The organism is Paractinoplanes polyasparticus (genome assembly GCF_019710575.1).
GTDB lineage: Bacteria > Actinomycetota > Actinomycetes > Mycobacteriales > Micromonosporaceae > Actinoplanes > Actinoplanes polyasparticus.
In genome coordinates, this window is sequence record NZ_JAHWFK010000033.1 from 55,403 (window position 1) to 113,073 (window position 57,671).

A 57,671-nucleotide genomic window follows, 5' to 3' on the forward strand; every position below is an offset into this window, starting at 1 on the left:
CGGTCGCGCGTGTGCTGACCTGATTCGCTCGATCGCGCGTGCGCCGCTGGACGCGAACGAGTTCGGCCTGCGAACGATGGCGGCTTCGCCGACATCGCCCGAAGGCCGAACTCGCCCGCGCGGCAACGCGCTCCTCGCTGACCTAGCTGGTCAGGCCGAAGACGATGCGCCCGAGGGTGTCCTCGGTGCCGACGAAGCCCTCGGCGGGCAGGAACAGGCTCTCACCGAAGTCGACGTCGATGTCGTCCGCGGTGCCGCCGACGCCGTCCGGTCCGACGCCGAAGAGCGTGCCGAAGCCGGCGCCGCCCGCGTCCATCAGGTTGGGCAGCGCGTCCTGGTTGTCGGTGTGGAAGTCGCCGAAGAAGTGGCCGGCCTCGTGCGAGATCACATTGGCCAGGGCCTGCGCGACGAACTTCAGCCGGTCACTGTCGCTGGTCAGGTACGTGTTGAGCGACGCCGGCGTCGAACCCGCGGGCGAGCTCAGCACGTCCAGCAGCACCAGGGCGGTCTCCTCGGTCTCGAAGTTACCGGGGTCGATGCTCTGCGCGATGCCGATCGTGTCGACGCCGGACTCCTCGATGGTGCCGCCGACCACGACCCGGCTGACGTTCGCCTTGCCCCAGGTGTCGGCGTTGTCCTTGCTGTTGGTGACCTTGACCTTGAACTTCGGGTTGAGGCCGCTCTCCTCCAGGTCGTGCTTGATGTTCTCGGTGACACCGGCGACCACCAGGTCGATCAGCGCGTCCTCGTCGGCCCGGGTCAGGCCCCAGCTCGTCAGGAACGCGGGCAGCGCCGTGAGGTCACGGTTGCCGCCCCCGCCGAAGACCCCGGTGTTCACCCGGGCGCCGTCGAAGTCCAGATACAGCGTCTGCTGCGGCTTCGCGCCCTGAAGCACCGGGCGGTACGCCTCGACCGTGATCTGGTAGGCGCCGGAACCACTGGCGACACCCACGTAGTGCCAGCCGGCCTTCGTCGCGACGTAGTCGGTGACGGCGTTGCCACCCGCGGGCAGCGGCGAGTCGACCGGGTAGATGTACGACACGTCCTGACGCGAGCCGTGCACCTCGCGCGGCACGGTGTCGTAGACGGTCAGGTAGGTCGCCGAACCGGACACCGAACCGCCGATGACGTCGCCGGCGCGCAGCTTGACCGCGAAGAAGTCCTCGTCCACCCCGCCCGAGGTGAGGGTCAGGTTGTACGGGCCCTCGGTGGGCGGGGTCGGGTCGCCGATGCCGCCGCCGCTGCCCGAGTCGAACGGGTCGGCGGGCAGGCCGCCGTACGCGGCGACTGCCAGGTAGAAGTCGCCGGCCGTGGTCACCCGGTAGACGATCCGGCTGTCGATGCCCGAGAAGTCGTCGTTGACCGCGAGCAGGGTGCCGTCCGGCGCGAACAGCTGCAGGACGGTGTCCAGCGGCCCGGTCGGGGTCGCCGTCGAGATGGTCAGCACCTTGCCGGCCGGCGCGCTGAGCTTGTAGAAGTCGAAGTCGTTGCTGCCGTCGCCGGTCTGCCGCCCGTGCGGGCCGTCGCCGATCTGCGAGCTGATGGCCGCGCCGCTCTGGGTGCCGACGCCGATCCCGGTCGGGCCGGCCAGCGGGATCGAGCCGTTGTCCTCGGGCGCCGGGGCGACGGTCGGGGTGCTGACGACCTCGTTGTCCAGGCTGCCCAGGATCCGGATGTTCGGGAACTGGTCGGCGCCGGTGCCGTAGCCGTTGATCCGCTGAGCGTTGACCGGGACGTCGTTGCCGCCGGAGGTGCCCGGCAACTCGTCCTCGTCGACCGCGACCGCGGGCTTGACCGCCGCCTGCGCCTTCACGCCGGCTGCCTTGTCGCGCGCGGCGGCCTTGGCCTTGGACTGGGTCTTCATGTAGTTGGCCCAGCCCGAGTAGTCCACCTTGGCCGGATCGGCCACCTCGGCCAGGTACGGGTTCGGGCCCTTCGGCTTGGACCCGTACGGCGCCTTGGGCGCGATACCCACGCCGGCTTCGAGCGAAGCTTTGTCGGCCGGGCTCAGTTTGTCGCCGGACGGCGCGGACGGCGCGAGCGCGTGCGGTCCCGCCTGCGCGGCCCCTGGCGTGATCAACGCGAGGCCGAGAACCGCCACGGAGACGGTCGCGATGCTTCGTCGCATCAAATTCCCCCTTCAGCTCGTCGACGGCCCCCCGGCCGAAGACGGCGAGGTCGACGTTACTGAAGAAGATCGTCGATATCTACATATGTCGATAGTGCGAAACACAGGTGTCGAAAAGCCGCCTCGGACTCGGCCGGGGCGGCTTATCGACGAGCGGTGGTCAGACGGACTGGACAGCCTCGAGGGCGGCTACGGCGGCGCCGCGTGCGCCGGCCATGTCGAGGTCGGCGACCAGGGCGAAGGTCGCGGCGGCCTGCTGCTCGGCGCGCAGCTCGGTGCTCTCGCGGACCGTGTTGAGGAACCACTGCCGGAACTTCGGCGAGGCCTCGACGACGCCGCCGCCCAGCAGATAGGCGTCGGGGTCGGTGAAATTGGCGGCGATGGTGAAGAGCTTGCCGATCGCCTTGGCCTGCTGCCCGAACACCGCCAGCGCCAGCGGGTCCTCCTTTTCCCCGTACGACCGCAGTTGCTTGGCCGCCTGCGGCAGCGGCAGCGCGGCGAGCGGGTGGTCGGGGAACCGGGTCAGCCAGTACGGCAGCAGGTTTTTCTTGATGCCGGTCAGCGAGGCGATGCTCTCGACGTCGCCGGTGAACCCGCAGTTGCACTCGGGCACCGGCTGACCGACCTCGAGCACGCCGTGCAGCGGGATCTGCACGTGGCCGAGCTCGCCCGCCATGCCGGCCGCGCCGCTGACGACCTTGCCGTCGGAGACCACCCCGCCGCCCAGGCCGGTGCCGACGATCGCCGCGACCGACGACTTGGTCATCGCCTCGGCCCCGAAGAGCTGGTGGTGCGCGTAGAGCGCGGCCGCGTTGGCGTCGTTCAGATAGAAGACGGGCAGGCCGATGCGGGCCTCGAGCGCGCTGCGGATGTCGAAGCCGTGCCACGACACCATGCTGAAGTTCGTCGCGCCCTTGGACGAGATGACGCCCTTGGCGCTGGCCGGGCCGGGCGTGTCGAGCCCGACCGCGCGGACCAGGGTCAGCGGCGTGCTGGTCAGCTCGAGGATGTTGTGGAAGGCGTCGGCCAGCTGCTCGATCGCCGATTCCGGACCGTCGGTGACCAGGCTCGGATTCTCGACCAGATTGTCGACCAGATATCGCCCCGTGGCGTCCAGCACCGTGGCGTTGTTGCAGGTGCCGCCGTTGTCGAGACCGACGACGACCCAGGAGGCGGGGGTCCGAACCGATTCAGCCTGATCCACACCGGTGAGCGTACGTCCGACTTCGCCCCGGCGGTACGGGTGCGAGCGGATTGCGGGTCCGTTAGTCACGGTTGCAGCCGCGACGGACCGGCCCGGACAGGTCGAAGGATCTGGCATGACGACCCGACGCACGCTTCTCGCCGCCGGTGCCGCCACCGCTGTCGCCACCGCCGTGGGCACCGCCGTCGCCGCTCCCGCCGCGACGGCCGCCCCGGCCGCCCTCGACCCGGCCAGGCTGGTCGCGGCCGACCCGATCGCGCACCTGCTGCGCCGGGCCACGTTCGGCCCGACCCCCGCTACGCTGGCCGAGGCGGCCAAGCTCGGCGTGGCCGGCTGGCTCGACCGGCAGCTCAACCACACGGCGATCGAGGACGCCGCCTGCGACAAGCTGGTGGCCCGGCTGCCGCTGGCCGACGCGAGCATCGCGACCGTGCGCTCGTCGATCGCCAAGAACTCGTACGACGCGTTCAAGCAGCTGGGCCGGGCCGCCGTGGCCCGCGCCGCGTGGAGCAACCGGCAGCTGTTCGAGGTCACGGTCGCGTTCTGGGCCAACCACCTGCACATCGCCGCGCCCTCCAGCGGGGTGTGGGACAGCCGCTCGGACTACGACGTCCAGGTCATCCGCAAGCACGCGTTCGGCAAGTTCGCCGACATGCTCAAGGCGTCGATGAAGCACCCGGCGATGCTGACCTACCTCGACAACCGCTCGTCGACCAAGGCCCACCCCAACGAGAACTACGCACGTGAGCTGATGGAGCTGCACACGGTCGGCCTCGTCTACAGCGAGCAGGACGTCTACGCGGCGGCCCGGCTGCTCACCGGTCTCACCGTCAACAGCAATGGCGCGTACGTATACGACGGTTCCCGCCACATCACGGGCGCCGTGGAGATCCTCGGGTTCAAGCACGCCAACGCCACCACCGCCGTCGGCGAGCCGGCCGCTCTGGCCTTCGCCGACCACCTGGCCCGGCACCCGGCCACCGCGCAGCGCCTGGCCACCAAGCTGTGCCAGCGTTTCGTGGCCGACCAGGCGCCGGCGTCGCTGGTCAGCACGCTCGCCAAGGTCTACCTGGACAACGACACGGCGATCAAGCCCGTCCTGAAGGCCCTGTTCACCTCGCCCGAGTTCGCGGCGGCGATCGGACAGAAGACGCGCACGCCGTTCGAGGACCTGATCGCGACGATCCGGACGCTCGGTCTGGGACCGGAGCCCGCGGGCGTCAAGGCCCTCGACGCCCTCTACAACGGCCTGGTCAACGCGGGCAACGCGCCGTTCCGGTGGAGCCCGCCCAACGGCTTCCCCGACGTGGCCGCGGCCTGGGCCTCGCCGTCCGGGTTCCTGATGCGCTGCAACAACCACCTCAACCTGGCCGCCGGCTGGTACCCCTCGCAGCTCACCCGTCCCGCCGACCTGCTGAAGTCGCTGGTCCCGGTGCGGCCGGGCACCTACGGCGCGCTGGTCGACGCCTTGGCCGTACGGCTGATCGGCGCCAAGCTCCCGGCCGCGCACACGGCCGCCGTGCTCAGCGTCGCGGGCAAGCTGCCGACCAGTCCTCTGACCGCAACCGACAAGTCGCTCGCCGGCCACGCGCCGTACCTGATCGCGCTGGTCCTCGACGCGCCGTCCTTCCAGCTGAGGTGATGTCATGTCCCTTTTTGACTGCGGTGAGAAGCAGCTGAGCCGACGCGGTCTGCTCGGCGCGGCCGCTCTGACCGGGCTGGCCGGCGCCGGGGTGTCGACCCAGCTCGCGTACGCGGCGCCCGGCCACACCGGTGACACGCTGGTCGTGCTGTCGCTGCACGGCGGCTTCGACGGGCTGTCGGCGCTGGCCCCGATCGGCGACCCCGACTACTACAAGGCGCGGCCGGCGATCGGCGTGCCCAAGGCTCAGGTCATAGCCGGTGACGGCAGCTTCGGCCTGCACCCGGCACTCGCGCCTCTGCTGCCGCTGTGGAAGAGCGGCAAGCTGGCCGGCGTGCACGCGGTCGGCCAGTCCAACCCGACCCGCTCGCACTTCGCCGCGATGGAGGCGATGGAGAACGCCGCCCCCGGCACCTCGCTGCGCACGGGCTGGCTGGGACGCATGCTGGGCGCGACCGGCGCCTCCGGGGCGCTGGCCGGGGTGTCGGTCGGGGCCGCCATGCCCGACCGCCTGTTCGCCGGTCCGGCGCCGTCGGTGTCGATGGCCGGGATCGACAAGTTCACGCTGGCCGGCGATTCCTCCGCTCGCCCGCGCGCGGCGGCTCTCCGCGCCATGTACGCCGACGCGCCGGCGCCGCAGGCAGCGCCCGCCCTGGCAGCCGACAAGGCGCTGACCGCCAGCGCCGCCGTACGCGCGTCCTCCTACACGCCGGCCAACGGGGCGACCTACCCGGCGACCGAACTGGGCGCGGCCCTGCGCGACGTGGCCCGGCTGATCAAGGCCGAGGTGGGCCTGGCCACCGCCGCGGTCGACTGCGGCGACTGGGACATGCACGAGGGGCTCGGCGCGGCGGTCAAGGGCCAGCGGATGTACGACAACCTGACCGACCTGGCGCTGGCCCTGGCGGCGTTCGCGGCCGACCTCGGTCCCGACGGCATGAACTCGGTGACCCTGCTGACGATCAGCGAGTTCGGCCGCCGCGTGCAGGAGAACGGCTCGCGCGGCGCCGACCACGGGCACGGCAACGCGATGCTGCTGCTGGGCGGCGGGGTCAAGGGCGGTCAGGTGTACGCGAAGTGGCCCGGCCTGGCCCCGGCCGCGCTCGTGGCAGGCGACCTGGCGGTGACGACCGATTACCGGTCCGTGATCGGGGAAGTCCTGCAGAAGCGCTGCGGGCTGGGGTCGCTCGCGGAGGTGTTCCCGTCGGTCGCGCCTTCGACGTTCGGCCTGGTGACCGCGCGCTGACACCCTGTGTTGAACGACCGTTAACCCCGGCGAGAGGTAATTGAGGTCTCTCTGGCTTAGGGTTGGCCCCGATGGAACCTGCTACCGGTCATGTCGTCCTCGAGACCGCGATCGACGAGGGCTTCGCGTCCCTGCGGCTTCCCGCCCGGCCCCGCGCCGAGCGCTACGAGCTGGGCCGGTCGCTGCGGGAACGGGCGCACCGCTCCGACGTGGCGCACTGGTCGGCGCCGGACGGCCGGGTCGACCCGGTCACCCAGATCATCCGGGCCAACGCGGGACGGCAGCCCTGGCTCGTGCCGGTCCGGGTGGGCCGGATGATCGCCTCGCCGTACGCGTACCTGCGGGGTTCGGCCAACGTGATGGCCGACGACTTCGCCACCCTGCCCGCCACCGGCATCACCCCGGTGATCTGCGGCGACGCCCACCTGGGCAACTTCGGCTTCTACGCCTCGCCCGAGCGCGAGCTGGTGTTCGACCTCAACGACTTCGACGAGGCCCACCCCGGCGCGTGGGAGTGGGACCTGCGCCGGCTCGTGGTCAGCGTGTACGTGGCCGGCCGGCAGAACGGTTTCAAGGAGAGCGCCTGCGCCGACGCCGTGCAGCACTGCGTCGAGGAGTACCAGCTGCAGATCCAGCACCTGGCCGAGCAGCCGCTGCTGGCCCGCTCGTTCGCCCAGATGGACGTCGACCGGCTGCGCTCGGCAGCCTCGCGGCCCAGCTTCCGGGCCGAGATCGACCGGGCCGCCCGCCGGGCCCGCCGCCGCACCAGCGACCGGGCCCTCCCCCGCTTCACCGAACGGCGCGACGGCACGGCCCGGCTGGTCGAGGAGCCGCCGCTGATCACGCGGCCCAGCGACGGGGAACGAGAGCTGCTGACCGAGGCCCTCGACGGCTACCTGAACACGTTGCCGCCGCACTGGGCGCGCATCCTGGCCGGCTACCGGATCGTCGACATCGCGCACAAGGTGGTCGGCGTGGGGTCGGTGGGGTTGCGGGCGTACGTGGCGCTGTGTGAGGGATCCAGCCCCTCCGACGTCGTCTTCCTGCAGCTCAAGCAGGCCCGGCGCTCGGTCGTCGCGCACCATCAGCACGGCGATGCGGCCTGGCACCGCCACCAGGGCCAGCGGGTGGTGGAGTACCAGCAGGCGCTGCAGACGGTGTCGGACCCGTTGCTCGGCTGGGCCACGGTCGGCGACCTGCAGTTCTACGTGCGCCAGTTCCGCGACATGAAGGGCGCGATCGTCGTCGAGGGCATCGACGCGCCGGCGCTGGGCGACTACGCGGGCATCTGCGGCTACCTGCTGGCCAAGTCGCACGCCCGCACCAGCGGCGCCTCGATGATCGCCGGTTACATCGGCAGCAGCACCAAGCTGGCCGACGCCCTGTGCCGCTTCGCCCGCGTGTACGCCGACCAGGTCGAGAGCGACCACGCCGAACTCGCCCGGGCCGTGCGCCAGGGCGTCCTCCCCGCCGAGCGCGCCTGAGTCCCGGACGCGCATGATGATCACATGAGTGGTCGCGTGAATCTGGACAACCCGTCGCTGCTGGAGTTCTGGACCGAGCGGCACCTGTGCACGCTGACCACCCTGCGCGCCGACGGGTCGCCGCACGTGGTCGCCGTGGGCGCCACCCTCGACCCGGCGGCCGGGCTGGCCCGGGTGATCTCGTCGTCCACCTCGGCCCACGTGCGGCACGTCCGGGCCGGCCAGCAGCGGGTGGCGATCTGCCAGGTCGAGGGCCCGCGCTGGGCCACCGTGGAGGGTCTCGCCGTCGTCCGCGACGACCCCGGCGCGGTGGCCGAGGCCGTCGAGCGTTACGCCGCGCGCTACCGGACGCCGCGCCCCAACCCGGCACGCGTGGCCATCGAGATCACGGTCACGAAGATCCTGGGTTCGAGCCGTTTCACAGCGTAGCTGTCAGGTGGCCGGGCGGGTGCGATACGCGGGGGCGCCGCGGTCGAGGCGCGAGGCCAGACGGTGGAGCGCCGCCGCCACCAGCAGGCGGGCGCGGCCGGGCGGAACCTCGGGGATCACGGGGCTGCCCGGCAGGGCGGAGCGCATGTGGTCGGTGTTGACGGCGGTCACGAGCGGGACGTAGCCGAGTTCCAGCATCGGAGATCTTTCCCTTCGCGTGATGCGGGCTAAACTGCTTTGACTAGAAGCATAGGTAACCCGCCTGATGCGAGTCAAACACTTTTTGGTGGAATCAATGCACGCGTTCGAGTCCCTGGATGTCTTCGGCGGCGCCGCCAGCCTCGACTTCGCCAACACGGTCGACGGCCGGGGCACCGAACAGCCGGTGGACTACCTGCCGACCTACGCCGAACTGGCTGCCTGGTCGGCGTACATCGGGCTGATCGACACCGCGGACGCCGAACGGCTGGACCGGCACGACGCGCCGGCGACGCTACGCACCGCGCTGAGCCTGCGCGAAGCGGTCTTCCAGGTGTTCCGCGCCATCGGCCAGGGCCGGCCGGCGCCCGACGCCGCGCTCGACGAGGTGCGGCAGCGCTACGCCGAGTCGACGGCGGCGGCCCGTCTCGCCCCCGACGGCGCCGGCGCGTTCACCTGGCAGTTCGAGGGCGACGACCCGGACCGCGCCTGGTGGCCGATCGCCGTCGACGCCGTGCGCCTGCTCACCGGCGGGCCGCTCGACCGGATCAAGGTGTGCGCGGCCGAAGCCGGCTGCGTCGGGCTGTTCCTCGACACCAGCAAGAACCGGAGCCGCCGGTGGTGCACGATGGACGGCTGCGGCGTCGAGGCAAAGGTGAAACGCCAGGCCACCCGGCGCCGGGGCGGGCGCTAGATCCAGCGGCTGCCCAGCCACATGCGGGCGCTCCAATCCTCGTACGGGATGGAAAGGCCCACGAAGATCGGGAAGAAATACGCGAAACAGAGAGCCACCACGGCGACGTACATGCCGACGGCGACTGTGCCTATGAGCTGGCGATCCGATCGGGCCTTGCCCTGGGTTATGCCGTCGGGCGGGGTCATGATCGCGCCCAGGACGTACACGACGGCGAGGATCAGGAACGGCAGCGCCGGCAGGACGTAGAACGAGAACATCGTCCGGCCGTCCTTGATCGCGTAGTAGAACCACGGGAGCAGGCCGGCCGCCACCGGGACGAGGATGGCCCAGGCCCGCCAGTCGCGCCGGGCCAGGCCGAACCAGATCAGCGCGGCCAGGGCGGGCAGGAAGGACCACCACAGGATCGGCGTGCCGAGCAGGATGATCTGGCGCGCGCAGCTGGGAGCGCCGCAGTCGGTCGCGCCGGGCCAGTAGAAGTTGACCGGGCGGCCGATCAACAGCCACTGCCAGGGCCAGGACTGGTACGGATGCTTCGAGGTCAGTCCGCTGTGGAACGAGTACGCCTCCTGGTGATAGTGCAGGAGGTTGAGCAGGGCGCCCAGCACCGGCGGCTCGCTCAGGCCGTTCGCCTCACGGAAGTGCCGGAAATAGCCGGTGTTGGTGACGAACCAGCCCGTCCAGGTGGCCAGGTAGAAGATGAAGGTCAGCACGACGCTGAGCGCGCCCCAGCCCAGGTCGGCCAGGATCGGGCCGCGCAGACCCGCCGACTGCCGCGCCCGCACCCGCCAGACGAGCACCAGCGCGCCGAAGAACGGCAGGAAGAACAGTGCGCTCCACTTCACGCCGCAGGCCAGCCCGAACAGCGCGCCCGCGGTCAGCAGCCACCACGGGACGATCCACCGCTTCCGGCCGGACTCGATCCGGCGCAGCAGGTTGCGCCGGTAGTGGTCGCGGTCGAGCAGGACCGCGGCGAACGCGGCCAGGACGAACAGGCCGAGGAAGATGTCGAGCAGCGACACCCGCGAGAGCACCAGCTGGAAGCCGTCCAGCGTCAGCAGCAGCCCGGCCGTGCCGGCCAGCACGATCGAATGGAACAGCCGGTACGCGACCCGGATCAGGATCATCACCATCAGCGTGCCGGCGATCGCCGTCGGGACGCGCCAGCCCCACTCGTTGTTCCCGAAGACCATCTCGCCCAGCGCGATCAGCCACTTGCCCAGCGGAGGATGCACCACGTACGCCGGGCCGTTGGTCTTCTCGGCGTCCCACTCGACACCGTGCGTGAGCATGTCCCACGCGTCGGTCGGGTAGTACACCTCGTCGAAGATGTAGCCCTTGGCGTCGCCCAGCCCGTTCAGCCGCAGGACGGCCGCGATGGCCGTGATGATCGCGGTGACCAGCCACGAGTACGGGTTGAGCCAGTTCTCGAGCGTCGCCAGCCGCCGCCGGACGACGTCCGGCACGCCCGGCTCCGCCGGCGGTTCAGAATTCAGCTCGGTCTCTGCCGTCGCCGCTGTAGTCACCCCGGGATCGTAGGGCCTGCCGGAAAGAAGTGAAGCCTTGGCATCTTCACCGAGCCGTTCCCGTTCCCGTCAGATCCGGCCGTCCGAGGTGAAGGGGCCGACCCGGGCCGGAAGCACGAGCCCGGCGGCGGCCAGCCGCATCAGAAGGTCGTGGAGCTGATTGCGGGAGAGAGCCTCGTGCGGGCCCAGCTCGGGATGATCGACGCCCAGGGCCTTCGCCGCCTCGATGCCCCGGGTGCTGATCGCCGCCTCGACCGCCCACAGGCGGTGGGCGCGCATCGCGAGGTGGGCCGACGCGGTGAGCTCACTGTGCAACCGGAGCAGGCGGCGCAGGTCGGCGGCCAGCTGCTCGATCGGCGGCCCGAACGGCTGCGGCGGCTGGGGCCGGGCCGCCTCCCACCGATCGGCGATGGCGCCGCACCACTTCGGCGCGAAGACCACGACCGCGCCGAGCAGTGTCGGCGTAGCCACGATCAGGGCGAGCTTTCCCACGTCCCAGACGTCCACTGATGCTCCCTGCCAACGGCGTCCACTCATGCTTTGCGCGACGGCCTCTCGTGCGGCGGCGGACACGGCCGCAGGTCCGCCTTCGCATCGGCGTGCGTCGGCGTTCGGTTCTCGGCGCGTCCGGCCGTACCTCGACCATCCGTCGCACCGGCACCACCGTCAACCCGATTGCCCCGCACAACGCACCCGTGGTGCGTCACGTGCGAAAACACGACACCGTAGGCGCGGTCAGCGAACGCGGCCGGATGCTCCGCAACGCTCCGCGGGCCGTGGCCGGCCGCTCCGCCGGGCGCGGCCGGCCGCTCCGCCGGGCGCGGCAGGGCGGGCGTGGGGGTCAGCGGACGCGGCTGCGGGGCACCAGGCGGGAGATGGGCATGGGCGGCGCCGGCAGGGGTGGGCCGTCGTAGCCGCGCACCTCACCGAAGCGGGGCGTGTGGTCGGCCCAGTCGGCCCGCATCTGGACGATCTCGTCGTGGTCGCGGGCGACGAAGTTCCACCACATGACCAGTCGTTCCTCGAACGGCTGGCCGCCCAGCAGGAGCAGCCGGGACGACGACTCGGTGGCGACCGTGACGGAAGTGCGGCCGGCGCCCAGGTAGAGGAGCGGCCCCGGCTTCAATGTGGCGTCGTCGACACTGGGGGCGCCGTCGAGCGCAAGCAGTGCGTACTCGAAATCGGGTCTCAAGGGCAGCTCGACCTGGGCCGACGGGGCCAGGGCGAGCTCTGCGCCGACCAGCGGGGTGTAGCAGCGCGCAGGCGAGGTGGCGCCGGCGAACGTGCCCATCAGGACCGTAGCGGTGACGCCGCTCCGGCTCTCACCGACCCCGCCGCCGAATGCCGCCCCGCTCCCGCCGGCCCCGCCGACTTCTGCGGCCTCAACCCCTTTCGCGCCGGCGCCGCCGATGTGGACCACGGGGAGATCGGCGTGGTGGGCGAAGGACGGCGGCTGGTCGCGTGCGGCGTGGGGCAGGGCGACCCAGAGCTGGACGCCGTGCAGCACCGGAGAGTGCTCGCGCGGCGTCTCCTCCGAGTGGGAGATGCCGCGGCCGGCGGTCATCAGGTTGAGCCGGCCCGGGCGGATCTCTTGAAGATTGCCCAGGCTGTCGCGGTGCAGCACCTCGCCGGCGAGCAGCCAGGTGACCGTCTGCAGGCCGGTGTGGGGATGCGGGCCGACGCGCATGCCCTCGGAGTCGCCGAGATCGTGCGGGCCGTAAGCGTCGAGGAAGCACCACGCGCCGACCATGCGGCGCCGTCGGTTGGGCAGCGTGCGGGTGACGGCGAAGCCGCGCGGGCCGCCGAGTGCCACGGGAGCGCCCTCGAGCAGTTCCATGGCGGCCGGCGCGGTGAGGCCGACCTCGGGATCTGCTTCGAAGCTACTCATACCGCGGGACGCTACCCGCCGGGTGTGACAAAACAATGGGGGTGGCGAAACGGCGGCGGGGAGCTACCCCGCCGCCGTTTCTGGTCCCGGCACTACCGCGCAGGCACGACCTCACACCGGCATGGGGGGGGCAGGACGGTGTGAGCGTTCGCGTAGCTGATGCGCGGCGGCGGCCTTCAGAGACGGGGGCGACGGCCGCCGGCCGGGGAGTTGAGGGTCTCGAGCGTCCAGGCGTCGAGGCGGCGCAGAGCCACCCGCCAGGTGGCGCGAACGGCGCCGAGGTCCAGGCGCGGCATGATCCGCTCCTTTCGGTCGGTGTCGTGTGCTCCACCCGGGACGTCGTCGTCCCGGGCGCTCATCCACCGTGACACTCCCTAGCACCTTGATCCGTTTCTGGGGAGCGTGTGTTGCGCCACTGATGGGTCGCGAGGTTACTCGTCCGTATCGCCGGAACGGGTTTAAGTGTTGCTTAAGTTCCGGGCGCGACGGTTCGTGACAGCACGGTCGCTCCGCCTGCTGATCTGTCGGCCGGCTGACAGCATTTGAACTGTTCGCCGCTGGTCCGCGTACTCTCCGCCGACGAAGAGACACGGCTCAGCCACGAGCCGGGGCCCCGGTGGGCTCCCGGCCCCGGGGCGACGCCGCGGGAAGTGCTCGGCCGGGTGCTGGCGCGGCCCGCAAATCCGTGGTTAACCTTCCACATCCACCGCGTGGGAGGGGATGATCCGGGCACGCGTGACGAACGGGGGGCGAGGCATGCGGCGATGGGGTGGGGGGCACTCCCGCTGGCGTCGTTCGCACGTTCGTCGGCACCGCCCGGGGGCAGCGGCATGAGCTTCGAGGACGACGAATACTGGGAGGACGAGTACTCCGAGTACTCGATCATGCCCCAGTCCGCCGTTGTCCAGGAACGCCAGTACCAGCGGCGCGACTCCCCCGACCCGATCATCCCGACCCGCCGCGGCGAGCCCGGCAGCCAGGTCGACGAGCTGGCCGCCCGCCGCCAGCGCCGTGCCCACGGCAACGCGGGTGGTGAGCCGCGCGCGGCGTTCGACGCGGCGCGTCCCAGCTGGCTCGACGACCCGGACTTCTCCCCGGTCGACACGTCGCAGCCCAACCTGGCCGGCGACGACTTCAGCGACGTCGACTTCAACCGGCCCGAGCTGGGCGCCGACTTCGACGCGCCGGACACCTTCGCGGACTCGATCCAGCGGCGCCACAACGACCGCTACGACCGGCACGACGACATCGACGAGCCGTACGACCACCGCGACCTGGTGGCGTACGGCCACGGACCCAACCCGGGCGTCAAGACCGTCAGCCGCAGCGACGACGACGAGCCGGCCGGCCGGCGCCGGGAGCGTCAGCCCCGTCGCGCCACCGAGGAACGACGCCCTCGCCGCTCGCCCGACGAGCGCGACTCCCGCGGCCCCCGCCGCTCCTCCGACGAGCGCGATTCCCGCCGTTCCGACTCCCGCCGCTTCGCTGAGGAGCGTGACCAGCGCCGCTCCTCCGACGATCGCGATCCGCGGCGACCCGTCGAAGAGCGGCGCCCGCGCGACGAGCGTCAGGCTCCGGCCGCGCCGGCAGCCAGCGGCCGGGCCCGGGTGCCCGACGACCCGCACAACCTCTACCGCCGGCCCACCTCCCGGCGCGACGACGCGTACGACCTTGACGACCGGCCCCGCCGCTCCCGCAGCGACGAGGGGCTTCGTTCCGGCGGGCGCGCCGAGATGCTCTGGGACGAGCCGGCCGCCACCCAGCGCGGCTACGACGACAACGCGGACGTACGCGGGCGCGGGCGCACCGAGCGGCGCCGGCCCGACGGGTACGAGTTCGACGAGCGTCGCCGCGACGGCCGCAGCCCTTGGCCCGCGGAGGCCGAGGACGGCCGCAACCGCCCGCCGTCGCGCGACGACAACCGCCGCACCATCGACGGCGAGGTCCTCGACGAGCGGGCCCCGCGCACCATCGAGGGCGAGATCGTCGATGAACGGCGCCGCCCGGCCCGCGACGACCGCCGTGCGCCCACGGCCCGGCAGACCCGGGACGACCAGCAGGGCTGGGTCGAGGACGAGCGCTGGGACGACGGCCGTCCGGCCGGCAGTCAAGGCTGGGCCGACAACGACGGCCGGCCGGCCGGCGGCCAGGGCTGGGCCGAGAACGACGGCCGTCCAGCCGGCGGCCAGGGCTGGGCCGAGAACGACGGCCGTCCAGCCGGCGGCCAGGGCTGGGCCGAGAACGACGGCCGCCCGGCCGGCGGCCAAGGCTGGGCCGCGGACCAACGCCCCGACGACGGCCGTCCGGCCGACGGCGAGGGCTGGGTCGAACAGTCCCCGCGGACGGCGGGGCGGGCGAAGGTCTCGCCGACCTGGGTCGGCGAGGGCACGGCCGAGCACGACACGGTGGCCGCAGCCTCGGCGCCGGTCGCTCCGGCTTCGGCGCCGGTCGTCGAGCCTCGTACGGCTGAACCCGAACCTGACGGCCGGGACGGCGCCGGCGGGCCGCGCGTGATCAGCAAGGCCGTACCGCCCGCCGAGCCTCGCGTGGTCGGCAAGGAGGAGCCGCCGCCCGTACCCCGCGTGGTCAAGGCCGACCCGCCGAGCGCTCCGCGCGTCGTGGGAACGCATGCGCCGACACCGGCCGCGCGGGTGGTCAGCCCGCCGCCCGCGCCCGCCACCCCGGCTCCGGCCGCACCGCCGACGGTCGTTCCGGTCCCGGCCGGGTCTCCCCCGTCCGCTCCGCCTGCCCGCGTAGCGACGCCGAGCGTGCCGCGGCCCGCTCCGGCCCGGCCCTCGGTGCCGCCGCAGCCTCCGGGCCTGATCCCGGCGGCCGCTGGTCCCGCACCGGCTGGCGCCGACAGCCGGATTCCGGCCGGCCCGGAGCGCTCCCCCCGGAACGCTGAGCCCGGGACGACCACGCGTGACCTGCCCGGCCAGGCCGCAGCGCGCGGCCCGGTCGCACCCGGCCGTCGCGAAACCGAGCCGCCGCCGGCGCCGGACGGACCGGCCCAGTTCGCCGAGCGCGCACCCGTCGCACCCGGCCGGCACGAACCCAAGCCCGCACAGGCGCCGAACGGACCGACCCACCCCGACGCACGCGGACCCGTACCACCGCAAGCGCCGGACGGGTCGGCTCAGAGCGTCGCGCGTGGACCTCTGCCACCACACGCGCCCAACGGACCGACCCACCCCGACGCACGCGGACCCGTACCACCGCAAGCGCCGGACAGGTCGGCCCAAGGTGCCGCGCGTGGGCCTGTGCCGCCGAACGCATCCGGTGGATGGGCGCCACAGGCTCTCGAGCAGCCCGGGGTTCAGCCGCAGAACCCCGTCGACCCGTCGCTCATGACGACCGACCCGCGGCTCCAGATGCCGCGCTCCAGGCGGAGCCCGCGCACCGCACACGTCTTCCTGGCCGAGGGTGACGACCCGTGGTCGATGGTGGCCGACGAGGCGCCCCCGGCCGCGTTGCCGAGCGGTGGCCTCGGCCGCCCGGTGTCGCCCGGTGCTCCCGGCCAGCCGCAGGGTGACACGTTGCCGCCCGCGGTCGCGGAGCAGCAGCTTTATCGGCCGGTGTCTCCGGCCGCGCCGCAGGCACCCGCAGCGAGCCTGCCCGGCACGCCGGTTTCAGCCCCGCACGGCCCCGAATCGCGCAGCAACGCGCCGGTCACGCCGCACGGGCCGGATCCGCGCGACGCTTCTCCGATCGCGCCCGGCATGCCGCGCATCAACGTCCCGGTCGCGCCCGGCAACCCGCAGAGCACTGGCCCGCGCACCGACGCTCCGAGCACCGCCCAGCACGGCGACGCACCGCAGAGCCAGGCGGCCCGCACCGACGCTCCGCCGGCGACCCGTCAGCCCGCCGCTCCGCAGCAGGCGGCCCACACCCACGCTCCGCCCGCGACCCGGCAACCCGGCGCTCCGCAGCAGGCGGCTCCCGATGCCTCGCTACCGATCAGGCAGTACGGCCCGCCGGCAAACCCGCATCCGGCACCCACGTCCCCGCCTGACCACGTTCCGCCCTACGGAGACCCGGCGCCGTCCCGCCCCCAGCCGACCGGAGATTCCGGCCCCGGCCGGCAGCCTTCCGAGTGGGCGCCGCGACCCGAGGAGCAGGCCGCCGCCGACCACGCCCCCGGCCACCACAAGACAGGCGACTTCTTCCGCCGCGCCGTGGACAAGCTCTTCGGCGGCTCCGCCCACGACGCGGACAAGCACCCGCACGGTCAGCCCTCCCCCGCCCAGCCGGACCGAGGCCAGCCGGACCGAGGCCAGCCGGACCGAGGCCAGCCGGCGGCAGGCCACTCCGTCGCGGATCAGCAGGTCCCCACCCGGCAGGCCCCAGCACCCCAGCACTTCGCCGCCGACCAGCACGAACAGGGACAGCACTCCCCCACGCCGCAGGTGCCCGGCCAGGACACGCCCGGTCAGCCCCTGTCCGGCCGCAGCACACCAGGCCAGTACGCGCCGGGCCAGCCGGCACCCGGCCAGCAAGCAGCCGGCTCCCGCGAAGCCGTTCAACACGCGCCGGATCAGCCCATGTCGGCCGCGCCCGGCCACCAGATGTCCGGCCCGCACACACCTGGCCGCCATACACCAAACCCTTACGCGCCGGACCAGTCGATGCCCGCCCGGCCCGCGCCGGACCACCAAGCACCCGGCTACCGCGAAGCGGCGCAGCACGCTCGCACGCAGCCCAGGCCTGACCAGCACCAGCCTGGGCCGCACACACCCGCGCAGGCCGCCCCCGGCCAACACGTGTCGCACGAGCACGCCCCCGCGCCCGACCGCCAAGGATCTGCGCGCAACACGCCGGGGCAGCACACACCTGGTCAGCCTGTGCACAGCCAGCACATGCCAGGTCACCTCGTGCCCGGCCAGCACGGGCCGGGTCAGCACACGCCCGGCCAGCACACGCCCGGCCTGACCACGGCCGGCCAGCACACGCCCGGCCAGCACGAGCCCGGTCACCCTGCGCCCGGTCGTCAGCACACCCCGGGGCAGCAAGCCCAGCGCCAGCAAATCCCAGGTCAGCACGAGCCCGGCCAGCACACGCCCGATCAGAACGAGCTCGGCCAGCACACGGCCGGCCAGCAAGCCGCGCGCCAGCACATGCCGGGCCAGCACTGGCCCACGCCGGAGAAGCAACAACCCGCGCCGCACACGCCTGGCTACCAGGCTTCCAGCCAGCAGGCGGCGGGTCAGCAGGCGCACGGCCAGCAGGCGCAGAGCCAGCGGCCGCATGGCCAGCAGGTCCCGGCCCAGCACACGTCGGGCCAACCGCTACCCAGCCAATACACACCAGGCCACCACGCGACCGACCAGCCCACGCCGGGACAGCTTGTGCCCGGCCAGCACACGCCGCCGCAGCAAACCGCGCGTCAGCAGACTCCAGGGCAGCTGGAGCAAACACACGAGCAACACCGACCTGCGCAGCAGGCGCCGGGCTACCCCCATTCCCACCAGCACGCGGCGGATCAGCCGGCACCGGGTCAGCACCCGTCAGGTCAGGCGCTGCCCGGCGAACACCCGCCTGCGCCGGGTCAGCACACGCCGGCGCAGCACGCCGCGCGTCAACAGACGCCTGAACAGCAGGGGCCCGCGCCGGAGCAACTCGCGGCTGATCAGGCGGCACCGGGCCAGCACATGCCTGGCTACCCGGCCTCCGGCCAGCAGGCGGCAGATCAACCGACACCGGGACAGCGCTCGTCGGGCCAACCGATCGCACCAGGGCCGCAAGCCGCGCGCCAGCAGACAGCCGGTCAGCGTGGGCCCGGGTCGGAGCAGCACGGGTCAGCGCAGCACGGCCAGTTCGTCGCTCCGCAGTCGGCGCCGGGCCAGCACGCGCCCGGTCAGCGCGGGTCGGGACCGGCCGCTGGCGGGCGGGACGGTGCGGAACGGGCCGGCGGTTCGGGGGCCGAGTCGCCGTGGGCGGGTGAGGGTGGGCGGCCTACATCGCTGGCGTCTGCGCCGGTCAGTTCGCCCCGTGGTGGTGTGGCGCCGCACAGCCCGGCTGCTCCGCGGCAGCCGCAGGGTGAGATGCCTACCCAGCCGTTGGGGCCGCGGCGGGGGGACGAGGCGTGGCCGGCCGGGGCAGGCCGGCACGACGTGTCCCCTGGCGCGCCGGCGGGATCGGGTGAGCCGGGGACCTTGTCGCAGATCGGCTTCCCTCTGCAGCCGCGGGCGGTGTCTCCGGGCGTCGGGGTGGATGCGCGCGTCGACGGTGCGGGCACCGAGCAGCGCGGGCTGGACGTGCCGGCTCAGCGGACTCCGGCTGAGGGGCCGCTCGCCGCGCCCGGGCTGACGAACGGTGGCGGTCCGGCGCCGGCCGATGACGACGGCCGGGCGGCACCGGGTGCCGAGTCCGAGCAAGCGGGGGCCGGTGAACGGTCGCCGAACGGCGATGCGGATCCGGCGCGGCTCGGTGCGCACGCGGCGCCATACATGGATCCGGACGGCACGTTGCACAACCTGCGGCCGATCGGTCGGCTTGCGGTGTCGGGGCCGGACGCGCCGCAGCGGGTCGCGGAGACCTCGTTCGGTGGGATGTGGTTCAGCCGGCCGACGGGTGAAGGGGCAGGCCCGGCCGGAGAGCTCTCGCAGAACGGTGATGGGCCGGTTGAGCCATCGGCCGGAGCCGATCAGCAGGATGCGGGGACCGGCCAGCACGGGCAGCCGCCGGCCACCGGCCAAGCCGGATCGGCGGGCACGCAGCACGAGCAGCAGCGCACGCAGCACGAGCAGCAGCCGGAGGCGTTGTCCGAGCAAGGCGACGGGCAGGTCATCGACCTGGACCTGTCGGCGCTGTTCCAGGGTGTGACGATCACCGGGGAGCAACCGGCGGTCAAGGACGAGGCGCCCGGCGGCGCGGAGCCGGTGGACGCGGCTTCGGTGCGGGCGACGATCGACGAGCGGATGGCTGCTCCGCGGATGCCGCGGGAACTCCGGACCGAGCCGGTCAAGGAGCGGCCCGCTCTGTCGGCCGCGGACCTCGAAGCCATCCGGTGGCGGCTCGACGGCGGGACCCTGCGGGAGGTCGTCGACGACCGCGAGGCGCTGCGGGAACTCGGGGAACGCCTGGACGGGCCGTTGGCCGACGAGGTGGACAACGTCGCCAAGGCGGGGCTGCTCAGCGTGCGGGCCGAGGTGTACCGGCTGTTGGGTGAGCTCGGCATGGCAGCCGCCGCGAGCAGGCTGGCCCTGGCTCACGCCGAGTCGGCCCGGGACATGCAGTCCGAGGTGATCGCGCAGGCCGAGCTGGCGCACATCCTGCGGTTGCGCGGGGACTTCAAGGAGGCCGACCGGCTCTTCGCGAAGGCCACCGGATCCGAGGTGCCCGAGACGCTGCGCAGCGTGGTGCACGAGAACGCGGGCCGGTCCTGCTTCGATCAGGGGCGGCACATGGAGGCCCTCGACCACTTCGCGCGGGCTGTGCGTCTCGGCCGGCCCGAGGACACGGACCTCGCGGCGCGTGTCGGCGTCTGCCTGGAGGCGGTCTACATTCACGTGCTGCGGGACGGCTGGGGACCCTACCCGCGCACGCGGGAGGACATTCTGGGACTCCGGAACGCCCTCGAGGAGTCGACGGCCGAGCAGCCGGTCATCCCGCCGCGCTGATCTCGTTGTGCCGGCCCATGCCCTGCCGGGGCGCGGGTGGGCGGGCCATCGCCGTACGGCCCCGGCCGCCCTGTTTGGCCTCGTAGAGGGCCGCGTCCGACGCCGCCTGCAGGTCGCTCGGGGTGCCGGCGTGGTCGGGGAGCACGGCGACGCCGATGCTCAGCTCGGGCGGGCCGCACGGCAGGCCTTCGACCGCGGCCAGCACCGTACGCACCTCGTCGGCCGCCTTCCCCGCGCTGACCCGGTCGGTGCGCAGCAGCACCACGAACTCGTCGCCGCCGAGCCGCGCCACCAGGTCGTCCTCGCGGCGCGCGACCACCCGCAGCGAGTTGGCGACAACCTGCAGGGCCTGGTCACCCACCCCGTGGCCGTACGTGTCGTTGATCTTCTTGAAGTAGTCGATGTCGACCGTCATGAGGGCCAGCGACTCGCCGCTGCGCCGCGCCCACGTCACCGCGCGGACCAGCTCGACATCGAACGACCGCCGGTTGGCCACCCCGGTCAGCGGATCGGCCAGCGCCTGGGACTCGAGCACCTGGCGGAGCCGGTCGTTGCGGTTGCGCAGCGAGCCCACGACGAACGCGGTGAGGCTGAGCGCGACCGTCACCGAGATCCAGTCGGAGAGCGCCTTGGCGAAGTCCAGCGTCGAGAACGCCACCGCGGCGTGGCCGGCCGAGATCAGCACCAGCACCAGGCCCGCCATGCGGTTGCTGAGGAAGTTGGCCGCGTACAGCACGGGCCACAGATAGAAGAGCTGAGCGCCCGCGCTGGCGTCGTGCGACGCGAAGTTCATCCCGGCGATGATCGCGATGGCCGCGAACGGCGCGATCAGCCACCAGACGCGCGGGATCCAACCGGGCCGCCACCGCGCCGCCGAACCCGCGACAGCCATGAAAAGGCAGGTCAACAAGGTGGCGACGACCCAACCGACCGGGTGTTCCTCCGGCAGCACGATGCCGGTCAGGAAGACGACGGGTACCGCAGCCAGCATCAGATACGCGACGCTGTGGGTTGCCCCCTGCTCGTCGCGGAGCTGGTAACGCACCGTCCGCCCTCCCCCTCGTCACCGGAACAATCGGCCGCCCGCAGGAAATCATGAGCCGTTGGCCGCCCGGGCCGGACACTTCGCCGTCAGGCCGGGGATCGGTCACGATGGGCCAGGGTGACGCCGGCGCTGGCCACGGTCACCAGGGTGAGGGCGACGACTTCGGCCGGGCCCAGGCGCTGCCGGAGGATGATCAGGCCGGCCACGGCGGCGGCTGCGGGTTCGAGGCTCATCAGGATGCCGAAGACCCGGGTGGGTATGCGGCGCAGGGCATTCAGTTCCAGGCCGTACGAAAGGACTGACGACAGTACGGCCACGGCGGCCACACCGAACAGGAGTGAGGGGTGGTTGGTCACTTCGGCTGCTCCGGCGGCGCCGAAGGGCAGCACCAGGACCGCCGCTACCGCCAGTGACACGGCCAGGCCGCCCGTGCCGGGGACCAGGCCGCCCAGGCGGGCGCTGAGCACGATGTACGCGGCCCAGAACAGGCCGGCCACGAAGGCGAGCACGAGGCCGGCAATGGGGGCCGAGCCGCCGCTGTCGAAGCCGAGCAGCAGCACGCCCGCGGCGGCCAGCGCGGCCCACAGCAGGTCGAGCACCCGCCGGGTCTGCACCACGGCGAGGAGCAGCGGGCCCAGGAACTCGACGGTGACCGCGATGCCCAACGGGACCATGGACAGGGACAGGTAGAAGATCAGGTTCATGCCGGCCATCGCGACGCCGAGCAGCCCGGCGGCTCGCCACGCCGCCGGCGACCAGGTTCTCAGGCGCGGCCGGGTGAAGGCCGCCAGGATGATTGCCGCGAACGCGAGGCGCAGGAGGGTCACACCGGAGGCGCCCAGGTGGTCGAAGAGGCCGGTGGCGATCGCGCTGCCCACCTGCACCGACGCGATGGCCGTCAGAGCCATCAGGAGCGCGGGAGCCCGGAGAGGGAGCGCGGGAGCCCGGAGAGCCGGAAGGCGATGGGTGCGAAGGCGCGTCGGAGGACGGCTCATTCGGTGCGCAGGGCGACGACAGGGTCGAGGCGGCCGGCGCGCTGGGCGGGGACCACGCCGAAGATGATGCCGACGATCGCCGAGACGCCGAAGGCCAGGGCCAGCGACCACCACGTGATCGCGGCCGGGACCGGGGACAGCGCGTCGACCAGCAGCGCGGCGGTGACGCCGAGGGCCATGCCGAGCACGCCGCCGATCGTGGTGAGCAGCACCGCCTCGAGCAGGAACTGCACGCCGATGTCGCGGGGGCGGGCGCCGACGGCCTTGCGCAGGCCGATCTCCCTGGTCCGTTCGCGGACCGAGACCAGCATGATGTTGGAGACGCCGACGCCGCCGACGAGCAGGCTGATGCCCGCGATGGCGGCCAGCACCCCGGTCAGCACGCCGAGGATGTCGCCCAGCACGCCGAGGATCTGTTCCTGGGTGACGGCGCTGAAGTCGCTGTCGGGGTGGCGCTCGGTCAGGGTGTCGACGACGGCCGTGCTGAGCTGGTTGATGCGTTCGCGGTCGGGGGCCCGGATGGCCAGGCCGTCGATGCGCTCGGTGCCGAGCAGCCGCTGGGCCGCGGTGACGGGCACGTGCACCTCGCTGTCGCGGTCGACGCCGAGGCTCTGGCCGAGCCGTTCGAACGTGCCGATGACCCGGAACCGGACGCCGCCGATGGTGATCTGCCGGCCGATCGGGTCGCGGTCGCCGAACAGGGTGGTGGCCGTGCCGGCGCCGAGCACCGCCACCCGGCGGCCGGTCGTCACATCCGTACGCGTGAGATAGGAACCCCGGTCGAGCCGGCGCACGAAGACGGTCGGGGTGTTGTCGAGGACGCCCTGCATGCTGGCGAAGGCCGACCGGGAGCCGGCGCGCACGGTCTCGCCCGAGGCGATCGTGGCGGCGACCCGGTCGCGGTCGCCCACCACGCGGGCCACGGCCTCGACGTCGTCCAGCGTCATCGTCGAGGCGGCGGGGGCCGACCCGGCCTCGAGCCGGCCCGGCACGACCAGCAGCAGGTTGGAGCCGAGCCCCTCGACCTGCTGCTCGATCTGGCCCTTGGTGCCGGTGCCGATGCCGACCAGGGCCACCACCGCGGCCACGCCGATGACGACCCCGAGCATGGTGAGGACGCTGCGCAACCGGTTGGCCCGCAGCGCGTCGAGCGCGACCCGCCACGCCTCGGCCACCCTCATGCGTCGGCCTCCGAGACGATCAGGCCGTCGCGCATGACGATCTGGTGCTCGGCGCGGGCGGCCACCTCGCGGTCGTGGGTGACCAGCACGACGGCGACGCCCTCGGCGTTGAGCGATTCGAGCAGGGCGAGCACCGACTGGCCGGTGGCCGAGTCGAGATTGCCGGTGGGCTCGTCGGCCAGCAGCACCGACGGGCCGGTGACCAGGGCCCGGGCGATCGCCACGCGCTGCTGCTCGCCGCCGGACATCTGATTGGGGCGGTGGTCGACGCGGTGCGACAACCCGACGCGGCCGAGCATCTCGGTGGCCCGGGCCCGCCGCTCGCGCCGGCCGATGCCGCGGTAGACCAGCGGCAGGGCGACGTTGTCGCGGGCCGTGGTGCGGGCGAGCAGATGGAACGACTGGAAGACGAACCCGATGGTCTCGTTGCGCAGCTTGGCCATCTCGCCCGGGGTGAGCCCGGAGACGTCCCGCCCACCGATCAGCAGGGTGCCGCCGGTGGGGCGGTCGAGGCCGCCGAGCAGGTGCATCAGCGTCGACTTGCCCGAGCCGGAGGTGCCGACGATGGCCAGGTAGTCGCCGGGCTCGATGGTCAGCGACACGCCCCGCAGCGCGGGCACGGACACGCCGTCGAGGTCGTAGGTGCGGCTGACGCCGGTCGCGACGATGGCCGCCGTCATGAGGGCCGGTCGCCCGGCTGGATCTCGTCGGCGCCCGAGACCGCTATGCGCTGGCCGGCGTCGAGGCCGCCGGTGACCTGGACGATGTCCTCACCCTGCACGCCGAGGGTCACCGGCACCCGCTCGTAGCTGTCGCCGCGGACCGCCCACACCGTGTCGCGCCCGTCGACGTTGATGATGGCCGAGGCGGGCACGGTGACGGCGTCGTCGGCCTCGCGCACCTGCAGCCGGATCACCGCGCTCATGCCGGGCCGGGGCGAGGGCGCGTCCTCGCCGGGGGTGAGGTCGAGGCGAACCTTGTACGAAACCCCGCCGCGCGCCGACGTGGTCGGGAGCAGGTCGATGGAGCGCACGCTCGCCGCGTAGGCCGAACCGGTGGCCGCGTCGAGCTCGACGGTGGCCTTGACCCCGGGCTTGACCAGCAGCACGTCGGTCTCGTCGACCTCGGCCAGCAGCCCGAGGCGGCTCACGTCGACCACGGTGAACAGCGGGGTGCCGGCCGCGACGTAGGCGCCCCGGGGCACGGCCGTGTCGACCCCGGGCAGCCCACTGCCCCCACCGGCCGCGGCCGGAGCAGCGCCGCCGGATGACAGCAGGTCGCCCAGCGACGACGGACTCGCCCCGGCCGTGCCGCCGAACTGCACGACCCCCGCCACCGGCGCCCGCAGGGTCAGCGCCTCGACGGCCGCGTCGGCCAGCTCGTAAGCCTGCTGGGCCTGCAGCCGTTGGGCCGCCGACAGCGAGCTGACCGCCTCGCCCAGCGACGCCACGCCCCGCTCGACCGAGCGCAGGGCCGCAGCCGCCGCGGACGAGGCCGCCGAGTATTGCTGGTTGGCCGCGTCGACCTGTTTGAGGAGCACCTCGCGCAGGGCCGGGTCGGCGATCCTGGCGGCGGCCGCCCGGGCCTGCTCGAAGGCGTCGGCCGCCTGCTTGTCGGTCTTGCGCCGTACAGAAGAGAAGCCGCTCGAGGAAGAGAAGCCGCCCCCACCGCGGGACGCCTCGTCGAGCGCCCGCTCGGCGGAGCGGCGCCGGGCCTCGAGCTCGGGAGCGTCGATGACCGCGAGGACCTGGCCCTTGCTGACCCGGCGGCCGGGCTCGACCCGCAGGTCGTCGAGGGTGCCGGCGGCGGGCGCGCTGACCGTGGCCGCGGCCCGGGCGGTCACCGAGCCGGGCGCCTCGACGATCTCGGCCACCGTGCCGCGCGTGGCCTCGCCCAGGCGCACGTCGGTCGGCTCGTCACCGCAGGAAGCGGCGGTCGACGAGACCAGCAGGACCCCGGCGACGGCAAGAACAAAAGGGCGGCGGTGTTCGGACACGCACGCCACTCTATGTCGGCCCACCGACAAGAAAGGAACGAAGGCGGACCCCCCGTGGTGGCCCGCCTTCGTCCAGTGGTGAAGCGATCAGGTGCCGGGACGACGCCCGATCAGCTTGACCCGCATACCGATCTTGCCGACGTTCCAGTACGTGCGAGCGTCGCTCGGCAGAAGGTTCACGCAGCCGTGGGACCCGCGCCACTTGTCGTGGATGTAGGTCGTCGTCTGGTGGAAGCCCTTACCGCCCTGGAAGCGCTGCCAGTAGGGCAGCCACACCTCGTACGGGTCGGACCATTCCTTCTTCGTGCGCTTGTTGATCTTGTATGTGCCGGCGGGCGTGCGGTAGTTCTTCATGCCCGTGCGGACCACGGTCGGAGCGGCGAACTGCTTGCCGTTCTTCATGATCCACGACGTCTGCTGCGTCAGGTTGACGCAGAACGTGTAGCCCGACTTCTTCGGCTTGCATGCCGCGACCTTGGTGGCCGCGAGGCGCTTGGCCACGTCCCACGTCGTCGGGCCGGCCAGACCAGCGGCGGGCTGAATGCCGTACCGCTTCTGGAACTTCTTGATGATCTTGCAGTCGGCGGCGGACTGCTTGCCGTCGACCTTGGTCTTGCCGAACATGCCGATCTTGTTGATCAGCGTCTCGACCTGCTTCTGGTACTTGCCGGTCGAACAGCCCGCCGCGGCGGCTTTGGTCACCACTGTCGTAGCCACGGCGGCGCTCGCCCCGGCCGGTGACAGCGCCACCGCGCCGAGACCGCCGCCGACCATCGCCGCCAACGCGACTCCGGCCGCAACCCGTCTCGATCCCACTGTGGTTCCTCCCCAGAAACGTGTGCGCACATAGAAGCACAGCAGTGCCGCTCACGACTCCCCGGGAAGGAGCGTGGCGCGAAACCGGTAGGTCACATCGGTCCGCGCGCACGCCGCTTGAGAGAAGTTCGTCAGGATTCCGGGGTAGCGAAGTCCTGCACCCAGTACGGGGTGCGGTCGCGCGCGATGGCCAGGCCGACACCCATCTCGTGCAGCCGGCAGTCGAGGATGTTCTCGCGGTGGGTGGGGCTGTTCATCCAGCCGTTGACCACCTCGTACGCGCTGTCGGCGCCGCGGGCGATGTTCTCGCCGTAACGCTTCCACCTGTATCCCCGGTCGCTCACCCGGTCGCCCGCGCTGTCGCCGCTGGGCGACTCGTGTGCGAAGTAGTCGCGGCGAGCCATGTCGGCCGCGTGGTCGTTGGCCGCCTCGATCAGCCGCCGGTCCAGAGTGAATGGATCGCAGCCGCCGTGCCGCCGGTTCTGGTTGATCAGGCGGAGGACCCGCTGCTGCACGGGCGCGGCCGGGCTGGCTGAGACATCGGAAGCGGTGACGGCCTGGCGTGCGCCGGCCATCACGTCGGCGGCGGGCCGCTGCACCTGGCGCGGCTGTTCCCGCACGACCCTGGGCTGCTCGCGGTGCTGTTGCTTCGGCTGCGCCGCGAGGGCCTGATGCTTGGGCCGAGTGGGGGCCTGGGCGTCATCCCGTACGGAGTTCTGAGGCTGAGCCGGGGGCAGAGCGACCCGGTTCTGCTGCCGGCGCACGTGGTCGTCGCCCTGGACGGAGGAGCCGGGCCGGGAACGGGAGTCGTCGAGCGCCGGCCCCCGACCGGCGGACGGCTCGCCGTCGCCGGAGTCGCCGGAGTCATCGGAATCGCCGCCTGCCAAGTCGCCGCCGGAGAAGCCGCTCCCGTCGTCACCGCCCCCGAACAGGCTCGGCCACCAGAAGCTGCTCCAGCCCGGCGTTTCCGGCCTCTCGTCGGCGGCCGCCGAGGTCGCCACGAAGCCGCCCCCGAGCAGAAGCGCCGCCGCCGCACTGACCACCACGACTGGTTTCCGCATACCCCGTAATCCCCATCCTCCAGGGCCACCCGGCCGCTCCGGGTCACCTCCACCGGAGGTCAACGTCACAAACCGGGCACGGTCACTTGCGGTCCGCCCAGCCGTCACCGGGCAGGCACCGGCCGGTGTCGCTGCCACGGGGAGCGCCAGCAGGAGTTTTGCCGTTTCTCCGGGCAGCACGGACGTCGCACAAACGCACCGACAAACCGGACAGTTCATGCGTACGGGGTAAGCCTGCGGTGCTGTTGTTCCCGTCCGTGCGGAGGTCGCAGCGCCGGGCAGCGGACTGGCAACCTCGTCGCGGTGCGCAATCGATACCTGGATCTGCTCCGTGCCGCCGCAATCGTCCGGGTGATCGTCTACCACCTGTTCGGCTGGCCCTGGCTGTCCGTCGCGCTCCCCGCGATGGGTGTCATGTTCGCGCTGGCCGGCTCGCTGACCGCCGCCTCGCTGGCCAGGCGTGACGCCGCCCAGGTGGTCAGCTCCCGCCTGCGGCGCCTGCTCCCGCCCCTGTGGTTGCTGGGACTGATCGCGGTGCCGGTCATGCTGGTCACCGGCTGGGCGGCCGAGGACGACGGCGAGCATCCGTTCAGCCCGGCCCGGCTGGCGTTCTGGATCCTGCCCCTCGGCGATCCGCCCGGCAGCGATCAGGCCGTGGACGTCTGGGAACCGCTCTGGTACCTCCGGGCGTACGTCTGGTTCGTCCTGCTCTCGCCGCTGCTGTTCGCCCTGTGGAAGCGGATCGGCTGGGCCGCTGTCGCCCTGCCGCTGGTGATCATGGCCGGGCTCGACGTGACCGGCTTCGAGCTGCCGGAGACGGCCGACGCCGCGCTGTGGGACTTCGTGGCGTACGGCGCGTGCTGGATCGCCGGCTTCGCCCATCACGACGGGCGGCTGCGCGGGCTGCGGCCGTGGCTGGCCTTCCCGGTCGCGCTGGCGCTCGGGGCGGGGGCGGCCTGGTTCGCGTACGACTACGGCACGTACGACCTGAACGACGTCCCCGAGTCGCAGGCGCTCTGGTCGCTGGCGTTCGTGCTGATCGTGCTGCGCTGGCAGCCGCCGATGGGCTGGCTGGCCCGGATCCGCCCGCTCGACCACGCCGTCTCGGTGATCAACGCCCGGGCCGTGACCATTTATCTGTGGCACAACACCGCGATCGCCGCGGTGTGGCCGGTGCTGGCCTTCGTCGCGCTCGATGACCTGGCCGACCGCGTCGGTCCGGTCACCGACCTGGTCGTGGCGCTCGTGCTCACGCTCGGCGCGATGATCGCCTTCGGCTGGGCCGAGGACGTGGCCGCCCGCCGCCGGCCACGCCTGTGGCCCGACACCGCCTCGGCCGCACCCCGGCCCCCATCTCCCGAGCCCGGACCGGAGCCGGAGCCGGCGCCGGAGCCGGAGCCGGAGCCGGAGCCGGCGCTTTCGGCGCAGCCGACCGGCGCCCCGATGGCCCGCTTCTCGGCCGCGGCCGCAATGAGCCGGGCTCCCGCCAACTGGCCGCCCCTCCCCCGGACCACGACCCCCGAAGCCGGCAATCCACCCGAGACCAGCCACCTGCCCGCCGACGGTGTCCCGCCCGCCGGTGACGAACCGACGACCGGCGCCGAGCAGCACGACCCGGGCCTCCCCGTGGCGGGCCGCCGGCCCCACCCGCCCGGCCCGGCCGAGCCGGTCGACTGGTTCCGGTCCCCGCCGCTCGAACAGCGCGACGACCCGAGATGAGCGGTGTGAAGGAATCTCGGAAAAGCGGGATGAAGGCTCGCTAATCTGAGCGAATGCGGCAGTACGGACAAGCGCCCGCGCACGCCGACGAGAGCGCCGGCGCCGGAGTGGTTGCGCTCGTCTTCCGGGCCGGCCCGCTGCTGTGTGCGGTCCAACTGGACGAGGTCGTCGAGACCATGCGGCCGCTGGAGGCCCGCGCTCTGGCCGGCACCCCGCCCTTCGTGCGCGGCATCACCGTGCTGCGCGGCGTGCCCACCCCGGTCATCGACGTGTCGCGGCTGCTCGGGGGCGGGCCGGCCGACGCCGAGCGCTACCTGGCCGTCCGCACCGAGCGCGGCACCATCGCGCTGGCGACCGGCGAGGTGCTCGGCATCCGGGTCGTCGAGGCCGAGGCCACCGGTGGCCACCCGGCGCTGCTCGGCGGCGGCAGCACCCGCATGGTCGCGGGCGTCGGCACCCTCGGCGCCGAGCCGCTCCTGCTGCTGCAGAGCCTGCGCGCGGTGCCCGACGAGGTCTGGGAAGCGGCAGCCGTGAACGCGGGTGAGCCCTCGTGAGCGACTCGGCGCACGTCGCCCGCTTCCGCGAGCTGCTGGCCCGGCTGCTGGGCTGGACCTTCGCCGACAACGACGCCCCGCCGCTGGCCGGCCTGCTGCGGGACCGGGCCGACGACCACGGGATGAGCGTCGGCGCCTACCTGGCCCGGCTGGCCTCGCGACCCTGGGAGGCCGAGCTGTCGGTGCTCGTCGAGCGGCTCAGCATCACCGAGACCTACTTCTTCCGGCACGGCGAGCAGTTCACGGCGCTGCGCGAGGACGCCCTGCCCGAGCGGGCCGACGCCCGCTCGTCGCAGCGGATCCTGCGGATGCTCTCGGTGGCCTGCTCGTCCGGCGAGGAGGCGTACTCGCTGGCCATCAGCGGGCGGCAGGTGCGGTCCGACCCCGACTGGATCATCGACGTGACCGGCATCGACGCCAACCCGGCGGTGCTGCGCAAGGCGGACGCGGCCTGGTACTCCGCGTGGTCGCTGCGGGAGACGCCGGACGCTGTGCGCCGGCGCTGGTTCTGTCCCGACGACGGCGGTTTCCGGGTGGTCGACGAGATCCGCCGCCTGGTGCGTTTCCGGCGGGTGAACGTGGCCGAGTCCGGCGACGGCGTCTGGAACCACGGCCAGTACGACGTCATCTTCTGCCGCAACCTGCTGATGTACCTGACCCCGGCGGTGACCTCGGCGCTGGTCGAGCGGATGACCAACGCGCTCGCGCCCGGTGGCTATCTGTTCCTCGGGCACACCGACTCGCTCGGCCGCGACCCGGCCGGGCTGGAACTGCGGCACACCCACAGGACGTTCTACTACCGCCGCGCGGGTGGCCCGCCCCCGGCCCAGCGGATTTCGTCGCTGCCGGCCCCGGGCGAGTCGTCCGCCGTAGCCCCGGAACCGGGAACGCCCGCGCCGCGGATGGACGACGACATCTACGAGCGCAGCCTCGACCTGCTGCGGCAGGAGCGTTTCAGCGCCGCGCTGGAGCTGATCGCCGTGCCCCGGACCGGCATGCCGGGGGCCCGCGACCAGCTGCTGCACGGCGTTCTGCTCGCCCAGTCGGGCCGGCTGAGCGAGGCGATCGAGCTGGCCCGCCGGCTGAGCGAGGAGAACGGCCTCAACGCGGACGCGCACCAGCTGCTCGGGCTCTGCCTGGAGGACGGCTCAGCGGTGGCTGAGGCCATCGGGCAGTACCGCCTGGCCGCGTACCTGGACCCGGGGTTCGCCCTGCCCCGGATGCGGCTGGGGCAGCTCGCGCGGCGGCAGGGCGACGACCGCGTCGCGGCCGGTGAGCTGGAGCGCGCGCTGGAGCTGCTGGCGCGGGAGGACGACGAGCGCATCACCCTGTTCGGCGGGGGTTTCGGCCGCCTCGCGCTGACCGTGGTGTGCCGCTCCGAACTCGACGCGTGCGCGGTGCGCCCGTGACCGCCCGCTCCGGCTCGGTCTCCCGGCGCGTCGACCAGCTGCGCGACGACTTCGACCGGTCCTTCGCCGAGCCGGCCCGCAGCCATGACGAGGAGCATCTGGAGCTCCTGACCGTCCGGGCCGGCGGGCGCCCGTACGCGATCAAGCTCTCGCAGAGTTCCGGCGTGCACCCCGACCGCCCGGTGACGCCCCTGCCCGGGCCCCTGCCCGCGCTGCTCGGCCTGGCCGGATTCGCCGGGGCGGTGGTGCCCGTCTACGACCTCGCCGCGCTGCTCGACCATCCGGTTGCCGAGGTGCCGCGCTGGCTGGTCCTGGCGGCCGGCACGCCGCCGCTCGGGCTGGCCTTCCACGAGTTGGACGGGCATGTGCGGGCCGCCGTCTCGGACATCATCCGCGAGACGGGTCAGGACGGCGAGGACGGCGGCCGCGGCCGCGGCGGCACCCTGCGCGGGCTCGTCGACCTGCCCGGCGGCAGCCGCCCGATCATCGACATCCCGGCCGCGCGGGCCCTGGTGCACGCGCTGGCCGGACACGCGCAAGCCACCGACGAGGAGAACGCACCATGATGGCCGAACGCACCTTCGGCACGAAGCTCGCCGCCGGCTTCGGGCTGACCCTGGCGCTCACGCTGCTGATGACGGCGACCTCGGTGCTGACCCTGCGCTACGTGATGAACAGCAAGGACAACGTGATCACGTCGGCGCGGGTGAACCTGGTCGGCTCCGAGGAGCTCAACGGCCACATGGAGTCGCGGATCGCCGACTACCGCGCCTACCTGCTCGTCGGCACCGACGAGTATCTGCGAGCCGCCGAGCAGGATCGGGCGAACTTTCTCGCCGAGGCCGGCCGGCTCCGCGAGTCGATGACCGACGCGACGTCGCAGGAGCTTCTCGATGCGGTCACCGCGGCCGAGGAGAAACACGCCGCCGTTCTGACGCCGATCATGGAACAGCGCTCGCGGCTGAACGATCTGCGCAACGTCACCCAGCTCGCCGGCAATCAGGAGCTCAAGGCGGCCCGGATCGCGGTGCAGCAGGCGCTCGCCGCGCTCATCGAGCGGCAGTCGATCGTGGTGGACACCCGCCGGGACGAGTCGTCGAGCCGTGCCACCATGGCGAGCGCGTTCATCATCGTGATCGGCGCCGTGCTCATCCTCGGGGCCGCCGCGGTGGCCTGGAAGCTGAGCCGTGACCTGCGCCGGGAGGTGGGGGCCGCGGTCGGCCACATCCAGAGCTCCTCGGCCCAGCTCGAGGCGGCCGCCGCGCAACAGGCCTCCGGGGGCCGGGACCAGGCCAGCGCGATGAACGAGATCACCACGACGATCAGCGAGCTGCTGATCACCTCGCGGCAGATCGCGGACAGCGCCCAGCGGGTCTCGAAGATCGCTGAGGAGACGGCGGAGGCCGCCCGCACCGGCGACGCCACCGTGGAGCAGACCCGGACGTCGATCGCCGCCATCCGCACCCAGGTCGACCAGATCGTGCAGCACATGCTCGCGCTGGGCGAGAAGTCGCAGCAGATCGGCGGGGTCGCCGACCTGGTGTCCGAGCTTGCCGAGCAGACCAACATCCTGGCCATCAACGCGACCATCGAGGCCAGCGGCGCCGGCGAGTGGGGCCGGCGGTTCGCGGTGGTCGCCGAGGAGATCCGCAAGCTGGCCGACCGGACGGCCGGGTCGGCCAAGGAGATCCGGGCGCTCATCGAGGACGTCCGCGGGGCGGTGAACACGACCGTGATGGCCACCGAGATCGGCGCCAAAGCGGTCGACTCCGGGTCGCGGCAGTTCGACGACGCCACCAGCTCGTTCCGGCGGATCGCCGGGCTGGTGTCGACCACCAGCGACGCCACCCGCGAGATCGAGCTCTCCACCAAGCAGCAGACCACCGCCGTCGAGCAGGTCAACATCGCGGCCTCGGACACCGCCCGGGTCACCCGCGAGACCGAGGCCAGCGCCGTGCAGACCAAGCAGACCGCGGCCCACCTCAGCACGCTCTCCAGCGAGCTGCTGGACCTGGTCGGCACCGGGCGACACTGACATGGGGGCCGAGCTTGCGATGTCATGCCCTCCTGGCCCTCGTCTGCGAGGCCGTCGGAGGCGCACGCTGTGTGCCACTCGGTGCAGTCGGTCATGACGCGGGATCCGCTGCGCTACTTCCGGATCGAGGCCAAGGAGCTGGTCGACCAGATCAGCGCGGGCGTGCTCGACCTGGACCAGCAGCCCGAGGCCGACGTGGTGGCCCGGCTGCTGCGGTTCGCGCACACCCTCAAGGGCGCGGCCCGGGTCGTCAGGCAGCAGGAGATCGCGGACCGGGCCCACGAGTTCGAGGAGGTGCTGGTCCCGCACCGGGACGAGAGCACCCCGGCGCTCCCGGCCGACCAGATGCGCGAGCTGCTGCGCCTGAACGACGAGATCTCCGGATTTGTGACGGCCCTGTCGGCGCCCGCGCCACCGGTGGCCGAGCCGGCGCCCGCCGAACCGGAGGAGCCGATCCGCACGGTTCCCCTGAACGCGCCCACCACGCAGGCCGAGGTCGATCAGGCCCACGTCGACGCCGAGCTGGCCCGGGGGGCCGACGCGGCCTCGGACCGGCCCGAGCGGGCCGCCACGGCCGACCTCGACGACCTGCTCGACGCCATCGGCGAGGCCAGCTCCCGCATCGCCCCGCTGCGCGACGGCGGCCGGACGCTGAACCGCCTGCACCGCAACGTCGAGACGCTGGGTGAGCGCATGCGGGTCGGGCGCACCACCGTCTCGGACGCCTCCGCCCGCACCTCCGTGCGGCGGCTCGCGGGCGAGCTGGGCGCGCTCGGCCGCCGGCTCACCGACGCCGTGGACCAGGTCGAACGCGAGCTCGACGAGGTGCGCGGGCGGGCCGAGGGGCTGCGCCTGGTGCCGGCCGGATCGATCTTCACGGCGCTGCGCCGGGCCGTGCGGGACGCGGCCGAGGCCGAGGGCAAGCCGGTCCGGTTCCAGGCCAGCGGGGCCGACGTCCGGATGGGCCCCCACCTGCTCAACCTGATCAGCGGCGCCTACCTGCACGTCGTGCGCAACGCGGTCGTGCACGGCATCGAGCCCGAGAAGCAGCGCATCGCCGCCGGCAAGCCCGTCGAGGGTACGGTCGCCGTGCACGTCGAGCGGCGCGGCCGGTACGCCGAGTTCCGCTGCGCCGACGACGGCCGCGGCTTCGACCTGGCCGCCCTGCGCCGCACCGCCGAGGAGCGCGGCCTGCTCGCCCCCGGCCTGGATCCGGGCCCGCAGGGGCTGATCGACCTGGTGCTGCACGGCGGGATCAGCACCGCGCCCGGTGTCACCGAGGTGGCCGGCCGCGGCATCGGCATGGACGTCGTCCGGGACGTGGCCCTGCAACTGGGCGGCGAGGTGTCCATCGCCAACCGGCCGGGCCAGGGCGCCACCGTACGCCTGATCGTGCCCCTGACCCTGCTGAGCATGAACGGGCTGATCGTCGAGGCCGCCGGCACCACCACCACGATGCCGCTGGACGCGGTGCGCCGGTGTGTGCGCCTGGGCCCCGACGAGGTGGCCACCGCGACCGCGACCGCCCGGCTCGCCCACGAGCGCGAGGTGCTGCCGTTCCTGCCGCTGGCTCAGGCGCTGCGCGTGCCGGCCGGCGAGGAGCCCCGCTCCGGGGTCGCGGTGGTGCTGACCGCCGACCGCGACACCGTGGCGATCGGCGTCGACCGGCTGGCCGGCATCTCCACGCTGGTCGCCCGCCCGCTGCCGGATCTGGCTCCGGCCGCCCCGGTGATCGGCAGCGTCTCGATCGACCTGGACGGCAATCCCCGGCTCGTGCTGGACGCGCACGGGCTGGTGGCCGAGGCCCGGCAGGAGAGCACCACCGCGCGCGGCGACGCCGCGGCGGCGGCCCGGCCCAGGATGCCGATCCTGGTCGTCGACGACTCGCTGACCACCCGCATGCTCGAGCGCAGCATCCTCGAGTCGGCCGGCTACGAGGTCGACCTGGCCGCCTCGGGCGAGGAGGGCCTGGAACGGGCCCGCAGCCGCCGGTACGGCCTCTATCTGACCGACATCGACATGCCCGGCATCGACGGCTTCACGTTCGTCGCCCGGACCCGGGCCGACCCGCAGCTGGCCCACGTGCCGGCGATCCTGGTGAGTTCGCGGGCCAGCGCCGAGGACAGGCGCCGAGGCGCCGAGGCGGGCGCCTCGGCGTACGTGGTCAAGGGCGAGTTCAACCAGGAGGAGCTGCTCACGCACATCCGGAGGCTGATCCTCTGATGATCCGTGTCCTGCTCGTCGAGGATTCCGCCACCATGCGCAACCACCTGCGCGAGTCGCTCGCCGCCGACCCCGAGCTGCAGGTGGTGGGTGAGGCCACCGACGGGGGCGACGCGGTCGCGATGGTCGCGCGCCTGCGGCCCGACGTGGTGACCATGGACATGATGCTGCCGACGATGAGCGGCCTGGTCGCCACCGAGCACATCATGGCCGAGCACCCGACGCCGATCCTGGTCGTCTCGTCGGCCGACCGCAAGGAGCTGTTCAGCACGTACAACGCGCTGGCCGCGGGGGCGGTCGACGTGCTCGAGAAGCCGCGCGGCGACGCCACGGACGCCGACTGGGGGCGGCGGCTGTGCGCGGCCGTCCGCCTCGTCTCGCGCATCCGGGTGATCACCCACCCCCGGGCCCGGCTGGACGGTCGCGGCCGCCCGGCCGCCGAGCCGCCGGTCACTCCGCCGGTGGCCACGCCGGTGTCCGACGCCCTGCGCGTGGTCGCCCTGGGCGCCTCGACCGGCGGCCCGGGCGCGCTGACCGAGCTGCTGCGCGCGCTGCCGGCCGGCTTCCCGCCGCCGGTGCTCTGTGTGCAGCACATCGCGGCCAGCGAGCCGTTCGCCGTCGCGTTCTCGGACTGGCTGGCCGGGCAGACCGGGCGCGACGTCAGCTACGCCCGGGACCGCACGCCGGTGGCCGCGCTGACCGGCCGGGTGGTGCTCGCCCCGCCCGACCGGCACCTGCTGGTGCGCGACGGGATGCTCCGGGTCACCGACGGCCCGCCCCGGCACTCCTGCCGCCCCTCGGTCGACGTGCTCTTCGAGTCGGTGGCCGCCGAGTACGGCGCGACCGCGGCCGGCTGCCTGCTCACCGGCATGGGCCGGGACGGCGCCGAGGGACTGCTGACCATGCGGGCCCGGGGCGCGGTCACCTTCGCCCAGGACGAGGCGAGCTGCGTCGTGTACGGGATGCCCCGCGAGGCCGCCCTGCTCGGCGCGGCCGCCTACGTGTTGTCGCCGGCCCGGATGGCGGCCCGGATCGTCGAGCTCCAGCCCGCGGGGAGCCGGCGATGATCCACCGCGTGCTGATCGTGGACGACAGCCTCACCGTCCGGATGGACCTGCACGAGACCTTCGAGGCGGACGGCTTCCGCACGATCCTGTGCGCCACCGGGAGCGAGGCGCGGGCGGCCTTCGTCGGCGACGACTTCGACGTGGCCGTGCTCGACGTGCTGCTGCCCGACGCCGACGGGCTGGAGCTGCTCACCGAGCTGCGCGGCATGCCGAGCCGGGCCCAGGTGGTGACCGTGCTGCTGAGCAGCGAGGACGAGGTCGCCGACCGGCTCGCGGGGCTACGCACCGGCGCCGACGAGTACGTCGGAAAACCGTACGATGCAGGATACGTCGTGGCCCGCGTGCGCCAGCTGCTGCGCGAGGGTGCAGCCCGCGCCGACGACCGCACCACCGTGCTCATCGTGGACGACAGCATGACCTTCCGCGAGCAGCTGCGGGAGCTGCTCGAAAGCGAAGGCTACGCCGTGCTGACCGCCCCCAGCGGCGAGGACGGCCTGCGCGTGGCGGCCGACCGGCGGCCGCAGGCGGTGATCGTCGACGGCGTGATGCCCGGCATCGACGGCGCCACCGTGATCCGCCGCATCCGGCTCGACCCGGCGCTGCGCGACATCCCGTGCATCCTGATGACCGCGGCCGACGACTACGCCACCGAGCTGCAGATGCTCGACGCCGGCGCCGACGCGTTCGTGCGCAAGCAGCAGAACCTGGCGATCGTGCCGGCCAAGTTGAACGCCGTGCTGCGGCAGAGCTCCGAGCAGCTGCCGATCGACCTGACCGGCAGCCTGCACGGGCCGAGCAAGGTGCTGGCGCTGACCCCGGACCGGCAGCGGCTGGCCGGCCTGGCCGCGGCGCTGCGTGACGAGGGCTACGACGTGATCCCGGTGGCCGCCACCGACGACGCGCTCGACCTGCTCGCCGCCCAGCCGGTCGACTGCATCGTGCTGGGTCTCGGCCTCTCGGGCGATCTGGGCCGGGAGGCGTGCCGGCGGATCAAGGAAGTGCCGGTGATCGGCGAGACCCCGATCGTGATGACCGGGACCACCGACGACGACATGCTGGCCTGCCTGGAGGCGGGGGCGGACGATTACGTACGGGCGGATTCCGGCCCCGAGGCGCTGCGCGCCCATGTGCGTACGCAGATCCGGCGCAAGCAGTCGCACGACGAGAGCCGCCGCATCCGCGAGGAGCTGATGCGCCGCGAGCTGGACGCCGCCGAGGAACGGTCGGCCCGGCAGCTGGCGGAGACCCGGGCCGCCCTCGTCGAGGAGCTGGAGTGGCGCAACCGCGAGCTGGAGGCGTTCTCGGGCTCGGTCTCGCACGACCTGCGGGGCCCGCTCCAGGTGATCAGCAGCTTCGCCGAGCACATGCTGGACGACGAGGACGACCCGCTCAGCACCGAGATGCGGCGCCGGCTGAGCCGCATCCAGGCCGCCGCCCACCGGATGGCCGACCTGGTCGAGTCGCTGCTGATCCTGGCCCGGGCCAGCCGCGGCGACCTGCGCCGGTCCGAGTTCGACCTGACCGCCACGACGTGGCAGGTGATCGGCGAGGTCGAGGCGCGCGACCCGGACCACAAGGTCGCCTTCACCGTTCGCGACGGCATGGGCGCGGACGCCGACGAGGGACTGGTCCGGGTGATCCTGGAGAACCTGATCAACAACGCCGTGAAGTTCACCCGCAAGGTCGAGCGCCCCGCGATCGAGGTGGGCGAGACAGCCGAGGGGTTCTTCGTGCGCGACAACGGCGCGGGCTTCCCCGCGGGCAAGGCCGGCGAGCTGTTCCGGCCGTTCGCCCGCCTGCACAGCGCCAAGGACTTCCCCGGCACCGGCATCGGCCTGACCACGGTGCACCGGGCGGTCGAGCGCCACGGCGGCGAGATCTGGGCCGAGGGCGAGGACGGGCGCGGCGCGACCTTCTGGTTCACACTGCCCCCGGCCCCGGACCCCGGCGGACCGGACCGGCGGGCTCAGGCCCGCCGGACCGGCTGACTACTTGACGTACGTGAGGCCGTCCGAGATGACGGTCGGGCGGCCCTTGGTGCCCACGACCACGACCGAGACGGTGTGGGCGCCCGCGGTCAGCGCTTTGACCCAGATCGTCTGCCGGTGCGTGGTCTTCGCCGCCCTGGTGTCCACGGTGGTCACCTTGACGCCGTCGACGTAGATGGCGGCCTGGCCCGTCGCCGTCGTGCGGGTGAAGGTCAGCGCGGCCGAGCGCCCGTTGAACACGTACGCCAATTTGGCGTTCTTGGCCGACGCGGCGAGCGCCTTGCCCCCCAGGTAGGTGGTGGCGGCCGAGCGCGTGCTCCAGGTGCCGGTGCGCTTGGCCGACGTCTCGGGCATCTGGACGATCGTCCGGGTGACGGTCGAGACGCCCTCGTTGTAGGCCATGTCGGAGGCCTGCACGGTGTACTTCACGGCCACGTTCGGCTTGACCGTCGCGTTCCACACCGTGGACGTGCCGAGCATCGGGACCTCGTTCGGCGACAGGGCGAACTGACGGGCGATCCGGCCGTTGTTGTCGGCCGACTTGAAGTTCACCGCGACCGGCACCGAGGTGGCGGAGTACGTCCCGGTCTTCAGGGCCACCCACGGCGGGGTCGGGAAGGTCGGCTTGGTCACGTCACCGATGACCTTGGTGACCGGCGTGATGTCGGTCGCGCCGGTCACGTGCACCACGCGGACCGCCACGTTGTGCGGGCCCGGGGTGACGGTGATCTTCGCGCTGCCCGCGGTGTTGTTGCCCGGGCCGGTCGCCACGACCTTGCTGTCGACCAGCACCTCGAAGCGGCTGACGTCGGCCGCCTGGCCGCCGACCCGGTAGTAGACGGTCCCGTCCTCCCGCACGTAGAAAGGCGGGGTGGTCGGCTCGCCGCCGCTGACCGAGACGATCTGGAGGCCCGGCAGCGCGGCCCGGCCGCGGATCTGGCCCAGCAACGGATAGAACAGGTCACCCGGGCACTCCGTCTCGGCGCCGTCCCGGTGACCGGCGATGCGCGGGAAGGGCACCACGGTGCCCTTCGGCCACTTCATGCCGTCGATGCCCGCGACCAGCGTCGTGGTGCCGGTCGGGTCGTTGCCGTACGCGCCGATGCGGGCCGCCGCCAGTTCGGCGATCGAAGTGAGGGCCGCGTTGCTCGGCCGCACGGTGGTGTAGTCGCCGATCAGCGCGATGCCGGCCGTGGCGGTGTTGAAGCCGGCCACGTGCGCGCCGACCACAGCCTTGCCGACGCCACCGGCCCGGCCCTCGTAGATTGTGCCGCAGTTGTCGACGAGGAAGTTGTAGCCGATGTCGTCGAAGCCCTCGGAGATGTCGGTCGCCATGATCGCGCGGACGAAGTCCGGGGCGTCGGCGCACGTCTTCGGGAACTCGGTGCCGGTGTGGTGCACCCAGACCAGCTTCACGCCCTCTCCAGCGATCGTCGGCGGGGCCTTGACCAGGCTCTCGTTCGCCTTCCAGCCGGCTCGGGACACATAGGCCGGCATCCCCGGATTCGGCACCGGCGGGGGCACCGACGTGGGCGGCGGAGTCGGTGTCGTGGCCTTCGGGGCGGGCGGAGTCGCCGTCGTCGCGGGCGGCTTGGTGGCCGTCGTCGCGCCCGGGACGGGGCTCGCGGGCGGCGGCGCCTTGGGCACGGTGGGCGTCGGCACCGGCTCGCCGCCCCCGCGGCCGCCGGACTCGGGGGCGTTGGGGTCGATCAGCTTGAGCAGGAGCCCGGCCGGCAGCGGCTTGGTGGCGGCGCCGACGAGCCGGGCGGCCACGCCGTCGGACGGGCCGGTCCAGAGCGGCGCGGTGCGGCCGCGCGCCTTGGCCCGTTCGCCCGCCAGGTCGGCCGCGTCCTCGGCGACCGACAGGTTCTTCCAGCCGGTCCACTGACCCGTGCCGGCGTTGCGGGTGCGCACCTGGACGGTGCCGTCGGGCGCGTCCTTCGGGCTGTTCCAGCTGACGCTGATCATGCTGAAGTTCTCGGTCGGCCGCTGCGGCAGCGAGAACTTGCGGCCCAGGTTGCCGAGGTCGACCTGGTCGATCCGGATGCCGGACGGCTTGGCGGCGGCCGCAGCCGCCTTGACCGGCGCCGCCGGCGGCTCGGCCTCGGCGTGCGCCTCGTCACCGGAGACGAACCGCGCCACCGCGTCGCCGGAGCCGGTGAGGACGGCGACGCCGCCACCCGCCGCGAGCACCGCCGCCGCGGTTCCGATGCCTATTGCCAGTCGACGCCTCACACTGACCCCCGTTGATTCTGATCAAAGCCGGGCGTGAGGGTATCGAACGAGAATTCAGCTCGCCATCCCGAACCAGGGCCGGCAGGGCGGGAATCCGGTCACACTGACGTCGGCTCCGGACCAGCGCTCGGCGGTAAGCCGGAAATGCCGGAGTTCGACCACATCACCGCCGGTGTCGACGATGGTGCTGACCCCGTTCTCGGCGTAGCCGACCCGGCGCGAGACGCCCGCCGAGGCCGCGTTCGTGGTGGTGGCCGAGGTGATGGCCCCGGCCGCGCCGAGCTCGCCGAAAGCGAACTGCAGCATCGCCGTACGCATCGTCACCCCGAGCCCCCGGCCCCGCACCTCGGGCACGAGCCAGGACGCCGAGTCCACGGTCCGCAGGACCGGGAAGTTGTCGCCCTCGAGGGTCTGCACCCCGACCAGGTCGCCGCCGTGCACGACCGCGAAGTGCAGTACCCAGGACTCCGGCGACCAGGTGCCCAGCGCCTTCCAGTAGCCCTGACAGAACAGGCGTTTCTCGTTCTCGGCGTAGCTCTGCGACTCGAACAACGCCAGTCGCGGGTCGTGCCCGACGTCGCCGGGCAGGACCGCCGCCAGGTGGGGCAGGTCGGCCTCGGTCATCGGGCGCAGCACCACGTCGCGGAAGGCCAGCCGGACGCCGAACAGGGGCCAGAACTCGTTCATGCCCTGCTCTATAGCGCATCCGACCGGCCTTCCGCCCCCGATTACTCCGCGGCGAGCGCGGCGACGGGGCTCACCCTGGCGGCGCGGCGGGCGGGCAGCACGCCGGCCAGCGCGGTCAGCACGACCAGGACGGCGAAGACCACCGCGAGCTGGGCGACCGGCACGGTCAGGGGCGCGTTGACGCCCAGCGCCTCGACGGCCAGCCAGGCGTACGGAACCCCGAGCGCCAGCCCGAGGGCGGCGCCGATCACCCCGTACAGTGCCGATTCGGCCGTCAGCATGGTGCGCAGACCGCCCTTGGAGAGGCCGACCGCTCGCAGCACCCCGGACTCGCGGACCCGCTCGACCACCGACAGCGCCGTCGTGGTGCCGACGCCGACCACCGCGATGACGACCGTGAGGCCGATCAGGCCGATCACGATCACCAGCAGCATGGTGACGTTGTCGTTGATCTGGTCACGCTGGTCGGCCAGCACGTCGATGCGCCACATGCCGCCGGCCGCGGCCTGCGCGTCCTGAATCGCCCGGTTGCCGTCGGTGCGGGCCCGCTCGCCGCTCGCCGCCGCGTCGGCCAGCACCCCGGCGTACGTCGCCGGCGCGCCCAGCCTGGTCAGGTCGGCCGGGTCGAGCACAGCCGAGGCGTGCAGCGGCGCGTCTTCGGGCAGCACGGCGGCCACCGTCAGCTTGGCCGAGCGCTTGGCCGCCACGAAGTCCACCTGGTCACCGACGCGGACCCCGGTGACGTCGGCCGCGAAGCCGGACAGCACCACCTTGCCGGGACCGGCCGCGGCCAGCGACCCGGACGCCGCGTCCAGCTTCTTCAGCTGCGGCAGCCCGCTCATCACCAGGTCGGTGATCGGCAGCTCGAGCTGCCCGCCGATCCTGGCGTCCAGCCGCCGGTACGGGCTGACGTTGCTGATCTTGTCGTTCTTCCGCAGCTGCTCGACCAGGGTGGCCGGCACCGGGTCCTGGTCCACGCCGGTCAGCTCGTAGTCCGACGGCGAGGACACGGCTGTCTCCCGGTCGACCAGGACCCGGAACGACGCGCCGCCGACCAGGGCGCCGGCGATCAGCGTGACGCCGAGCGCCACCACCACCGAGACCGCGGCGGCCCGGCGCGGCGCCGAGCCCACTCCCCCGGCGGCCAGCCGGCCGACCGGGCCCGAGCGCCGGATCGGCCAGCCCAGCAGCGCCAGCACCGGCCGCACCAGCACCGGGCCCAGCGCAACCAGGGCGAAGAAGGCGAACGCGCCGGACGCGACGATGGCGAACAGCATCGGCTGGGCGTCGTAGTTCTTCGGATCGCGGCCGGGCAGGTTCGTGACCACGTAGCCGGCGAGCAGCACCGCGCCCACGGTCAGCAGCAGGCCGACGGCCCAGCGCAGCTTGCCGATGTCGCGCCGCGCCCCGGTCGTGCCGGAGCCGCGCAGCGCCTCCAGCGGCGAGACCCGCGAGGCCGACGCGGCCGGGGCGAGCACGGCCAGCACGGTGATCACGACGGCCAGCGCGATCGTGCCGAGCGCGGCCGGCACCGGTACGCCGGGTGAAGCGATCTGCTTGTCGAACCACCCGGCTACGGCCGGCACGAGATGGCCGACGCCGAGCGCGATCAGCACGCCCACCGTGCCGGCGGCCAGGCCGGTCAGCGCGCCCTCGGTGGCCAGCGCCCCGGTGATCGAGCGGCGACCGGCGCCGACCGCCCGCAGCAGGGCCAGCTGGCGCATCCGCTGGGCGAAGACGATGCGGAACGTCGACGTGGCGACCAGGCCCGCCGCGACCACGGCGATGGCGACGAACATGGCGATCACGGCGAAGATCGCGTTGACGTCCGAGACCTTGGCCTCGGCCTCCTCGTGCCGCACCGTGGCGCCATCGCTGGCCTGCGGCCGCGAGTCGGCTCCGACCCCGGCGAAGACTTCGTTGATCCGGCTCTGGACGGCAGCCTGATCCGCGCCGGGTGCCACGCGGACGTCGATCTGGCTCAGGAACGGCGCGCCGGTCAGCTTCACCAGGTCGGCCGTGGGGGCGTACGCCTGGAAACCGAAATCGTCGCGGGCCGCGACCACCCCGACCACCTTGAGCTTCGACTTGGCCTGGGGTTCGCCCTCCTCGTCGTAGCGGATCTGGGCGTCGACCGTGCTGCCCAGCTTGAGACCCATCCGCTCGACCGTGCGCGGGGTGACCGCGACCTCGCCCGGCGCCGACGGGAACCGGCCCTGGCTGACCGTGGTCAGCGCGAGCGGCCCGGTGCCCGGGTCGGCCAGCAGCTGCAGATACTCGCCGCCGACCTGGCCGCCGTAGTCGATCCGGCCGACCGCCTCCTCGACGCCGGCCGCCTTCTGCACGGCGGCCAGCAGCTTCGCGTCGATCGTGCCGTTGCGCACGACCACGTCGACCGCCTCGGGCGTGCCGCTCAGGCCGTTGAGCACGTTGCGCTCGGTCATCTGCTGGGCCAGCACCGTGGCGTAGACGACGAACGAGACCACCAGCACGGCGAGGCCGGTGAGCAGCAGGCGCGACGGGCGGCGGGCCACACCGCGCAACTGGGTGCGGAGCACGCTCATCGCGCGACCGCCAGGCTCTGCAGGGCGTCCGACACCGAGGTGATGTCGGGGTGGTCGATCTCGCCGGCGACCCGGCCGTCGGCCAGCAGCACGACGCGGTCGGCGTACGCGGCGGCGCTCGGGTCGTGGGTCACCATCACGATCGTCTGGCCCAGCTCGCGTACGGAATTGCGCAGGAACAACAGCACCTCGGCCCCCGATCGCGAGTCCAGGTTGCCGGTCGGCTCGTCGGCGAACACCACTTCGGGCCGCGACATCAGCGCCCGGGCGATCGCCACCCGCTGCTGCTGACCGCCGGAGAGCTCGCCCGGCCGGTGGTCGAGGCGGCTCGTGATCCCCAGCGACTCGGTCAGGTGCCCGTAGAGGTGCGGATCGGGACGGCGGCCGGAGAGCTCCAGCGGCAGCATGATGTTCTGCGCCGCGGTCAGCTGCGGCAGCAGGTTGAAGGCCTGGAAGACGAAGCCGATCCGCTCCCGGCGCACCTTGGTCAGCACCTTGTCGGGCTGCTTGGTCAGGTCGGTGCCGCCGAGCAGAGCCTGCCCCGAGGTGGCGGTGTCCAGGCCGGCCAGGCAGTGCATCAGGGTGGACTTGCCGGAACCGGACGGTCCCATGATGGCAGTGAACTGGGCGCGGGCGAACCCGACGGTGACACCGTCCAGCGCCCGGACCGCCGTGTCCCCACTGCCGTAGACCTTGACCAGGTCGACGGCGGCGACCGCGGCCAACGTGTCCACGCTCTGCGTCTGCATGATTTCTCCGCTCAATGACGTTCTCGACGCGGCACATCATGTGGGGAGCCGATCGGCCGGCACATCAGCCGCGAGCCAGGCCCCCGATCCGGGGCGGATCTGTCTTTCGGCCGATGGGAGCCCCCGTACCAGCGCATACGCTGGACGACGATGCAGACCAACCCCAACCGGACCGTCCTTCGCCGCCTGGCGCAGTTCCTCGCGCTCTTCGGGATGGCGCTGCTCGGCCTGTTCGACGTCGCCCAGGGCATCTTCAACGGCTCCGGGGTGCTGGGTCTGATCCAGGTCGGGCTCGCGCTGGCGGCGGCCGCGGTGTGGCTGCCCGTGCACCGCACCGGCTCCACCCGGCTGCCCAAGGCGGCGATCGTGCTCGGCGCCGCCTCACTGCTGACGACGCTGGCCACCGGCGCCTCGGCGGACGGCTCGTACGGGACGGCGAGCTGGGGTCTCGCCGAGTCGGCGGCCCTGCTCGGCGTCTGTTACGTCCTGGCCCGGCACTCCCCGCCCGGCCTCGCGGTCACAGCGCTGTTCGTGGTGGGGGCGGCGGTCAGCTTCATGCCGCTGCGCAGCGGTCAGACATCGCTCTACGTCATCTTCGGACTGATCCAGGCGCTCGCCGCCGCGGCCGCCATCGGCCTCGGCATCTACCTGCGGATCATCGAGGGCTCGCGGCAGCGGGCGGTCGACGCCGTACGGGCCGAGCAGCGCGCCGAGTTCGCCCGCGACCTGCACGACTTCATCGCCCATCACGTCACCGGCATCGTCGTGCAGGCCCAGGGAGCCAAGTTCATCGCCGAGCAGGACCCGCAGCGCGTGCTCCAGGCGCTCGACCAGATCGAGCAGGCCGGCGCCGAGACGATGACCTCGATGCGGCGGATGGTCGGCGTGCTCCGCGACCCCGACTCGAAGCCGGACGCCCCGCTGGCGCCCGTGGCCGGCGTCCACGACCTGGGCACGCTGCTCGAACAGTTCAACTCGGCCGGCGGCGCCACGGCCCGGATGCACCTCGACGGCTGGATCGACGGACTGCCCGTCGAGATCTCCACGTCGGCCTACCGCGTGGTCATGGAGGCTCTGACCAACGTGCGCCAGCACGCTCCCGAGGCGACCGCGGCCGACATCTGGATCCGCCGCACCCCCGAGTGGCTGCTGGTGCGCGTGGCCAACGACGGGGTGATCCCGGCCCGCACGGGCACCCCGCGGGAACGGGCAGGGTACGGTCTCGTGGGCCTGACCGAACGGGTCCGCGCGGTCGGCGGCCGCATCACGGCCATGCCGGGCATCGAGGGCGGCTGGGTGGTCGACGCCGCGTTCCCGATCGACCCCAGGACGGACCCATGATCCGCGTACTGATCGCCGACGACCAGGCCATGGTCCGCACCGGCTTCGGCATGATCATCGGCGCTCAGCCCGACATGGAGGTCGTCGGCGAGGCCGCCGACGGCGTCGAGGCGGTGGCCATGGCCCGCAAGCTCAAGCCCGACGTGGCCCTGCTCGACATCCGCATGCCCAAGATGGACGGCTTGGAAGCCCTGCGTCTGCTGTCCGGCCCCGGCGTGACGGACCCGGTCAAGGTGGTCGTGGTGACCACCTTCGACCTCGACGAGTACGTCCACCAGGCCCTGCGCAACGGCGCGGCCGGCTTCCTGCTGAAGGACTCCGGCCCGGCCCTGCTGGTCGAGGCAGTACGCGCCGCCGTCTCAGGCGACGCCCTGATCAGCCCGTCCATCACCGTCCGCCTGCTGGAACACCTGTCACCCCCAGCCCCGTCCGGCGACGACGGCGGCCTCTCGCCCCGCGAGCTCGACGTCGTGCGCCTGGCCGCCAAGGGCCTGACCAACGCCGAGATAGCCGCCCAGCTGTTCATCTCGATCGGCACGGTCAAGACCCACGTGGGCAGCGTGATGACCAAGCTGAACGCCCGCAACCGGGTAGAGATCGCCGCCTGGGCCTGGGAGCGCCGCCTGCTCGGCTGAGCCTCAGCGGGCGGCGGCGGACTTGTCGAGCTCGCGGCCGACCCATGCGTTCACGGCGAGGATGCCAATGCCGCAGACGAGCATGACGACCAGGATCAGGCCGATCACCCACGGCCAGCCACGGCGGGTCGAGGAGCTTGTCTCCGAGCTCTCGAACGGCCACTCGGAATCGTCGCCCGGATCGTCCACGTGCAGATAGTAGTAGCTACTTCCTGAGGGTTGAGCGGGTGATCGACGGTTTGCCCCGGCCGAGGTAGAAGATGCCGGGCAGCCCGGCCGTCTCGAAGCCGGCGCTCGGGTTGTCCAGCAGCTTCGAGTTGCGGATCTTCAGGGTGCCGGTGCGGTCGTTGCTGACGAAGAAGACCGCGCTGCCGCCCTCGGCGGCCTTGTTGTCGCGGATGACCGTGCCGTCCAGGGTGAGCGTGAAGGTGTTGCCGTCCAGGTAGATCGCGCCGCCGCTGCCGCCGCCGGGGGTTCCGCCGCGGGCCGGGTTGGCGCCCCGGCCGACCGCCGCGTTGCCGGTGAAGACGCTGTTGAGCACCGTCCACGAGACGCCGATGCTGCTCAGGGCCGAGCCGTTCGAGCACACGCCGCCGGTGAAGGTGCTGTTGACGACGTACACCGGCCGATCCCCGCTCTGGTCGAGCGCGCGGACGGCCGCGCCGCCGAGGTCCGGGCCCGTACGGTCGCAGCGGTTGCCGACGAAGCGCGAGTTGACCACCTTGAGCCGCCCGCCGCGGGCGAAGATCGCCCCACCGCCGCCGCCCTCCGCGGTCTGCCCCGTGCTGTTGCCCTTGGCGAGGACCAGATTCTGCACGGTGAGCCGCGGCGTCGCCTGATCGTCGCAGTGCGCGGTCGTCCACGTCTGGGCCTCGTCACACGTGTTCATGTAGAGGATGCGGCGCTTGCCCGCGCCGCTCAGCGTGACCCGCCCACCCCCGTCGAGCACCACCGTGGAGCTGGTGTTCCGCACCTTGGCCGTGGCCGTCATCGTGATCGTCACCGGCGCGGGCCCGCAGTCGAAGACGATGACTCCCCCGCGCGCGACCGCCTTCACCACCGCGGCCGAGGTGCAACTGGCCGGGGTGCCGTTTCCCACCGTACGGTCCGGCTTGCTGGTGTCGACGGCCCGCGCCTCAGCCGGAATCGTCGCCCGCCCAGCCGGATTCCCCGCCTTGGGTAACGCCGTGGGCACCGTCCTGGTGGCCGTCGGCCGAGGCGAGAGCGACGCCGGCGCAACCGCCGGGCCGGAGCGACCGGGCCTGGCCGAGGCTGGGGCAGCCTGGAGGCCGCTCGGCGCGGGATCCACCCGCACCGGCGTGCGCGCTGCCTCGTCGGCGCAGCCACCGAGCGTCGCCACGCCCATCAGAGCCGCCGTCAGCATCGCCAGTTCCCGCTTGAGCACGGGCCGACTGTAGAGCTCCCGCCGCGCCTGGAGAAGGGGCTCAGCAGACAGACGCCGGGATGACCGCCGGGGCGATCTCGGCCGGGGTCAGGTCGCGGCCGGCTATGCGGCAGGCGGCGGCCACCCACTCCTCGGGACGGGCGTCCCAGCTGTGCACGGCGCCGTCGGTGGAGACGATCGTGACGGTGTGCCCGTCGGGCCGGAACGCGGGACGGGTCCGGACGCCCCGAGACGAACGCCGCGAGGGCGCCGCCGGGGGCGACCACCGCCTCGGCGTCCGAGAGGTCCACCCCCGCGTCGAGGGCGCGCCGTGTCAGCACCCGGCGGTCGCCCCGCAGATCCCAGATCAGCGTCGTCCCGTCGCGGTCGCCAGCGCCGCCTCGACCCGCAACTCCTCGGCCTCGAGCCGCAGTTCCGCGAGCCGCCCGGCCTCGATGCGCCCCGGCTCCCACGCCTCCAGCTCGGGCAGGGCCGGTCCGCGCCACAGCGCCAGCGCCTCGCCGGCCACGAACAGGGCGTGGTCGGCCGCGTCCAGCACAAGCAGTTCCCGCGCCCGGTCGAGCAGTCGTTCGAAGCGGCGGGCGTCGACCTCGTCGGCCCCGGCCGCGAGGCGGTAGCGGACGACACGGTCTCGATCAGGTCGGCGCCGAGCACCCGGCGCAGCCGGGCGACACAGCCCTGCAGCACCTTGCGCCACGACGCCGGTGGCCGCCCGCCCCACAACGCCTCGGCCGGCTGCTCCGGCCGCACGGCGGCGCCGCCCGTGGCCACGAGCGCGGCCAGCACGGTGCGGTCGCGCGAGGAGAGCCGGGCCGGCTGCCCGCCGCTGTCGATGGTCAGTGGGCCCAGCACAGCGATACCCACATCCGGACTGTCCGCCCGGCCGGTGCGGGTGTCAACGGCGCCGATACCGCTCTGATACCGCCGCGACGGCGAACCGGCACCGGCCGGCCCGACAAAACGAGGGGTCAGCCGATGCCGAATCCTGGGAGTGCGCGATGACAACAACACGAGATTTCACCCGGCGGTGGGGTCCGGCCCTGCTCGTGGCCGGCGTCCTGGCCGGCGGCGCGATGGCGCCCGGGCCTGGACCGTGCACCCGGTTCGTGACGCCGGCGACAGCCAGTGCCGGGGAGTGGATCCCGGCGCTGGCCTACCGGCACCACGACCGGAAGGGCCCGCTGGAGGTCCGGTTTGACGAGAAACCCGTCGCTTACAGGCTGCTCCGCTACGCCGCTTCTCCTACCCCTGGTGTCACCGAGTTGTTCCTCACCGTCGGCGTGCCGAGCGGGTCGGCGCGCGGCCGGCACGAGATCCAGCTGTACGAGCCGTCCGGCAGCGGACGGCCCGGGAAACTGGCGGTCAGCACGATCATGCTCGGGCCCTGACATGCGCGGGGCGCGGCCACGGGAACCCCGGTGGCCGCGCCCTCGTCAGTGGCCGGTCAGACGGCGACCGTCGCCTGCGTGGGCTCCGGGGTCGGGGCGGCGCTGGACAGGTGCCGCAGGTAGGCCGGCAGGGTCAGGAACTCGGGACAGGTGCGTTCCGAGAGCAGCACCGTCAGCAGGGTGCGGGCCTGGCCGAAGCGGCGGGCCGCGTCCTCGTCGAGGGCGCCGGTCTCGCTGAGCACGTCCAGCTCCTCGCGCAGCATCCGGCCGACCAGGGCCGCGCTGACCGGGACGCCGTAGTCGGTCGGGGTGGCGGAGTGGATCCACTGCCAGAGCTGGGTGCGGCAGATCTCGGCGGTCGCCGCGTCCTCCATCAGACCGCCCAGGGCCACCGCGCCCCGGCCGCCCAGCCAGGCGGCGATGTAGCGCAGCGCCACGCTGACGTTGGTGCGCAGCGCGACCTCGCTGACCTGGACCCCGAGGGCGCGCACGTCGAGCAGCTCGGTCGCGGTGACCCGCACGTCGTCGCGCTTGCGGACGATCTGGTGCGGTTCCTCGCCGAGCCACTGGTCGAAGACCTCGCGGCAGGTGTCGACCAGGCCGGGGTGGGCGACCCAGCTGCCGTCGAAACCGTCGCCGACCTCGCGCCGCTTGTCCTGGCGCACCTGGTTGAGCGCGCGCTTGGCGGCGACCGGGTCGCGGCTGGGGACGACCGCGGCCATGCCGCCGATGGCGTGGGCGTTCCGGCGGTGGCACGTGCGCACCAGGAGCTCGGTGTAGGCCCGCATGAACGGGGTCGTCATCGTGACCTGGGAGCGCTCGGGCAGGACCACGTCGGGGCGGTTCTTGATCATGCTGAACAGGTAGTCCCAGCGGCCCGCGTTCAGGCCGGCCGAGTGCTCGCGCAGCTCGTACAGGATCTCGTCCATCTCGAACGCGGCCGTGATCGTCTCGATGAGCACGGTGGCCCGGATGGCGCCCCGCTCGATGCCGAGCGCTTCCTGGGCGTACAAGAAGACGTCGTTCCACAGCCGGGCCTCGAGGTGCGACTCGAGCTTGGGCAGGTAGAAGTACGGGCCGCTGCCCCGCTCGAGCTGGCGCTGCGCGCAGTGGAACAGGTAGAGGCCGAAGTCGAACAGCGACGCGGAGACCGGCCGCCCGCCGATGCGCAGGTGACTCTCGGGCAGGTGCCAGCCCCGCGGGCGCACCATGATGGTCGGGATCCAGCCGTTGACCCGGTACTCCTTGCCCTCGGGCGTGGTGAAGTCGAGCCGGCCGTCCAGCGCGTCCTTCAGGTTGAGCTGGCCGAGCACCACGTTCTCCCAGGTGGGTGACGTGGCGTCCTCGAAGTCGGCCATCCACACCTTGGCGCCGGAGTTGAGCGCGTTGACCGTCATCTTGCGCTCGGGCGGCCCGGTGATCTCGACGCGCCGGTCGAGCAGGTCGGGCGCCGGCGCCGCGACGGTCCAGCTCGCGTCGTCCCGGATGTGCGCGGTCGAGGGCAGGAAGTCCAGGTCGTCGGTGCGGGTGGTGCGCCGGCGGCGACGGCGGTCCAGCAGCTGGACCCGGCGGGCGCCGAACTCGCGGTCGAGCGCGACCACGAACGCGATGGCCTCGGGGGTCAGCACCTCGGCGTAGCGGCCCTCGGTCGTCCCCGTGATCGTGATTTCCTCGGTACCCATCAGAACTGCTCCGCTTCGGTCGAGCCCTTGAGGGCAGTCGTGGACGAGGACGGGTTGAGCGCGGTCGAGACGGCGTCGAAGTAGCCGGTCCCGACCTCGGCCTGGTGCTTGGTCGCGGTGTAGCCGTCGGCCTCGGCCGCGAACTCGGCCTCCTGCAACTTCACGTACGACGTCATGCCGTCCGTGGCGTAACCGCGCGCCAGCTCGAACATCGAGTGGTTGAGCGCGTGGAAGCCGGCCAGGGTGACGAACTGGAACTTGTAGCCCATCGCGCCCAGCTCCTTCTGGAACCGCGCGATGTCGGCGTCGTCCAGGTTCTTCTTCCAGTTGAACGAGGGCGAGCAGTTGTAGGCGAGCATCTTGCCGGGGTGCTCCTTGTGCACCGCCTCGGCGAACGACTTCGCGAACTCCAGGTCGGGCCGGCCGGTCTCGACCCAGAGCAGGTCGGCGTAGTCGGCGTAGGCGACGCCGCGCGCGATGGCCGCCTCGGGCCCGCTGCGGACCCGGAAGAAGCCTTCCGCCGTACGCTCGCCGGTGAGGAACGGCTGGTCGCGCTCGTCCACGTCGGTGGTCAGCAGGTCCGCCGCCAGCGAGTCGGTGCGCGCGATGATCAGCGAGGGGACGCCGAGCACGTCGGCTGCCAGGCGGGCCGCGTTCAGGGTGCGAATGTGCTGCGCGGTCGGGATGAGCACCTTGCCGCCGAGGTGGCCGCACTTCTTCTCGCTGGCCAGCTGATCCTCCCAGTGCACGCCGGCCGCGCCGGCCGCGATCATGCCCTTCATCAGCTCGAACGCGTTGAGCGGGCCGCCGAAGCCGGCTTCCGCGTCGGCGACGATGGGGGCGAACCAATCGCGTTCGTGCTTGCCCGCAGCGGTGTCGATCTGGTCGGCCCGCAGCAGCGCGTTGTTGATCCGCCGCACCACGGCCGGCACCGAGTTCGCCGGGTAGAGGGACTGGTCGGGGTAGGTCGCGCCGGCCAGGTTGGCGTCGGCGGCGACCTGCCAGCCGCTGAGGTAGATCGCCTTGAGCCCGGCCCGCACCATCTGGACGGCCTGGCCGCCGGTCAGCGCACCCAGCGCGTTGATGTAGTCCTCGCTGTGCAGCAATTGCCACAGCCGCTCCGCACCGCGCTCGGCCAGGGTGTGCCGCTCCTGGACCGTGCCACGCAGCTTGACCACGTCGTGCGCCGTGTAGCTGCGCTTGATGCCGAGCCACCGGGGATCGCCGGCCCACGCCCGAGTGAGGTCCGCCGCGGTACCGCCCCGAACTTCGGTCAGCTGATCAGTCATGTTCTCTCAGTCCCTCCGCTTGCCATTGCCAGGTGGAAGAACTTCACTTTCGCGCTTCCCGCCAGCCCCTCTGAAGACATTTGTGAGCAGAAGAAACGCAGAATTTCTGTTAGCGTCAAAACCCATGACCGATCTCGTCACCCTGGGCCAGCGGCTACGCCACCAACGCAAATCGAAGGGCATGACGTTGGAGCAGCTCAGCGAGGCGGTGGGCCGGGCGCCGTCGCAGCTGTCGCTCATCGAGAACGGCAAGCGCGAGCCCCGGCTGTCGGTGCTCGAGGCGATCGCCGGGGCGCTCGGCGTCCCGCTGCAGGACCTGCTGCGGCCCGAGGCGCCGTCGCGCCGCGCCGGCCTCGAGATCGACCTGACCCGGTTTCAGGAGTCACCGGCGTACGCGGCCCTCGGTCTGCCGGCGGTCAAGGGCGGGCGCCGCCTGCCTCTCGACGCGCTCGAGTCGCTGGTGGGCCTGCACCGCGAGCTCAACCGGCTGCTGACCGAGCAGAGCGCGACCCCCGAGGTCGCCCGCCGGGCCAACGCCCAGCTGCGGATCGACATGCGCGAGCGCGACAACTACTTCGCCGAGATCGAGCGGGCGGCAGCCGACGTGTCGCGCTCGGTGAAGCACGCGACGGGCCCGTTGTCCCAGCGCGGGATCCTCGACATCGCCGCGCACCTGGGCTTCACGTTGCACTACGTGAGCGACCTGCCCGGCTCGACACGCTCGGTGACCGACCTGGTCAACCGGAAGATCTATCTGCCCCAGGTGGCCAGCGGCAAGGGGCACGACCCGCGGGCCGTGGTGCTGCAGACGCTGGGCCATTTCGTGCTCGGGCATCCGGAGCCGGCCGACTACGGCGACTTCCTGCGGCAGCGGGTCGAGGCGAACTACTTCGCGGCGGCGCTGCTGATGCCCGAGACCTTCGCCGTCCAGTTCCTCAAGGCGGCCAAGGCCGACCGGGCCCTGGCCATCGACGACTTCCGGGACGCGTTCGGCGTCTCCTACGAGACCGCGGCCCACCGCTTCACCAACCTGGCGACCCACCACTTCGGCATCCCGGTGCACTTCACCCGGGTGCACGAGAACGGGATCGTCTACAAGGCGTACGAGAACGACGGCGTCCGCTTCCCGTCCGACGTCACCGGCGCCATCGAGGGCCAGCCGATCTGCCGCAGGTGGGCGTCCCGCACGATCTTCGGCTCGGACGACCCGTACTCGTCGTTCTACCAGTTCACCGACACGTCGTCGGGCACGTACTGGTGCACCGTCCACATCGAGTCGACCCGCTCCGGCGAATTCTCGGTCACGGTCGGCACCCCGTACGAGCACGCGCGCTGGTTCCGGGGCGGAGACACGTCCCGGCGTACGGTGTCCCGCTGCCCCGACCCCGCCTGCTGCCGCCGTCCACCGGCCGCACTGGTCGACCGCTGGGCCGGCCAGGCCTGGCCCAGCGCCCGCGTCCACTCCCACCTGCTGGCCGCGCTGCCCCCCGGCACGTTCCCCGGCGTCGACGCCCAGGACGTCTACGAGTTCCTGGAGCGGCGGGCCTGAACTACGCTGCCGCCCATGATCGGTGGGGTGCGGCTCGGCGTCGCTGTGCTGGTGGGCTGGGCCGGGGCGTGGCTCTGGGCGTACGGGATCGCGGTTCTGCAACCGCTGTGCGAACCGGGATCGCCGTTCTGGGAGCTCGCCGAGAACAACTCGTACTGGGCGCGCGACGTGCGGTGGGCGGCGGTCCTCGCGGTGTCGGCGGTCCTGGCCGCGGTGTCCCGTCGATCGTGGCTGATCGCCGTGGCCGTGCCCTGGCTGGCGGCCGACATCGTGCTGGATCGGATCGACCCGGGACGTCCGGCACTGCTGCCGGCCACGCTGATCGCCGGCGTGGCAGTGACCGCGGTGGCGATCCCGGCCGCGCTCCGGCCGCCGGGCCGGCCGCTCGCCCTCTGGATCCCGCTGGCCTGCCTGTTCACGGCGAGCACGATCGTCGCGCTGGAGTCACCGAGCGACGCCGAACCCCAGCTCGCCCTGTCCCGCCTGGCCGCCTACGTCGTCTGCGCGATCGCCACGGTCGTGTGCGTGCTCGCCTCGCTGACCCCGAGCGCCCTGCAACGCCGGTGGCCGGCGGTGGCCGGCCTGGCCGTCGGGGTGACCCTGTTCGGCCTGCCCCTCCCGCCGCTGGTCACGTTCGGGCTGATGGTGCTGGGCGCGGCCACCGTCGTGCTGCTGCGCGAACCGTGGGGCGGAGTGCGGCGGGCCGCCGGTGTGGTGGCGCTGCACGCGGCGGGTCTGGTCGCCGTCGGCTTCGTCCTGCTCTTCTCGCTGCTCCAGGCCGGGCGACCGTTCACCGCGCTGGCCGGCAACGAGGCAGTCAACACCGCCGACTCCGACCCGAGCCTGCTGATCTGGTCGGTCGCCGTGGCCGTGGCCTGGGCGGTCCTGGTGCGCCTGAGCAAGGCGATCGCGGCTACGCCGGCTGCAGCTCCGGCGAGCGGGCCGGGGCAAGGCGCCCGAGCAGGGAGCGCGCCGCCTCGATGACCAGGGCACGGTCGTGGGTCAGGGCGAACTCGAAGCGGCGCTCACGGTCCGGGCCGGTGTCGCCCAGGTCGCGGGCGACGAGCGCGGCCGCCCGATGCGGGCCGACCACGATGACGTTCCACTCGCCGCGCAGCGCGTCGTGGTCCTCGAGACGCGCGCCGCGCACCCCGGGGATCGGCTCGTCGGTGAGCCCGGTGCCGAGCGCGGCCACCAGCGGGCTGTGCGCGGCGATGCCGGCGAAGCGCCGGGCGGTGGCCGGCGTGAAGTGCCGGGCGTCCTGGAAGCACGCGAGCAGGACGGGCGGCTCGCCGCCGTCGAAGGCCAGCGCCTCGAGGTGCCGGCTCATCGGCATGAGCTGCGCCTTGGTGGCGCGGGTGACGGGTCGGCGGGCGCCCACGATGGCGAACGGCGTGCGGTCCTCCGGCCGCGGCGGCGGGATGAACGGCAGCGTGGCGGTCATGCCGGCGACGACCGGAAGGGGGCGGGGCGGCCGAAGTGCCAGCCCTGACCGACGGTGGCGCCCATCGTGCGGGCGATCGCCAGGTGCTCCGGGGTCTCGATGCCCTCGGCCAGCACGACCGCGCCGCTCGCCTCGGCGTAGGCGGCGACCGCGGCGACCACGCGGGCGGTGTGCGGGTCGCCGGGCGCCCGCAGCAGGCCCATGTCCAGCTTGACCACGTCGGGGTGCAGGAACGGCATGAGCGCGAGCGACATCGGGTCGGCGCCGACGTCGTCGAGGGCGACACCCCAGCCCGCCGCACGGGCCGCCGCCGCTGCGCTGAGCAGGCCGGACGGGTCGACGGCGATGGCCCGCTCGGTCATCTCGGTGACCACCCGCAGGCGGTGGCGGGCGAGCTCGATGATCGGAGCCAGATCGAGCGGGCAGGGGGTGCCCGCGGCCGACGGCTCCATGTTGACGAAGAGGGTGAGCGCGGGATCGAGGTCGGCGGCCAGCGCGCCCTCGTAGGCGCGGGCACGGCAGATCCAGTCGAGCTCGCTCTCACGGCCGGCTTCGTGGGCAGCGGCGAACAGGGCGCCCGGCTGCTCCCACAAGCTGCCGGCCGGGCCACGGCTAAGGGCCTCGTAACCCAGCACCCGTCCGGTGGAGATCTCGACCAGCGGCTGGAAGAGCGTGGTCACCGCCCGCCGGTCGAGCACATCGTGAATGTCGCGCATGGCTCACCTATCGACCCCGCAACGGCCGCAGTTAACAAATGCGGCCGCTCTCTTTACTGTTAACAAGGTTTAACTTATGTTTGTCGATATCCAGTCACCTCGTCATCCCCCCATGAAGCCAAGGAGTCCCCTTCATGAGACGCAGGTTCACCCTTCCCGCACTGACCGTCGCCACTACCGCGGCCGCCCTCACCGTCGGAGTCGCCCCGGCTTCGGCTCACGGCTACATCTCGTCCCCGCCCAGCCGCCAGGCCAACTGCGCCAGCGGCGCCGTCGCCAACTGCGGCGACATCGTCTACGAGCCGCAGAGCGTCGAGGCGGCCAAGGGCTCCATGCAGTGCAACGGCAGCGGCAGCCGGTTCGCTGTGCTCAACGACAACAGCCGCAACTGGCCGGCCGCCTCGGTCGGGCAGTCGGTCACCTTCAACTGGGTGCTGACGGCCCGGCACTCGACCGCCACGTGGGAGTACTTCATCGGCAACACGCGGCTCGCCTCGTTCAACGACGGGGGCGCGCAGCCCGGCGCCACCAAGTCGCACACGGTCAGCATGGGCGGCTTCAGCGGCCGGCAGACCGTGCTCGCCCGATGGAACGTCGCCGACACGGCCATGGCGTTCTACGCCTGCGTCGATCTCAACATCGGCGGTGGCGGTGGCAACCCGCCGCCCACGACTCCCCCGCCCACCAACCCGCCCCCGACGACCCCGCCGCCCACCACCCCGCCGCCGGCCAGCGGCACGTGGCGCGCCGGCTCGGCCTACCAGCCGGGCAACGTCGTCACCTACAACGGCCGCTCGTACACCTGCCGCCAGGCGCACACCGCGCTCACCGGCTGGGAGCCGCCGAACGTCCCCGCCCTGTGGTCCGCGAGCTAGTCGCGGCCGCGCTGGCCCTCCTGCTGGTCTCCGGCTGCGATGCGCAGCCGGAGGCCGGTGCGCCGCCCTTCAACGACACCGACGTGATGTTCCTCCAGATGGGCCTGACCCAGATCGACGAGGGCGACCAGGTGGCGGCCCTGGCCGAGCAGAGGGCCACCGATCCGCGCCTGCGCAGCCTGGCCACGGAGCTGCGCGCCCAGTGGCGCGAGGAATCGGCGACCATGCAGCGCCGGCTGCAGGACTGGAAGCAACCGCTGGAGGCCGATCCGTCGGCCGGGGCTCACGCGGGCCACGGCGACCTGCACAACCTGCGCCCGTCCGACATCGGCGAGCTGAGCGACACCCGGGGCAAGGACTTCGACCGTACGGCTGTGACCCTGCTCCTGGGCCACCTGGGCAACTGCGTCGAGACCGCCCGCATGGAGTCAGCCGGCGGCGCCCATCCCGACGCCCGGGCCCTCGGGGCGAACGTCGCGAGCCGCCGTCAGTCCCAGATCCAGAGCCTGCTCAAGCTGGCGGCCGAACCCTGACGGATCCTCCAGCCACGGGCTGTGCCCCGCGCCCGGCACGATGACGACCGCACAACCGAGCCGGTCGCCGAGCCGGCGCAGAGCCTCGGCCGGCCGGCTGTCCCCCGCGCCGCCGATGATCACCGTGCCGGGCGGCAGCCGTTCGCGGAGCTCGTCCAGATGTGACTCCAGCGGGTCGGCCCGGCCGGCCGCGTTGAGGTGCCGGTTCATCGTGTAGTTGACCGGCCGCACGCTGAGCGCCGAGGCGTGCGCCCAGTCCCAGGCCCGCGTCCGGTCGGCGTGGTCGGTGAACCAGGCCAGCGTGAGGTACTCGACCTCCTCGGCCTCGGTGCGCGCGGCGATGCCGTCGAGCTCCTCCAGCCGGGCCTGCTGCGCGCCGGTGCGCCGCTCGCGCTGGGCCGCCCGGTCCGCTTCCCGCCACGGCTCCACGAA

46 protein-coding genes and 1 pseudogene (1 of these 47 cut by a window edge) are annotated in these 57,671 nt (G+C 72.8%); 21 read left to right on the forward strand and 26 right to left on the reverse strand.

Annotated elements, in window-relative coordinates:
• Positions 1–142: 142 nt before the first annotated feature.
• Positions 143–2,128: a PPC domain-containing protein gene (locus KXC43_RS30060; RefSeq protein WP_221379558.1), complete on the reverse strand. Its 1,986-nt coding sequence runs from the start codon at positions 2,126–2,128 to the stop codon at positions 143–145.
• A gap of 160 nt (positions 2,129–2,288) precedes the next feature.
• On the reverse strand, positions 2,289–3,332 hold the full coding sequence (locus KXC43_RS30065) for an ROK family protein (RefSeq protein WP_221379559.1): 1,044 nt from the start codon (positions 3,330–3,332) through the stop codon (positions 2,289–2,291).
• Between the two features lie 115 nt (positions 3,333–3,447).
• Here KXC43_RS30065 and KXC43_RS30070 point away from each other — a divergent pair, with 115 nt between their 5' ends.
• The 4 genes from KXC43_RS30070 (at position 3,448) to KXC43_RS30085 (ending at position 8,133) form a co-directional block, all read left to right on the forward strand.
• Positions 3,448–4,974 carry a DUF1800 domain-containing protein gene (locus KXC43_RS30070; protein ID WP_221379560.1) on the forward strand — a complete coding sequence of 509 codons (1,527 nt, stop codon included), beginning with the start codon at positions 3,448–3,450 and terminating at the stop codon, positions 4,972–4,974.
• 4 nt (positions 4,975–4,978) lie between these two features.
• On the forward strand, positions 4,979–6,220 hold the full coding sequence (locus KXC43_RS30075) for a DUF1501 domain-containing protein (RefSeq protein ID WP_221379561.1): 1,242 nt from the start codon (positions 4,979–4,981) through the stop codon (positions 6,218–6,220).
• A 71-nt stretch (positions 6,221–6,291) separates the two neighbouring features.
• Positions 6,292–7,704, forward strand: a complete 1,413-nt coding sequence (locus KXC43_RS30080; protein ID WP_221379562.1) for a DUF2252 domain-containing protein — start codon at positions 6,292–6,294, stop codon at positions 7,702–7,704.
• 24 nt (positions 7,705–7,728) lie between these two features.
• The gene (locus KXC43_RS30085) at positions 7,729–8,133 is read left to right on the forward strand and encodes a pyridoxamine 5'-phosphate oxidase family protein (protein ID WP_221379563.1); all 405 of its coding nucleotides are present in this window, start codon (positions 7,729–7,731) and stop codon (positions 8,131–8,133) included.
• Positions 8,134–8,136: 3 nt separating this feature from the next.
• Here KXC43_RS30085 and KXC43_RS30090 read toward each other — a convergent pair whose 3' ends face one another.
• Entirely contained in the window at positions 8,137–8,331 is a 195-nt protein-coding gene (locus tag KXC43_RS30090) for a hypothetical protein (protein WP_221379564.1), read from the reverse strand.
• A gap of 97 nt (positions 8,332–8,428) precedes the next feature.
• Between KXC43_RS30090 and KXC43_RS30095 the strand changes: the two genes are divergently transcribed.
• Positions 8,429–9,025: a CGNR zinc finger domain-containing protein gene (locus KXC43_RS30095; RefSeq protein WP_221379565.1), complete on the forward strand. Its 597-nt coding sequence runs from the start codon at positions 8,429–8,431 to the stop codon at positions 9,023–9,025.
• Here KXC43_RS30095 and KXC43_RS30100 read toward each other — a convergent pair.
• The 3 genes from KXC43_RS30100 to KXC43_RS30110 all read right to left on the reverse strand — a co-directional run bounded on the left by KXC43_RS30100 (position 9,022) and on the right by KXC43_RS30110 (position 12,439).
• A complete protein-coding gene (locus KXC43_RS30100) occupies positions 9,022–10,551 on the reverse strand; it encodes a dolichyl-phosphate-mannose--protein mannosyltransferase (RefSeq protein WP_221379566.1) in 1,530 nt (509 codons plus the stop codon). The two genes, KXC43_RS30095 and KXC43_RS30100, sit on opposite strands and share 4 nt — an antisense overlap.
• 69 nt (positions 10,552–10,620) lie before the next feature.
• On the reverse strand, positions 10,621–11,058 hold the full coding sequence (locus tag KXC43_RS30105; protein WP_221379567.1) for a hypothetical protein: 438 nt from the start codon (positions 11,056–11,058) through the stop codon (positions 10,621–10,623).
• A gap of 334 nt (positions 11,059–11,392) precedes the next feature.
• On the reverse strand, positions 11,393–12,439 hold the full coding sequence (locus tag KXC43_RS30110) for a pirin family protein (protein ID WP_221379568.1): 1,047 nt from the start codon (positions 12,437–12,439) through the stop codon (positions 11,393–11,395).
• Between the two features lie 830 nt (positions 12,440–13,269).
• On the opposite strand from KXC43_RS30110, the gene KXC43_RS52425 reads away from it, so the two are divergent.
• Positions 13,270–20,058, forward strand: a complete 6,789-nt coding sequence (locus tag KXC43_RS52425; protein ID WP_221379569.1) for a hypothetical protein — start codon at positions 13,270–13,272, stop codon at positions 20,056–20,058.
• Here KXC43_RS52425 and KXC43_RS30120 read toward each other — a convergent pair.
• From KXC43_RS30120 to KXC43_RS30150, 7 genes are all read right to left on the reverse strand, one after another.
• Entirely contained in the window at positions 20,042–21,103 is a 1,062-nt protein-coding gene (locus tag KXC43_RS30120; protein WP_221379570.1) for a GGDEF domain-containing protein, read from the reverse strand. The two genes, KXC43_RS52425 and KXC43_RS30120, sit on opposite strands and share 17 nt — an antisense overlap.
• Before the next feature lie 86 nt (positions 21,104–21,189).
• A complete protein-coding gene (locus KXC43_RS30125) occupies positions 21,190–22,011 on the reverse strand; it encodes an EamA family transporter (RefSeq protein WP_221379571.1) in 822 nt (273 codons plus the stop codon).
• 83 nt (positions 22,012–22,094) lie between these two features.
• Positions 22,095–23,279 carry an ABC transporter permease gene (locus KXC43_RS30130; RefSeq protein WP_221379572.1) on the reverse strand — a complete coding sequence of 395 codons (1,185 nt, stop codon included), beginning with the start codon at positions 23,277–23,279 and terminating at the stop codon, positions 22,095–22,097.
• The gene (locus KXC43_RS30135) at positions 23,276–23,959 is read right to left on the reverse strand and encodes an ABC transporter ATP-binding protein (RefSeq protein ID WP_221379573.1); all 684 of its coding nucleotides are present in this window, start codon (positions 23,957–23,959) and stop codon (positions 23,276–23,278) included. Before KXC43_RS30135 ends, KXC43_RS30130 begins: the two co-directional genes overlap by 4 nt.
• Positions 23,956–25,275, reverse strand: a complete 1,320-nt coding sequence (locus KXC43_RS30140) for an efflux RND transporter periplasmic adaptor subunit (RefSeq protein ID WP_221379574.1) — start codon at positions 25,273–25,275, stop codon at positions 23,956–23,958. The genes KXC43_RS30135 and KXC43_RS30140 overlap by 4 nt, the downstream gene beginning before the upstream one ends.
• An 87-nt stretch (positions 25,276–25,362) precedes the next feature.
• On the reverse strand, positions 25,363–26,058 hold the full coding sequence (locus KXC43_RS30145; RefSeq protein WP_438870920.1) for a L,D-transpeptidase family protein: 696 nt from the start codon (positions 26,056–26,058) through the stop codon (positions 25,363–25,365).
• Between the two features lie 164 nt (positions 26,059–26,222).
• Positions 26,223–27,152, reverse strand: a complete 930-nt coding sequence (locus tag KXC43_RS30150; RefSeq protein ID WP_221379575.1) for a CAP domain-containing protein — start codon at positions 27,150–27,152, stop codon at positions 26,223–26,225.
• 303 nt (positions 27,153–27,455) lie between these two features.
• On the opposite strand from KXC43_RS30150, the gene KXC43_RS30155 reads away from it, so the two are divergent.
• From KXC43_RS30155 to KXC43_RS30190, 8 genes are all read left to right on the forward strand, one after another.
• Complete coding sequence (locus KXC43_RS30155; protein WP_221379576.1) at positions 27,456–28,871, forward strand: acyltransferase family protein; 1,416 nt, start codon at positions 27,456–27,458, stop codon at positions 28,869–28,871.
• Positions 28,872–28,924: 53 nt separating this feature from the next.
• Complete coding sequence (locus tag KXC43_RS30160) at positions 28,925–29,425, forward strand: chemotaxis protein CheW (RefSeq protein ID WP_221379577.1); 501 nt, start codon at positions 28,925–28,927, stop codon at positions 29,423–29,425.
• Positions 29,422–30,834, forward strand: coding sequence for a CheR family methyltransferase (locus KXC43_RS52430; protein ID WP_221379578.1), 1,413 nt, complete (start codon positions 29,422–29,424; stop codon positions 30,832–30,834). Before KXC43_RS30160 ends, KXC43_RS52430 begins: the two co-directional genes overlap by 4 nt.
• The gene (locus KXC43_RS30170; protein ID WP_221379579.1) at positions 30,831–31,400 is read left to right on the forward strand and encodes a chemotaxis protein CheW; all 570 of its coding nucleotides are present in this window, start codon (positions 30,831–30,833) and stop codon (positions 31,398–31,400) included. The genes KXC43_RS52430 and KXC43_RS30170 overlap by 4 nt, the downstream gene beginning before the upstream one ends.
• Complete coding sequence (locus KXC43_RS30175; RefSeq protein ID WP_255645073.1) at positions 31,397–32,869, forward strand: methyl-accepting chemotaxis protein; 1,473 nt, start codon at positions 31,397–31,399, stop codon at positions 32,867–32,869. Before KXC43_RS30170 ends, KXC43_RS30175 begins: the two co-directional genes overlap by 4 nt.
• A gap of 93 nt (positions 32,870–32,962) precedes the next feature.
• A complete protein-coding gene (locus KXC43_RS30180; RefSeq protein ID WP_221379580.1) occupies positions 32,963–35,092 on the forward strand; it encodes a hybrid sensor histidine kinase/response regulator in 2,130 nt (709 codons plus the stop codon).
• A complete protein-coding gene (cheB, locus tag KXC43_RS30185; RefSeq protein ID WP_221379581.1) occupies positions 35,092–36,159 on the forward strand; it encodes a chemotaxis-specific protein-glutamate methyltransferase CheB in 1,068 nt (355 codons plus the stop codon). Before KXC43_RS30180 ends, cheB begins: the two co-directional genes overlap by 1 nt.
• Positions 36,156–38,147: a response regulator gene (locus tag KXC43_RS30190; RefSeq protein WP_221379582.1), complete on the forward strand. Its 1,992-nt coding sequence runs from the start codon at positions 36,156–36,158 to the stop codon at positions 38,145–38,147. Before cheB ends, KXC43_RS30190 begins: the two co-directional genes overlap by 4 nt.
• On the opposite strand, the gene KXC43_RS30195 is transcribed toward KXC43_RS30190, so the two are convergent.
• Genes KXC43_RS30195 through KXC43_RS30210 form a run of 4 tightly spaced genes read right to left on the reverse strand, consistent with a single transcriptional unit; the run spans position 38,148 to position 44,385 of the window.
• Positions 38,148–40,382, reverse strand: a complete 2,235-nt coding sequence (locus tag KXC43_RS30195) for an N-acetylmuramoyl-L-alanine amidase (RefSeq protein WP_221379583.1) — start codon at positions 40,380–40,382, stop codon at positions 38,148–38,150.
• Positions 40,383–40,436: 54 nt separating this feature from the next.
• Positions 40,437–41,069: a GNAT family N-acetyltransferase gene (locus KXC43_RS30200; RefSeq protein WP_221379584.1), complete on the reverse strand. Its 633-nt coding sequence runs from the start codon at positions 41,067–41,069 to the stop codon at positions 40,437–40,439.
• 41 nt (positions 41,070–41,110) lie between these two features.
• Positions 41,111–43,633, reverse strand: coding sequence for an ABC transporter permease (locus KXC43_RS30205; RefSeq protein WP_221379585.1), 2,523 nt, complete (start codon positions 43,631–43,633; stop codon positions 41,111–41,113).
• On the reverse strand, positions 43,630–44,385 hold the full coding sequence (locus tag KXC43_RS30210; protein WP_438870921.1) for an ABC transporter ATP-binding protein: 756 nt from the start codon (positions 44,383–44,385) through the stop codon (positions 43,630–43,632). The genes KXC43_RS30205 and KXC43_RS30210 overlap by 4 nt, the downstream gene beginning before the upstream one ends.
• A 147-nt stretch (positions 44,386–44,532) precedes the next feature.
• Between KXC43_RS30210 and KXC43_RS30215 the strand changes: the two genes are divergently transcribed.
• Both KXC43_RS30215 and KXC43_RS30220 read left to right on the forward strand, forming a co-directional pair.
• Positions 44,533–45,723: a sensor histidine kinase gene (locus KXC43_RS30215; RefSeq protein ID WP_221379587.1), complete on the forward strand. Its 1,191-nt coding sequence runs from the start codon at positions 44,533–44,535 to the stop codon at positions 45,721–45,723.
• Complete coding sequence (locus KXC43_RS30220) at positions 45,720–46,358, forward strand: response regulator (protein ID WP_221379588.1); 639 nt, start codon at positions 45,720–45,722, stop codon at positions 46,356–46,358. Before KXC43_RS30215 ends, KXC43_RS30220 begins: the two co-directional genes overlap by 4 nt.
• Before the next feature lie 3 nt (positions 46,359–46,361).
• Here KXC43_RS30220 and KXC43_RS30225 read toward each other — a convergent pair whose 3' ends face one another.
• The 4 genes and pseudogenes from KXC43_RS30225 to KXC43_RS53260 all read right to left on the reverse strand — a co-directional run.
• Positions 46,362–46,547 carry a hypothetical protein gene (locus KXC43_RS30225; RefSeq protein WP_221379589.1) on the reverse strand — a complete coding sequence of 62 codons (186 nt, stop codon included), beginning with the start codon at positions 46,545–46,547 and terminating at the stop codon, positions 46,362–46,364.
• A gap of 16 nt (positions 46,548–46,563) precedes the next feature.
• A complete protein-coding gene (locus KXC43_RS30230) occupies positions 46,564–47,724 on the reverse strand; it encodes a hypothetical protein (RefSeq protein WP_438870922.1) in 1,161 nt (386 codons plus the stop codon).
• Between the two features lie 385 nt (positions 47,725–48,109).
• Positions 48,110–48,484, reverse strand: coding sequence for an AfsR/SARP family transcriptional regulator (locus tag KXC43_RS30235; protein ID WP_221379590.1), 375 nt, complete (start codon positions 48,482–48,484; stop codon positions 48,110–48,112).
• Positions 48,445–48,774: pseudogene (locus KXC43_RS53260) on the reverse strand (hypothetical protein); the annotation flags it as partial. The pseudogene KXC43_RS53260 and the gene KXC43_RS30235, both read right to left, overlap by 40 nt.
• On the opposite strand from KXC43_RS53260, the gene KXC43_RS30245 reads away from it, so the two are divergent.
• Complete coding sequence (locus tag KXC43_RS30245; protein WP_221379591.1) at positions 48,762–49,151, forward strand: hypothetical protein; 390 nt, start codon at positions 48,762–48,764, stop codon at positions 49,149–49,151. The pseudogene KXC43_RS53260 and the gene KXC43_RS30245 overlap by 13 nt on opposite strands.
• A gap of 56 nt (positions 49,152–49,207) precedes the next feature.
• Here the strand turns inward: KXC43_RS30245 and aceB are convergent, their stop codons facing one another.
• Positions 49,208–50,833: a malate synthase A gene (gene aceB / locus KXC43_RS30250; RefSeq protein WP_221379592.1), complete on the reverse strand. Its 1,626-nt coding sequence runs from the start codon at positions 50,831–50,833 to the stop codon at positions 49,208–49,210.
• Positions 50,833–52,122, reverse strand: coding sequence for an isocitrate lyase (aceA, locus tag KXC43_RS30255; RefSeq protein WP_221379593.1), 1,290 nt, complete (start codon positions 52,120–52,122; stop codon positions 50,833–50,835). The genes aceB and aceA overlap by 1 nt, the downstream gene beginning before the upstream one ends.
• 124 nt (positions 52,123–52,246) lie before the next feature.
• On the opposite strand from aceA, the gene KXC43_RS30260 reads away from it, so the two are divergent.
• Complete coding sequence (locus KXC43_RS30260; protein WP_221379594.1) at positions 52,247–53,671, forward strand: XRE family transcriptional regulator; 1,425 nt, start codon at positions 52,247–52,249, stop codon at positions 53,669–53,671.
• Between the two features lie 15 nt (positions 53,672–53,686).
• Positions 53,687–54,655, forward strand: a complete 969-nt coding sequence (locus KXC43_RS30265; RefSeq protein ID WP_221379595.1) for a hypothetical protein — start codon at positions 53,687–53,689, stop codon at positions 54,653–54,655.
• Here the strand turns inward: KXC43_RS30265 and KXC43_RS51430 are convergent.
• Together KXC43_RS51430 and KXC43_RS51435 are read right to left on the reverse strand one after the other, a co-directional pair.
• The gene (locus tag KXC43_RS51430; protein ID WP_255645075.1) at positions 54,585–55,115 is read right to left on the reverse strand and encodes a DICT sensory domain-containing protein; all 531 of its coding nucleotides are present in this window, start codon (positions 55,113–55,115) and stop codon (positions 54,585–54,587) included. The genes KXC43_RS30265 and KXC43_RS51430 overlap by 71 nt on opposite strands.
• Positions 55,112–55,831: an EAL domain-containing protein gene (locus KXC43_RS51435; protein WP_255645076.1), complete on the reverse strand. Its 720-nt coding sequence runs from the start codon at positions 55,829–55,831 to the stop codon at positions 55,112–55,114. The genes KXC43_RS51430 and KXC43_RS51435 overlap by 4 nt, the downstream gene beginning before the upstream one ends.
• 134 nt (positions 55,832–55,965) lie before the next feature.
• On the opposite strand from KXC43_RS51435, the gene KXC43_RS30275 reads away from it, so the two are divergent.
• Positions 55,966–56,706, forward strand: a complete 741-nt coding sequence (locus tag KXC43_RS30275) for a lytic polysaccharide monooxygenase (RefSeq protein ID WP_221379596.1) — start codon at positions 55,966–55,968, stop codon at positions 56,704–56,706.
• Complete coding sequence (locus tag KXC43_RS30280) at positions 56,691–57,239, forward strand: DUF305 domain-containing protein (protein ID WP_221379597.1); 549 nt, start codon at positions 56,691–56,693, stop codon at positions 57,237–57,239. Before KXC43_RS30275 ends, KXC43_RS30280 begins: the two co-directional genes overlap by 16 nt.
• On the opposite strand, the gene KXC43_RS30285 is transcribed toward KXC43_RS30280, so the two are convergent.
• A protein-coding gene (locus KXC43_RS30285; RefSeq protein WP_221379598.1) for an alpha/beta fold hydrolase crosses the window boundary here: on the reverse strand, positions 57,135–57,671 show its 3' portion. The gene runs 357 nt beyond the window's last position; only the last 537 of its 894 coding nucleotides appear in the window; its start codon lies off the right edge, out of view — the gene reads right to left on this strand; the stop codon is at positions 57,135–57,137. The two genes, KXC43_RS30280 and KXC43_RS30285, sit on opposite strands and share 105 nt — an antisense overlap.

Coding starts and splice junctions, on each gene's coding strand:
- KXC43_RS30060 (WP_221379558.1), bottom strand. CDS start 2,128: ATGCGACGAAGCATCGCGACCGTCTCCGTGGCGGTTCTCGGCCTCGCG.
- KXC43_RS30070 (WP_221379560.1), top strand. CDS start 3,448: ATGACGACCCGACGCACGCTTCTCGCCGCCGGTGCCGCCACCGCTGTC.
- KXC43_RS30075 (WP_221379561.1), top strand. CDS start 4,979: ATGTCCCTTTTTGACTGCGGTGAGAAGCAGCTGAGCCGACGCGGTCTG.
- KXC43_RS30080 (WP_221379562.1), top strand. CDS start 6,292: ATGGAACCTGCTACCGGTCATGTCGTCCTCGAGACCGCGATCGACGAG.
- KXC43_RS30085 (WP_221379563.1), top strand. CDS start 7,729: ATGAGTGGTCGCGTGAATCTGGACAACCCGTCGCTGCTGGAGTTCTGG.
- KXC43_RS30090 (WP_221379564.1), bottom strand. CDS start 8,331: ATGCTGGAACTCGGCTACGTCCCGCTCGTGACCGCCGTCAACACCGAC.
- KXC43_RS30095 (WP_221379565.1), top strand. CDS start 8,429: ATGCACGCGTTCGAGTCCCTGGATGTCTTCGGCGGCGCCGCCAGCCTC.
- KXC43_RS30110 (WP_221379568.1), bottom strand. CDS start 12,439: ATGAGTAGCTTCGAAGCAGATCCCGAGGTCGGCCTCACCGCGCCGGCC.
- KXC43_RS52425 (WP_221379569.1), top strand. CDS start 13,270: ATGAGCTTCGAGGACGACGAATACTGGGAGGACGAGTACTCCGAGTAC.
- KXC43_RS30125 (WP_221379571.1), bottom strand. CDS start 22,011: ATGGCTCTGACGGCCATCGCGTCGGTGCAGGTGGGCAGCGCGATCGCC.
- KXC43_RS30130 (WP_221379572.1), bottom strand. CDS start 23,279: ATGAGGGTGGCCGAGGCGTGGCGGGTCGCGCTCGACGCGCTGCGGGCC.
- KXC43_RS30135 (WP_221379573.1), bottom strand. CDS start 23,959: ATGACGGCGGCCATCGTCGCGACCGGCGTCAGCCGCACCTACGACCTC.
- KXC43_RS30150 (WP_221379575.1), bottom strand. CDS start 27,152: ATGCGGAAACCAGTCGTGGTGGTCAGTGCGGCGGCGGCGCTTCTGCTC.
- KXC43_RS30160 (WP_221379577.1), top strand. CDS start 28,925: ATGCGGCAGTACGGACAAGCGCCCGCGCACGCCGACGAGAGCGCCGGC.
- KXC43_RS30175 (WP_255645073.1), top strand. CDS start 31,397: ATGATGGCCGAACGCACCTTCGGCACGAAGCTCGCCGCCGGCTTCGGG.
- KXC43_RS30180 (WP_221379580.1), top strand. CDS start 32,963: ATGACGCGGGATCCGCTGCGCTACTTCCGGATCGAGGCCAAGGAGCTG.
- cheB (WP_221379581.1), top strand. CDS start 35,092: ATGATCCGTGTCCTGCTCGTCGAGGATTCCGCCACCATGCGCAACCAC.
- KXC43_RS30190 (WP_221379582.1), top strand. CDS start 36,156: ATGATCCACCGCGTGCTGATCGTGGACGACAGCCTCACCGTCCGGATG.
- KXC43_RS30200 (WP_221379584.1), bottom strand. CDS start 41,069: ATGAACGAGTTCTGGCCCCTGTTCGGCGTCCGGCTGGCCTTCCGCGAC.
- KXC43_RS30205 (WP_221379585.1), bottom strand. CDS start 43,633: ATGAGCGTGCTCCGCACCCAGTTGCGCGGTGTGGCCCGCCGCCCGTCG.
- KXC43_RS30215 (WP_221379587.1), top strand. CDS start 44,533: ATGCAGACCAACCCCAACCGGACCGTCCTTCGCCGCCTGGCGCAGTTC.
- KXC43_RS30220 (WP_221379588.1), top strand. CDS start 45,720: ATGATCCGCGTACTGATCGCCGACGACCAGGCCATGGTCCGCACCGGC.
- KXC43_RS30230 (WP_438870922.1), bottom strand. CDS start 47,724: ATGGGCGTGGCGACGCTCGGTGGCTGCGCCGACGAGGCAGCGCGCACG.
- KXC43_RS30245 (WP_221379591.1), top strand. CDS start 48,762: ATGACAACAACACGAGATTTCACCCGGCGGTGGGGTCCGGCCCTGCTC.
- aceB (WP_221379592.1), bottom strand. CDS start 50,833: ATGGGTACCGAGGAAATCACGATCACGGGGACGACCGAGGGCCGCTAC.
- aceA (WP_221379593.1), bottom strand. CDS start 52,122: ATGACTGATCAGCTGACCGAAGTTCGGGGCGGTACCGCGGCGGACCTC.
- KXC43_RS30260 (WP_221379594.1), top strand. CDS start 52,247: ATGACCGATCTCGTCACCCTGGGCCAGCGGCTACGCCACCAACGCAAA.
- KXC43_RS30265 (WP_221379595.1), top strand. CDS start 53,687: ATGATCGGTGGGGTGCGGCTCGGCGTCGCTGTGCTGGTGGGCTGGGCC.
- KXC43_RS51430 (WP_255645075.1), bottom strand. CDS start 55,115: ATGACCGCCACGCTGCCGTTCATCCCGCCGCCGCGGCCGGAGGACCGC.
- KXC43_RS51435 (WP_255645076.1), bottom strand. CDS start 55,831: ATGCGCGACATTCACGATGTGCTCGACCGGCGGGCGGTGACCACGCTC.
- KXC43_RS30275 (WP_221379596.1), top strand. CDS start 55,966: ATGAGACGCAGGTTCACCCTTCCCGCACTGACCGTCGCCACTACCGCG.